This window comes from Pedobacter suwonensis (assembly GCF_044762335.1).
Classification (GTDB): domain Bacteria; phylum Bacteroidota; class Bacteroidia; order Sphingobacteriales; family Sphingobacteriaceae; genus Pedobacter.
In genome coordinates, this window is record NZ_JBIWEB010000017.1 from 1 (window position 1) to 57,671 (window position 57,671).

General features: G+C 38.3%; 50 protein-coding genes. 17 read left to right on the forward strand and 33 right to left on the reverse strand.

The window, feature by feature from the left end:
- Window positions 1-103: 103 nt before the first annotated feature.
- Genes thiL through nadA form a run of 3 tightly spaced genes read right to left on the reverse strand, consistent with a single transcriptional unit; the run spans window position 104 to window position 3,526 of the window.
- On the reverse strand, window positions 104-1,144 hold the full coding sequence (thiL, locus tag ACIQXP_RS20255; protein ID WP_293745146.1) for a thiamine-phosphate kinase: 1,041 nt from the start codon (window positions 1,142-1,144) through the stop codon (window positions 104-106).
- A gap of 42 nt (window positions 1,145-1,186) precedes the next feature.
- A complete protein-coding gene (locus tag ACIQXP_RS20260; protein ID WP_387507289.1) occupies window positions 1,187-2,431 on the reverse strand; it encodes a dicarboxylate/amino acid:cation symporter in 1,245 nt (414 codons plus the stop codon).
- 54 nt (window positions 2,432-2,485) lie between these two features.
- Window positions 2,486-3,526, reverse strand: a complete 1,041-nt coding sequence (gene nadA, locus ACIQXP_RS20265; RefSeq protein ID WP_387507413.1) for a quinolinate synthase NadA — start codon at window positions 3,524-3,526, stop codon at window positions 2,486-2,488.
- 409 nt (window positions 3,527-3,935) lie between these two features.
- Here nadA and nadB point away from each other — a divergent pair, with 409 nt between their 5' ends.
- Both nadB and ACIQXP_RS20275 read left to right on the forward strand, forming a co-directional pair.
- On the forward strand, window positions 3,936-5,522 hold the full coding sequence (gene nadB, locus ACIQXP_RS20270) for an L-aspartate oxidase (RefSeq protein WP_387507292.1): 1,587 nt from the start codon (window positions 3,936-3,938) through the stop codon (window positions 5,520-5,522).
- A gap of 69 nt (window positions 5,523-5,591) precedes the next feature.
- Complete coding sequence (locus ACIQXP_RS20275) at window positions 5,592-6,104, forward strand: gamma carbonic anhydrase family protein (protein ID WP_293744975.1); 513 nt, start codon at window positions 5,592-5,594, stop codon at window positions 6,102-6,104.
- A gap of 107 nt (window positions 6,105-6,211) precedes the next feature.
- Here ACIQXP_RS20275 and ACIQXP_RS20280 read toward each other — a convergent pair whose 3' ends face one another.
- The 5 genes from ACIQXP_RS20280 to ACIQXP_RS20300 form a co-directional block, all read right to left on the reverse strand.
- On the reverse strand, window positions 6,212-7,852 hold the full coding sequence (locus ACIQXP_RS20280) for an Ig-like domain-containing protein (RefSeq protein WP_387507294.1): 1,641 nt from the start codon (window positions 7,850-7,852) through the stop codon (window positions 6,212-6,214).
- Window positions 7,853-7,973: 121 nt separating this feature from the next.
- Window positions 7,974-9,836, reverse strand: a complete 1,863-nt coding sequence (mnmG, locus tag ACIQXP_RS20285) for a tRNA uridine-5-carboxymethylaminomethyl(34) synthesis enzyme MnmG (protein WP_387507415.1) — start codon at window positions 9,834-9,836, stop codon at window positions 7,974-7,976.
- Window positions 9,837-9,955: 119 nt separating this feature from the next.
- Window positions 9,956-11,815, reverse strand: coding sequence for an ABC-F family ATP-binding cassette domain-containing protein (locus ACIQXP_RS20290; protein WP_387507296.1), 1,860 nt, complete (start codon window positions 11,813-11,815; stop codon window positions 9,956-9,958).
- Between the two features lie 462 nt (window positions 11,816-12,277).
- Complete coding sequence (ybeY, locus tag ACIQXP_RS20295; RefSeq protein ID WP_293744972.1) at window positions 12,278-12,715, reverse strand: rRNA maturation RNase YbeY; 438 nt, start codon at window positions 12,713-12,715, stop codon at window positions 12,278-12,280.
- A 137-nt stretch (window positions 12,716-12,852) separates the two neighbouring features.
- Window positions 12,853-16,170, reverse strand: a complete 3,318-nt coding sequence (locus tag ACIQXP_RS20300) for a DUF4175 family protein (protein ID WP_387507300.1) — start codon at window positions 16,168-16,170, stop codon at window positions 12,853-12,855.
- A 449-nt stretch (window positions 16,171-16,619) separates the two neighbouring features.
- Between ACIQXP_RS20300 and ACIQXP_RS20305 the strand changes: the two genes are divergently transcribed.
- The gene (locus tag ACIQXP_RS20305; RefSeq protein ID WP_387507303.1) at window positions 16,620-18,125 is read left to right on the forward strand and encodes a family 16 glycosylhydrolase; all 1,506 of its coding nucleotides are present in this window, start codon (window positions 16,620-16,622) and stop codon (window positions 18,123-18,125) included.
- Window positions 18,126-18,255: 130 nt separating this feature from the next.
- Window positions 18,256-20,625: a phosphocholine-specific phospholipase C gene (locus ACIQXP_RS20310; protein WP_387507305.1), complete on the forward strand. Its 2,370-nt coding sequence runs from the start codon at window positions 18,256-18,258 to the stop codon at window positions 20,623-20,625.
- 141 nt (window positions 20,626-20,766) lie between these two features.
- On the opposite strand, the gene ACIQXP_RS20315 is transcribed toward ACIQXP_RS20310, so the two are convergent.
- The gene (locus tag ACIQXP_RS20315) at window positions 20,767-21,336 is read right to left on the reverse strand and encodes a DUF2911 domain-containing protein (protein ID WP_293744968.1); all 570 of its coding nucleotides are present in this window, start codon (window positions 21,334-21,336) and stop codon (window positions 20,767-20,769) included.
- Window positions 21,337-21,454: 118 nt separating this feature from the next.
- Window positions 21,455-21,640, reverse strand: coding sequence for a hypothetical protein (locus ACIQXP_RS20320; RefSeq protein WP_090983371.1), 186 nt, complete (start codon window positions 21,638-21,640; stop codon window positions 21,455-21,457).
- A 235-nt stretch (window positions 21,641-21,875) separates the two neighbouring features.
- Here ACIQXP_RS20320 and ACIQXP_RS20325 point away from each other — a divergent pair, with 235 nt between their 5' ends.
- From ACIQXP_RS20325 to ACIQXP_RS20345, 5 genes are all read left to right on the forward strand, one after another.
- Window positions 21,876-22,502: a TetR/AcrR family transcriptional regulator gene (locus tag ACIQXP_RS20325; protein ID WP_090983373.1), complete on the forward strand. Its 627-nt coding sequence runs from the start codon at window positions 21,876-21,878 to the stop codon at window positions 22,500-22,502.
- The gene (locus ACIQXP_RS20330; protein ID WP_387507309.1) at window positions 22,499-23,818 is read left to right on the forward strand and encodes a TolC family protein; all 1,320 of its coding nucleotides are present in this window, start codon (window positions 22,499-22,501) and stop codon (window positions 23,816-23,818) included. The genes ACIQXP_RS20325 and ACIQXP_RS20330 overlap by 4 nt, the downstream gene beginning before the upstream one ends.
- A gap of 8 nt (window positions 23,819-23,826) precedes the next feature.
- Window positions 23,827-24,864, forward strand: coding sequence for an HlyD family secretion protein (locus ACIQXP_RS20335; protein WP_090983377.1), 1,038 nt, complete (start codon window positions 23,827-23,829; stop codon window positions 24,862-24,864).
- Window positions 24,865-24,872: 8 nt separating this feature from the next.
- The gene (locus tag ACIQXP_RS20340; protein WP_387507313.1) at window positions 24,873-26,420 is read left to right on the forward strand and encodes a DHA2 family efflux MFS transporter permease subunit; all 1,548 of its coding nucleotides are present in this window, start codon (window positions 24,873-24,875) and stop codon (window positions 26,418-26,420) included.
- A 262-nt stretch (window positions 26,421-26,682) separates the two neighbouring features.
- Window positions 26,683-29,268 carry a phosphoenolpyruvate carboxylase gene (locus ACIQXP_RS20345; RefSeq protein ID WP_387507316.1) on the forward strand — a complete coding sequence of 862 codons (2,586 nt, stop codon included), beginning with the start codon at window positions 26,683-26,685 and terminating at the stop codon, window positions 29,266-29,268.
- A 245-nt stretch (window positions 29,269-29,513) separates the two neighbouring features.
- Here the strand turns inward: ACIQXP_RS20345 and ACIQXP_RS20350 are convergent, their stop codons facing one another.
- The 5 genes from ACIQXP_RS20350 to ACIQXP_RS20370 form a co-directional block, all read right to left on the reverse strand.
- Window positions 29,514-29,762 carry a DUF6952 family protein gene (locus tag ACIQXP_RS20350; protein WP_010599336.1) on the reverse strand — a complete coding sequence of 83 codons (249 nt, stop codon included), beginning with the start codon at window positions 29,760-29,762 and terminating at the stop codon, window positions 29,514-29,516.
- Window positions 29,762-30,070 carry a thioredoxin family protein gene (locus tag ACIQXP_RS20355; RefSeq protein WP_293744963.1) on the reverse strand — a complete coding sequence of 103 codons (309 nt, stop codon included), beginning with the start codon at window positions 30,068-30,070 and terminating at the stop codon, window positions 29,762-29,764. The genes ACIQXP_RS20350 and ACIQXP_RS20355 overlap by 1 nt, the downstream gene beginning before the upstream one ends.
- Window positions 30,071-30,084: 14 nt before the next feature.
- Complete coding sequence (locus ACIQXP_RS20360) at window positions 30,085-30,717, reverse strand: peroxiredoxin (protein WP_090983385.1); 633 nt, start codon at window positions 30,715-30,717, stop codon at window positions 30,085-30,087.
- A 344-nt stretch (window positions 30,718-31,061) separates the two neighbouring features.
- Window positions 31,062-33,446, reverse strand: coding sequence for a S9 family peptidase (locus tag ACIQXP_RS20365; RefSeq protein ID WP_293744962.1), 2,385 nt, complete (start codon window positions 33,444-33,446; stop codon window positions 31,062-31,064).
- Between the two features lie 155 nt (window positions 33,447-33,601).
- On the reverse strand, window positions 33,602-34,777 hold the full coding sequence (locus ACIQXP_RS20370) for a hypothetical protein (protein WP_293744961.1): 1,176 nt from the start codon (window positions 34,775-34,777) through the stop codon (window positions 33,602-33,604).
- Between the two features lie 132 nt (window positions 34,778-34,909).
- Here ACIQXP_RS20370 and ACIQXP_RS20375 point away from each other — a divergent pair, with 132 nt between their 5' ends.
- The 3 genes from ACIQXP_RS20375 to ACIQXP_RS20385 all read left to right on the forward strand — a co-directional run bounded on the left by ACIQXP_RS20375 (window position 34,910) and on the right by ACIQXP_RS20385 (window position 37,437).
- Window positions 34,910-36,307: an aldehyde dehydrogenase family protein gene (locus ACIQXP_RS20375; protein WP_293744960.1), complete on the forward strand. Its 1,398-nt coding sequence runs from the start codon at window positions 34,910-34,912 to the stop codon at window positions 36,305-36,307.
- A gap of 132 nt (window positions 36,308-36,439) precedes the next feature.
- A complete protein-coding gene (locus ACIQXP_RS20380; RefSeq protein ID WP_293744959.1) occupies window positions 36,440-36,964 on the forward strand; it encodes a YfiT family bacillithiol transferase in 525 nt (174 codons plus the stop codon).
- Window positions 36,961-37,437 (forward strand): DUF6265 family protein, encoded by a 477-nt coding sequence (locus ACIQXP_RS20385; RefSeq protein ID WP_293744958.1) that lies wholly within the window; start codon window positions 36,961-36,963, stop codon window positions 37,435-37,437. The genes ACIQXP_RS20380 and ACIQXP_RS20385 overlap by 4 nt, the downstream gene beginning before the upstream one ends.
- A gap of 1 nt (window position 37,438) precedes the next feature.
- Here ACIQXP_RS20385 and ACIQXP_RS20390 read toward each other — a convergent pair whose 3' ends face one another.
- From ACIQXP_RS20390 to ACIQXP_RS20425, 8 genes are all read right to left on the reverse strand, one after another.
- A complete protein-coding gene (locus tag ACIQXP_RS20390; protein WP_293744957.1) occupies window positions 37,439-38,158 on the reverse strand; it encodes a heavy-metal-associated domain-containing protein in 720 nt (239 codons plus the stop codon).
- Window positions 38,159-38,457: 299 nt separating this feature from the next.
- Window positions 38,458-39,282: a 4,5-DOPA-extradiol-dioxygenase gene (gene ygiD, locus ACIQXP_RS20395; RefSeq protein WP_293744956.1), complete on the reverse strand. Its 825-nt coding sequence runs from the start codon at window positions 39,280-39,282 to the stop codon at window positions 38,458-38,460.
- Between the two features lie 94 nt (window positions 39,283-39,376).
- The gene (locus tag ACIQXP_RS20400; protein WP_293744955.1) at window positions 39,377-39,949 is read right to left on the reverse strand and encodes a YceI family protein; all 573 of its coding nucleotides are present in this window, start codon (window positions 39,947-39,949) and stop codon (window positions 39,377-39,379) included.
- 232 nt (window positions 39,950-40,181) lie between these two features.
- Window positions 40,182-40,742 (reverse strand): helix-turn-helix domain-containing protein, encoded by a 561-nt coding sequence (locus ACIQXP_RS20405; RefSeq protein WP_387507323.1) that lies wholly within the window; start codon window positions 40,740-40,742, stop codon window positions 40,182-40,184.
- Window positions 40,742-41,245, reverse strand: a complete 504-nt coding sequence (locus ACIQXP_RS20410) for a DUF3347 domain-containing protein (protein ID WP_387507326.1) — start codon at window positions 41,243-41,245, stop codon at window positions 40,742-40,744. Before ACIQXP_RS20410 ends, ACIQXP_RS20405 begins: the two co-directional genes overlap by 1 nt.
- A gap of 87 nt (window positions 41,246-41,332) precedes the next feature.
- Window positions 41,333-42,145 carry a hypothetical protein gene (locus ACIQXP_RS20415; RefSeq protein WP_387507329.1) on the reverse strand — a complete coding sequence of 271 codons (813 nt, stop codon included), beginning with the start codon at window positions 42,143-42,145 and terminating at the stop codon, window positions 41,333-41,335.
- Between the two features lies 1 nt (window position 42,146).
- On the reverse strand, window positions 42,147-42,683 hold the full coding sequence (locus tag ACIQXP_RS20420; protein ID WP_387507331.1) for a heavy-metal-associated domain-containing protein: 537 nt from the start codon (window positions 42,681-42,683) through the stop codon (window positions 42,147-42,149).
- Between the two features lie 120 nt (window positions 42,684-42,803).
- A complete protein-coding gene (locus ACIQXP_RS20425; RefSeq protein ID WP_145858059.1) occupies window positions 42,804-43,205 on the reverse strand; it encodes an HYC_CC_PP family protein in 402 nt (133 codons plus the stop codon).
- A 94-nt stretch (window positions 43,206-43,299) separates the two neighbouring features.
- Between ACIQXP_RS20425 and ACIQXP_RS20430 the strand changes: the two genes are divergently transcribed.
- The 4 genes from ACIQXP_RS20430 (at window position 43,300) to ACIQXP_RS20445 (ending at window position 47,269) form a co-directional block, all read left to right on the forward strand.
- Window positions 43,300-43,998 (forward strand): peptidylprolyl isomerase, encoded by a 699-nt coding sequence (locus ACIQXP_RS20430; protein ID WP_387507334.1) that lies wholly within the window; start codon window positions 43,300-43,302, stop codon window positions 43,996-43,998.
- A gap of 209 nt (window positions 43,999-44,207) precedes the next feature.
- Complete coding sequence (locus tag ACIQXP_RS20435; RefSeq protein ID WP_387507337.1) at window positions 44,208-44,975, forward strand: exodeoxyribonuclease III; 768 nt, start codon at window positions 44,208-44,210, stop codon at window positions 44,973-44,975.
- Between the two features lie 94 nt (window positions 44,976-45,069).
- Window positions 45,070-46,311, forward strand: coding sequence for an imidazolonepropionase (hutI, locus tag ACIQXP_RS20440; protein WP_387507340.1), 1,242 nt, complete (start codon window positions 45,070-45,072; stop codon window positions 46,309-46,311).
- Window positions 46,304-47,269, forward strand: a complete 966-nt coding sequence (locus tag ACIQXP_RS20445; RefSeq protein WP_387507342.1) for a formimidoylglutamase — start codon at window positions 46,304-46,306, stop codon at window positions 47,267-47,269. Before hutI ends, ACIQXP_RS20445 begins: the two co-directional genes overlap by 8 nt.
- Window positions 47,270-47,475: 206 nt before the next feature.
- Here ACIQXP_RS20445 and ACIQXP_RS20450 read toward each other — a convergent pair whose 3' ends face one another.
- The 10 genes from ACIQXP_RS20450 to ACIQXP_RS20495 form a co-directional block, all read right to left on the reverse strand.
- Window positions 47,476-47,634: a hypothetical protein gene (locus ACIQXP_RS20450; protein ID WP_167354761.1), complete on the reverse strand. Its 159-nt coding sequence runs from the start codon at window positions 47,632-47,634 to the stop codon at window positions 47,476-47,478.
- Window positions 47,635-47,644: 10 nt separating this feature from the next.
- Entirely contained in the window at window positions 47,645-48,205 is a 561-nt protein-coding gene (locus ACIQXP_RS20455; protein WP_387507345.1) for a 5-formyltetrahydrofolate cyclo-ligase, read from the reverse strand.
- A 116-nt stretch (window positions 48,206-48,321) separates the two neighbouring features.
- The gene (gene efp / locus ACIQXP_RS20460) at window positions 48,322-48,882 is read right to left on the reverse strand and encodes an elongation factor P (RefSeq protein WP_090983422.1); all 561 of its coding nucleotides are present in this window, start codon (window positions 48,880-48,882) and stop codon (window positions 48,322-48,324) included.
- A 130-nt stretch (window positions 48,883-49,012) separates the two neighbouring features.
- Complete coding sequence (efp, locus tag ACIQXP_RS20465) at window positions 49,013-49,573, reverse strand: elongation factor P (RefSeq protein WP_090983424.1); 561 nt, start codon at window positions 49,571-49,573, stop codon at window positions 49,013-49,015.
- Window positions 49,574-50,074: 501 nt separating this feature from the next.
- A complete protein-coding gene (locus tag ACIQXP_RS20470) occupies window positions 50,075-50,692 on the reverse strand; it encodes an ABC transporter ATP-binding protein (protein WP_293744945.1) in 618 nt (205 codons plus the stop codon).
- Between the two features lie 13 nt (window positions 50,693-50,705).
- Window positions 50,706-51,122: a GNAT family N-acetyltransferase gene (locus ACIQXP_RS20475; protein WP_387507350.1), complete on the reverse strand. Its 417-nt coding sequence runs from the start codon at window positions 51,120-51,122 to the stop codon at window positions 50,706-50,708.
- A 122-nt stretch (window positions 51,123-51,244) separates the two neighbouring features.
- Complete coding sequence (gene lpxA / locus ACIQXP_RS20480; protein ID WP_090983430.1) at window positions 51,245-52,030, reverse strand: acyl-ACP--UDP-N-acetylglucosamine O-acyltransferase; 786 nt, start codon at window positions 52,028-52,030, stop codon at window positions 51,245-51,247.
- A complete protein-coding gene (locus ACIQXP_RS20485; protein WP_090983432.1) occupies window positions 52,030-53,442 on the reverse strand; it encodes a bifunctional UDP-3-O-[3-hydroxymyristoyl] N-acetylglucosamine deacetylase/3-hydroxyacyl-ACP dehydratase in 1,413 nt (470 codons plus the stop codon). The genes lpxA and ACIQXP_RS20485 overlap by 1 nt, the downstream gene beginning before the upstream one ends.
- Window positions 53,432-54,508, reverse strand: coding sequence for a UDP-3-O-(3-hydroxymyristoyl)glucosamine N-acyltransferase (lpxD, locus tag ACIQXP_RS20490; protein ID WP_293744943.1), 1,077 nt, complete (start codon window positions 54,506-54,508; stop codon window positions 53,432-53,434). The genes ACIQXP_RS20485 and lpxD overlap by 11 nt, the downstream gene beginning before the upstream one ends.
- Window positions 54,509-54,630: 122 nt before the next feature.
- The gene (locus ACIQXP_RS20495) at window positions 54,631-55,854 is read right to left on the reverse strand and encodes an HD domain-containing protein (protein ID WP_387507355.1); all 1,224 of its coding nucleotides are present in this window, start codon (window positions 55,852-55,854) and stop codon (window positions 54,631-54,633) included.
- 111 nt (window positions 55,855-55,965) lie between these two features.
- Between ACIQXP_RS20495 and porX the strand changes: the two genes are divergently transcribed.
- Window positions 55,966-57,519 (forward strand): T9SS response regulator signal transducer PorX, encoded by a 1,554-nt coding sequence (gene porX / locus ACIQXP_RS20500; protein WP_387507358.1) that lies wholly within the window; start codon window positions 55,966-55,968, stop codon window positions 57,517-57,519.
- The last annotated feature ends 152 nt before the right edge of the window (window positions 57,520-57,671 follow it).

The following is a 57,671-nucleotide window of genomic DNA, read 5'->3' on the forward strand; positions in this document are numbered from 1 at the left end:
AACTAGAAATGACGAAAGTTCACCCTGTCTTTTATACTAACGTTTTAAAAATAAACTTTAGTTTTAAATCATTTGATTAACCAAAGGAAATGACGCGGTGTTTTTATTTCTTAAAAGCATTCCAGCCCTGGGCTTTCAGCTCGTGCACATTATTTGATTTGGACACCATTTTGCAACCCGAATTTTTATCCGTTACATGTCCGATTACCGTGATATCTACATCATGTTTGAGTTTTTTGTAATCATCCTGGCTAATGGTAAATAACAATTCATAATCTTCACCACCACTTAGCGCACAAACAGTTGGATCAATACCCAATTCGCGTGCAGTTTCATAAGTCATTGGATCTAAAGGAATTTTCTCTTCATAAATGGTCATGCCTTTATCTGATTGTTCGGCCAGATGAAGAATTTCTGAAGCTAAACCATCTGATACATCGATCATAGCAGTTGGTTTTATATTCATTTCATCTAAAAGCGCAACAATATCCATCCTGGCTTCAGGCTTCAGTTGTCGTTCGATGATATAATCCTTTCCTTCTAAATCCGGCTGGATCTGAGGATTTTCAAGATAGATCAATTTCTCTCTTTCTAAAATCTGCAGGCCTAAATAGGCTCCGCCCAAATCGCCCGAAACGCATAACAAATCATGTTCCTGTGCACCATTTCTGTACACCACTTTATCTGCATCGGCATAACCAATACTGGTAATACTGATCACCAAACCTTGCTTACTTGATGAAGTATCACCTCCTATCAAATCGATATTGTATTTATTACAGGCCAGTTCAATGCCTTTATAAATTTCTTCAACGGCTTCCAACGGAAATTTGCTCGACAAACCCAGCGAAACGGTAATCTGACTTGCCTTTCCATTCATGGCATAAATATCACTCAGGTTTACCTGTACGGCCTTATACCCCAAATGCATTAACGGCACATAAGCCAAATCAAAGTGGATTCCTTCCAATAATAAATCGGTCGAAATTAAAGTCTGTTTACCTTTTGCATCCAGTACTGCAGCATCATCGCCAACTCCTTTTACCGAATAATCATTTTTAATTTTAAAATTAGTAGTCAGGTGTTTAATTAAGCCGAATTCACCTAATTCATTAATATCTGTGCGTTCTTTATTTTCAAACATATCATATGTAATTATCGTCATGCTGATCCAATAACTATCGGATCAAGGTGACGGATATAATTTATTATTCTCCATCCAATTTCTTCCCTCGGTAAATCTGGCAATTAACATCGCCGCAACATTATCGCCTGTGGCATTTAATAATGTCGCCATCGGATCAACCAAAGTACCTATAATCATGGCAGGTGGTAACGCCTCGGGTGGTAACTGATAGGCCGAAATCATCAATAGTTCGCCTATGTAACCGCCGTTGGGTATTCCACCCTCAACAATGCTCACCAAAACGGTAATGCCAAGAGCCAGTACAATCGTATCTACATGCATTAAATCTTTACCAAAAATGGCAAAAACGACTGCAATTTTGATAATGGAACTGATGCTTGAGCCATCTTTATGCAAAGTTGATCCCAAAGGAATCGTTACATTGGTGATATATGCCGGTACGCCCATTTTCATAGTTCCTTCCAAATTTGCCGGAATAGTAGCAATGCTGCTACAGGTTCCAATGGAAGTTAAAGAAGGTACAATATTATTTTTCCAAAATACTTTTATTGCTTTAAATCCACCCGCAACGAAAGCATAAAAAGTAAAAAAAACAATAAAATAAAATGCCCCAACACCATAATACAAACCCAGGGCTTTAGCATAGGTACCAAAAAGCTGTGGACCAAATACCCCAACCTGGTAGGCAAAATAAGCACCCAATCCAACCGGCCCTAACTTCATAATTAAGATGATGAGTTTTTTCATCACTTCATTGCCTGAAACCAGGAATTTTTTAAAACTTTCGCCTTCCTTTTCAGCATATAAAGTTGAAAAACCTACCAAAACTGAAAAAATAATCAGCGCCAGCATATTTCTTCTACTTCCGATTTCGAAAAATTCTCCAACTGTTAAAAGTTGTGTCATTTGTTCGCCAAATGATTGTACCTTTCCAGGTTCAGCTGGCAAAGCAGCACTTCCTAATTGCTGATGGATAGGAAAGATCCATGTCGCAAACAAAGTTAAAACCGCAGAAATGATTATGGTAGAAAGAAATACCAAAACCATAATGGTTAATAATCTGCCTAACTTTTTTGTTCTATCGATATTTGCAATAGCTGAAGAAACCGCAAAAAATACCAACGGAATAACAGCTGTAAACAACAGGTTTAAAAATATATCTCCTAATGGTTTGATACTTTCAACGCTTTTTCCAAAAATTAAGCCAACGATACTTCCAACGGAAATTCCCGCCAAGAGCCATAGTAAGCCTGAGTAATTTTTAAGAATGTTGTTGTTTTTCATAAATAATTTCAATAAACCCATCAGGTTTTTAAAACCTGATGGGTTTGTTAGATTTTACAATCCCAATTCTGCTGAAATATCCAGCATTCTTTGAATCGGTTTGCGTGCCTGTTCTATAATATACTCAGGAACAGTTACTTCTGGCAAACCATTTTTAATACATAAATATAGTTTTTCTAAAGTATTTCTTTTCATATACGGACAATCGTTACAGGCACAACTGTTATTTGGTGGCGCCGGAATAAATGTTTTTGTCGGATTCGCCTTTTCCATCTGATGGATAATGCCACTTTCGGTAGCTACAATAAATTCTGTAGCAGGGTTAGTAATGGTATATTTTAAAAGCCCGGTTGTAGAACCAATATAATCAGCCATTTTCAAAACGACCTCTTCACATTCCGGATGGGCAATAAATTTAGCATTAGGATGGCGTTCTTTCAATTTTGTAATTTTTTCCTGCGAAAAAATTTCATGTACCATACAGGCACCGTTCCACAATACTAAATCTCGACCGGTTTTTTTTGCAACATAAGCCCCTAAGTTACGATCTGGTCCGAATATTATTTTTTGGTCTTTAGGTAAACTCTCAACAATCTGAACCGCGTTAGTACTCGTGCAAACAATGTCACTTAAAGCTTTTAATTCGGCCGTACAGTTTACATAAGTGATGACCAGGTGGTCAGGATATTTTTCCTTAAACTTCTTAAACAGATGTGGTGGACAACTATCTGCCAATGAGCAACCTGCTTTTACGTCCGGTAATAAAACAGTTTTTCCAGGAGATAAGATTTTTGCTGTTTCGGCCATAAAGTGTACACCAGCAAACACAATTACGTCAGCATCCGTTTTTGCAGCTTCTTGTGATAAGCCTAAACTATCGCCAATATAGTCCGCAATATCCTGTATATCAGGGTCTTGATAATAGTGAGCTAGGATTATGGCATTTTTTTCCTTCTTTAATTTCTCAATCTCTGCAAAAAGATCAAGCGTAGGGTCAATTTCTTCTTCTGCGAAACCTTTTTTATTGATTTCTTCTAAGACATCTATGTTCATTTTAAAATTTTCCTTTTTTGAATTTTGACGTTGGTCAAAGATAAAGCTTTCCACGTCTCAATAATTAATAAGTTATTTTAAATAAATAAATCTTGTTTGTTTATTAGTGTGTTAATATTGTTGACAAGTTTAGAAATTTCTTTCGTTTAGATAAGTTATTAATTGTTTACTAACATTTAGATTACATTTATCTAATATTATAAGTTTGATTTTCAGCGCTATCGAAAATGGCTTCAATTTTTATCAATAGTGGAATGTTAATTGTTTATAACTGGGGAAAAAGTTAATTACTTGTATAAAGCTGCTTAAAAATTGCGCAAAAGATTGTGGCAAATTGTGTTTTTAGAGTAGCTTTAAACATTCAAATTTATTTGTTAGGATAATTTAGACACAACGCTAACATTTATTAACTAGTTGTTAACATAGTGGATAAAGTAAATGTTTTTTATTAATGAAGAAAGTAGATTTTCTGGTAATTGGTTCAGGTATAGCAGGTTTGAGTTTTGCACTTAAAGCTGCCAGGTTTGGTAAGGTTTTAATTGTTACTAAATCGAATGAAGATGAATCGAATACAAAATACGCTCAGGGCGGTGTTGCAGTTGTGGTAGATAAAGGTGATTCTTTTGAAAAACATATCGAAGATACATTGATTGCGGGCGATGGATTATGTGACGAAAAAATTGTGGAAATCGTTGTAAAAGAGGGACCTCAGCGCATCCAGGAGATCATTGACTATGGTATAAATTTCGATAAGGACAATGCTGGTTTTTACGATTTGGCAAAAGAGGGGGGGCACTCTGAACACCGTGTTTTGCACTATAAAGACATCACCGGGTATGAGATTGAGCGGGTGTTGTTAAATGAAATTCACAAGAATAGCAACATAGAGATATTAACACATTACTTCGCACTGGAGTTAATTACCCAACATCACCTGGGTAAGTTTGTGGATAAACGTACTGAAGATATTAACTGTTATGGCATATATGCCTTTAACACAGAGCTTAACGATGTGGAAAAGATTGTGGCAAATGTGACTGTGATGGCTTCGGGTGGTGCGGGACATGTTTATTCGGCCACTACAAACCCGGTTATTGCAACAGGCGATGGAATGGCCATGGTTTACAGGGCAAAGGGTAAAGTGAGAAATATGGAGTTTATTCAGTTCCATCCAACTGCATTATATCATCCCGGAGAGTATCCGTCGTTCCTGATTTCTGAAGCCGTTAGGGGTTTTGGGGGTGTTTTAAGACGAAAGAATGGTGAAGAATTTATGCATGAGTATGATGAACGTAAGTCATTGGCGCCACGTGATATTGTTGCACGTGCTGTGGATAATGAAATGAAGAAATCGGGCGATGACTTCGTTTATCTTGATATTACGATGCGCAGCAAGGCTGATATATTGAAACACTTTCCAAATATTTATGCTAAATGTTTATCTATAGGAATAGATATGACTAAAGATTATATACCAGTTACACCTGCATCTCATTATATGTGTGGTGGTATCCTGGTGGATGAATATGGTCGTTCTTCCATTAAAAATTTATATGCTTGCGGAGAATGTTCTTCAACAGGTTTGCATGGAGCTAACCGATTGGCCTCCAATTCATTATTGGAAGCGACAGTTTTTGCACACCGGATCTATCAGGATGCTATCGAGAACTTTAAAAATAATGTTATTCCTGATCATATTCCGGAATGGGATTCGCAAGGTGTTACCCAAAGTAATGAGGATGTATTGGTAACGCATAACCTGAGGGAGTTACAGAAGGTTATGGGCGATTATGTAGGTATTGTACGTTCTGATTTCCGTTTGGAACGGGCACATCGTCGCTTGTTTTTAATTTACCAGGAGACGGAAGAGTTTTATAAAAAGAATAAAGTTTCAGTTAAATTGTGTGAGTTGAGAAACGTAATTCAAACGGCTTATTTAGTAATTAAATCGGCCATGCAGCGAAAAGAGAGTAGGGGACTACATTATACTACCGATTATCCTGAACATGCTAATGAATTGGTAGATACTGTTTTTTAGCCCCTAAATCCCCTGAATTGGGACTTTAATATATTATACATTATCCATCAACCCTTCCTACATTATATTATGCCTTTAATATTGCCTGTAAAAGATAAATATCCTGAAATAGGAAAAGATAATTTCATAGCGGAGAATGCGACGATTGTGGGTGATGTAACCATTGGCAATAAATGTTCCGTATGGTTTAATGCCGTAATCAGAGGCGATGTAAATGCCATTACGATCGGAAATGAGTCAAACATCCAGGATGGTGCAGTAATTCATGCTACTTACTTGAAAGCCTCCACACATATTGGCAATAGGGTATCTGTTGGACATAATGCCATTGTGCATGGCTGTACCGTTCAAGATCATGTGTTGATCGGTATGGGTGCCATTGTAATGGATCACGCTATAATAGAAGAGTATTGTATCATAGCAGCCGGATCTGTCGTATTGGAAAATACAATTTGCGAATCGGGTTACTTATATGCAGGTACGCCTGCAAAAAAAATAAAGCCCATTACCGAAGAGCAAAGGGCTTTACTTAATAAATTGCCTGATAATTATATCATGTATTCGGGTTGGTTTATGCAATAAATTTCGTCATTTCGACTGAAGTGAAACGGAATGCCCGTACAGCAGGGGAGAGATCTATCTCAAGATAGATCTCTCCCCTCCACTTTGTTTCGGTTGAGACGACCGATTTAAGGCGTTGGCGGTGGTATTACTAATGGATCTTCACGTTCCCAGTTTGGTTTCAAGTCCATCAATGCTTTTAAATACCATACTTTTTCAGGCTGGTATCCTTCCTTAACATTTCCCGTATCCCAGATGCCATTTTTATTTTCGTCATAAATAACCCTAAGCATATATTTACCTGCAGGATATTTAGAAAAAGTAATTTTTGAGTTTTTGCTAACCGGAAAAGACTTTATGACATCTTTTTTTTCGTTTAGAAACTGAACCACATATCTTTTAGAAGTATCCGGAACCGTTACATTTAATATTAAAGTAGTATAGGCGTCTTGACTTTCAAGCGTAAAACGTTTTGTAAGATCTTTATTTTTGGCGTTAAATATCGCGGTAAATGCGCCTGTACCCAATTTTAAATCGTAGTTTCTTTTGTTTTTCCAGGGATACTTAATATAGTATTTAAGAAAATCTGTACTATCTTTTACCAACTCAAAATTTGTTCTTTTTACAGAGTCTTCCAAAAGGGTGATTTTAGTTGGATCTGCAGCCGTAATAGGGAAAGATGAGGTTAATGTCAGCTGCTGGAAAGGATTTAATTTACTGCCTGTTAAGTTATCAGAAATGGTAATTTCGCGAGTGTAAGTATCTTTTTTACCCCTTGTAAAGTTTAAGGTCTGAAGAAGCTTTCCTTGATCCTCAACAGCCACCTTCACTGAATCAAAACTCATGTCATTCAGCCATACTTTAGCAGTATCGTTATTTTTGGTAAAGTGGACATACTTCCCTATATCTACTGCCGGAGGGTCGGTAACTGTTATTTTAGGGCGTTTTAGCTGCTGATTAAAGATGATTGATATACTACCATCATTATTTAGTTTCCGGTCCAGTACGCGGAATTCTGGAGGTAGCTCTTTAAATATCTGCAGGTTAATGTTTTCCAGGTTTTTATCGATTACGATGGGTTCTTTTATAAATCCAACTTCATCAGAAATCTGTTGGTATATTTTATCGCCACCTCCGGTATTTTCTTTAATGGCATAAACTTTATAGGTACCTTTTCTGAGGTTACTCAATTTGTACATACCGGCACTATCAGTAGTGGTATATATTGATGGACGTTTTTTACCGAAAATCGTATCTCTTTCTAAAGGCAAAATAAATACGGTAACTTCCTTTTCAGGTTCATCACTTAATGAATTTATAACTTTACCACTAATTGATAATGAATCAATATCTGGTCCTGTTGAAAAAACATAAGATAGATTTTTAACCACATTTCCTTCATTTACATCTGCAATAGATTTTCCAAAATTCAAGGTATAGGTTGTATTTTTTTCCAGAGAATCCTTAAGAATAATTTCCAATCTCTTCTGCCTCTTTTTTAACTCCGGAACTTTTTCCTGATCAGGTGAAATCGAAAATTCTTTAAACTCATCTTTCAGATTAAAATACTCATCAAACTCTATTACTATTTTTTTTGCATTAAAATTCCTTGTCTGATTTTTCGGAGTCATGCTTAAAACTTTTGGAGGCTTGGTATCTTTTGGTCCACCCTGTGGTGTCTGCATACTGGCACAACCAAAAAGTAGGAGCAAGGTGACAATAGCCGCTAAATTTTTAAGGTTAAAATAGTGATCTTTTAAATTTGGCATATTTTAATCGTTCTGACGGATTTTTGTACTTTTTGGAATATTATGTTTAAAAAATATTTTTTGTCGTTTAAATCGCTTTATTTTAAGTCTATTGAATTTTATTTAAGTGACTGATAATCAGTTATTTATTGATATAGACCATTAAAACGGAGATATCTGACGGAGAAACACCTGAAATTCTTGAAGCCTGACCTAAAGTACGAGGTTTTATTTTAAATAATTTTTCGCGTGCTTCTTTTGAGATGGAAACAATTTTATTATAGTCAAAATCTTGCTTGATTTCTTTATCTTCCATTTTCAGCATTTTCGCTACAATTTCATTTTCTTTTTCGAAATAGCTTTCGTATTTAATTTTAATTTCAGCTTGCTCAATAGTTTCTTTGTCTAAGGCTTTGGTCGCTTCAGCTAAAGGTTTACTAACCTTAATGATATCTTGTAAGCCGACATGAGGTCTGCCGACCAAACTGTGAATTTTTACGTTTTGGTTTAAAGCACTCGAGCCTAAACTTTCAAGCATCGGATTTGCATCGGCCATTTCAATTCCCTGACTTTTGGTAAATTTTACTAGAGCCTCGGCATCAGCAATTTTTTGATTCACCTTGTCCAATCGCTCATCTGAAATTAATCCCAGTTCATGTCCGATAGGAGAGAGGCGTATATCTGCATTATCCTGCCTTAATAATAAACGATGTTCAGCTCTGGAAGTAAACATTCGATAAGGCTCTTCTGTACCTTTAGTAACGAGATCATCTATTAACACACCGATGTAACTTTCAGATCTTTTCATAATCAGTTCGTGTTTATCGGTTATTTTTTGGTGTGCATTGATTCCTGCCATGAAACCTTGACAGGCAGCTTCTTCATACCCGGTTGTTCCGTTTATTTGCCCGGCTAAAAATAAATTGCTGATTAACTTAGTTTCCAATGTCAAAGATAATTGGGTAGGTGGGAAGAAATCGTATTCGATAGCATAACCAGGTCTGAACATTTTAGCCTTTTCGAAACCTGGAATTAACCTCAACGCTTTAAATTGGACGTCTTCTGGAAGAGAAGTTGAAAAACCATTTACATAAATTTCACAGGTATTCCATCCTTCAGGTTCAACGAATATTTGGTGTCTGTCACGTTCAGCGAAACGATTGATTTTATCTTCAATAGAAGGACAGTATCTCGGGCCTAAACCTTTGATACGACCAGTAAACATTGGTGATTTTTCAAAGCCTTCTTTCAATGTTTCATGTACATCACTATTGGTATATGTAATCCAGCAGCAACGCTGATCGGTGGAAACAAAAGTATCAGTATAAGAGAATTTTCCTGGGTTTTCGTCTCCCCATTGCTCTTCCATTTTGGTGTAATCTAGACTTCTTCCATCAACACGGGGTGGGGTACCGGTTTTCATACGGCCTGCTTCCATGCCTAATTCTACTAATTGTTCAGTAATTCCTGTTGATGATTTTTCTCCCGTTCTTCCTCCTCCAAATTTCTTTTCTCCAACGTGTATAGTACCGTTTAGAAATGTACCATTAGTTAATACTACGGCAGTACTTTTGATTTCAATACCTAAAGAAGTTTTAACGCCGTATACAGTATTATCTTTTACTAATAATCCCACGACACTATCTTGCCACATATCGAGATTTGGAGTTTTTTCCAATGCTAAGCGCCACTCTTCTGCAAATCGCATTCTATCTATTTGCGCTCTCGGGCTCCACATAGCAGGTCCTTTCGATTTATTCAGCATGCGGAACTGTATTGTTGATTTATCAGATATTATACCTGAATAACCGCCCAGGGCGTCGACTTCGCGAACAATCTGCCCTTTAGCAACGCCGCCCATAGCAGGGTTGCAACTCATTTGGGCGATAGTACCCATGTTCATAGTAATTAATAAAACAGATGATCCTAAGTTGGCAGCAGCAGCAGCAGCTTCACATCCTGCATGTCCTGCACCAACAACAATCAAATCGTATTTTGAAAACATCTTATTATATTTTAATTGTTTCACGTGAAACAATGTGATTTTTTATCGTTAAAATTTAACTTTCTTTTTTGTTGCTCGTATGTTCCACGTGAAACATACGTTTGATTTTAACAAGATTATTATTCTGAAAGCTCTAGCCAACGCATTGTATAATCATCTAATTTGGTTTGCAGCGTTTCAATCTCCATTGATATTTCTTGGATTTTAATATAATCAGAAGCATTGATATTATTTAAGGTGTTGGTTAATTCGTTTATTTTATTTTCCGTTTCCTCCATTCCTTTCTCAGCTTCTTCTAATTCTTTCTGTTCTTTAAAACTTAGTTTTTTTGTTGCTTTAATAGGCGCTTGCTCAGCGTTTGGAATAGGAGTTTTTTTTGTTTCTTTAGCTTTGGGCTGTTCTAAACTTAACCGGTATTCTGAATAATTACCGTTGTATATTTTAACAACACCTTCGCCCTCCATAATAAAAAGCTGATCGCTCATTTTGTCGAGCAAATACCGATCGTGCGAAACTAACATCAAAATGCCCGGAAAATTTTCTAAAAATTCCTCAAGCACATTTAAGGTGTCAATATCGAGGTCATTTGTTGGTTCATCCAGAATCAAAAAATTAGGATTTTGCATCAAGACCTTCATCAGGTTTAAACGCTTTTTTTCGCCACCACTTAATTTCTCTACCATGCCATGTTGTTTCTTGGGAGGAAAGAGAAAAAGTGTTAATAGGGCAGAAGCGGTAATAACCGAACCATCCGCCATTTTAATATATTCAGCATCTGATTTTACAATGTCTATTACGCGCTCTTTAGGATCGAAAGTTAAACCACCCTGTTTGTAATATCCAAATACAGTTGTTTCGCCAGTATCAACTTTACCATTATCTGGCTTTAAATTGCTGGTGATGATATTCAAAAGTGTTGATTTACCTGTTCCATTTTTTCCTGCTAAACCAATACGATCACCTTTTTTAAAGGTATAACTGAAATCATTAATGATTGGCCGACCTTCAAAACTTTTTTTTATGTGATCTAATTCAATGATTTTGCCTCCCTGCCTAGACATTTTCATTTTAAGGGTAACACTTTGATTTTCAGACTTTTTCTTGGTTTTGTCCTCTAAATCGTAAAAAGCATCAATCCTGGCCTGAGATTTCGTTGCACGCGCTTGTGGCATGCGTCTCATCCACTCTAATTCTTTCTTTAATAGCTGTTGGTTCTTGTATAAAACAGTTGCGTCCAAAGCCTCCCTTTCTGCTTTCTTTTCGAGGAAGTATGCATAATTTCCATTGTAGTTGAAAATTTTTCCTCTATCCAGTTCTACAATGGTATTACAAACATTATCTAAAAAGTATCTGTCATGTGTAACCAACAGAATGGTTTTTTGTCCGGTAGTTAATAACTTCTCTAACCATTCAATCGTATCTATATCTAAATGGTTGGTAGGTTCATCGAGTACCAGGATTTCAGGATCTTCAATTAATAGTTTTGCTAAAGCCAAACGTTTCTTTTGTCCGCCAGAAAGCGTATCAATTTTTTGTTGAAGATGAGTAATTCCCATCCGGTTTAGAATGGTTTTAATTTCATGTTCGTATTCCCAGGCATTATGCTCACTTAATTCTTCATATAAGCGATTGAGTATGTTTTCATCTGGGTTCGGTTGTTCAATTAACTCTTCATATTCTTTGATGAGCTGCTGTTGCTTATTTTCAAGCGAAAAGATATGGTCGCTAATAGAAAATCCCGCTGTGAACTGAGGTTCCTGATCCAAAAAACCGATTTTAACGGATTTATTTTTTACTATTTTACCCTCAAGCGGAGGGAACCGATCAGCCAATAATTTCAATAACGTGCTCTTACCTGCGCCATTAATACCAACCAGCGCCACGCGTTGACCGGAATTAATACCGAGGGTTAAATTTTTAAATAACCATTCATCATGATAACCATGTCCTAAGCCTTCTGCCGCAATTAATGTGCTCAATTTTTCTGTATTTCGGATTTATAAAAGAAAATTATTGCAAAGGTAAGTATAAATTATTTGCAACGCTAAACAGATATCTCAAAGCTGTTGTGTATCAGCTAAAATGGCAACAACTTGATGTATTGTGATTGTTTTGAATGTTGATCAGTGATGGTTCTAAAACAAAACAGCGGTTGGACTCGCTCCACCGCTGCTTCAATCATTAACTAAAACTAAACTTTATCTTGAATAATAGCTGAGAATATGACTTATGCCCGTTATTATTATCATTGCTTTTTAAATGAGACTTTAATAACTGAGAAATGTTGCATAGAGGTTCACAGGATTATACCAGTAGTGTATAATTATCGACGAATACCAGTATCGTTTAGACGAACAGAAAAATAGAAGAGCTATATTTGTAAAAAAATGGAAGGTAAAGATTCTTCGCTGCCCTTAGAAAGACAACAGGGGAATGGGAGGTTAAACTAATCCAAATTCACTTCGATATGCCAAATATTCATCTTCCTTTTGTGTCATAAGGGTTTTTGCAGCTTTTCCTTTATCCTTATAACCCAACAGGTGCAGGGTTCCATGGATCATAATACGGCAAACCTCATCAAATGTTGAAGTTTTATAGGTTTTAGCATTTTCTTTTACACGCTCAATACTGATGAATATATCACTTATGATCAGTTTTTCTTCTTCAGAATTATCGAAGGTAATGATATCCGTATAGGTATCGTGATTTAAATATTGTTGGTTGATGCTTAAAAGATATTCATCACTACAAAAAATGAAATTAAGTTCCTGCAATTGATATCCTTCCTTTTCTATAGTAGCTTTAACCCATTTTTTGATTTTCAATTTTTGAGGAAGGCTATAGCTAATGGATTCGGTAAAAAAAGAAATTGCAGGCATACAGTAGTGTTTAATGGCTGCAAATTTAAGAAATATATTTTCGTCATTTCGAGCGGAGTGCAACGAAGTGGAGAAATCTTTCTGTCTTAGTCTCTTCCAAACGTTGGGAATGCTCTTCAATTGAAATAACGAGCGTATCATCGCTCTATATTCAACGATTTTAAATATTCTGCTATCTTATTTTTATAATAATAATTTAAACCAGGAGGAATCTTCTGCAGTATATCACTGCCATTTTGCTGCTGTTTTTTAAATTGATCCAGCATTTTTTGATAGGATGGAGGAAACTCTTTTGCTGCCTTACTTTCCCTTTTCGAATCTTCTTCCTGATCGCGCTCTGCTTTCTCTGCTTCTAACAACTTGGTCAGGAGATTTTTTTGTCGGTTTAAGGTTTCCTGTTGTAGACGTTTGTTTACCAGATCACTCTCCGTCTGTTTCATTTCTTTAATGGCCTCATTTAGGTTGCCCAACTTACCGGTGCCGTCTTTATTTTCTTCACGGTTAAGTTTTTCTAAAGCCTGACGGATCATTTGTTGTTGCTGAGCCATTTTACCAAATTCCTGGCTCATTTGTCCTTTACCAACCGTACCTTGATTACCGCCTTGTTTTTGCAGCTGCTCACGGGCCTTTTGCATGCCCTTATTTAGTTGTTCCTGCATTTGCGACAGTTGTTTCATACCCTGCTTTTGTTTTTTTCCACTACCACCTTTGCTGTTTTTCTGCATATTTTGCAATTGACTGAGTGCTTCGCTTAACATTAATGTTAAATTATTGATAGAAGTCATGGTAAATTGCTGGAAACGGTTAGCTTCCGCTGTTCTTCTGTCGCCTAGATTTTCTAAGCTTTTATCGAGGTTAAAATTAATTTTATTCATTTCCTCGTTAACAGTGGATTCTATTTGCGGAACGCGTTTACTTAAACTATACAAACTGTCAGAAATGGTTTTAAGATTATCTTTAATGCTTCGTTGTTTTTGAACGTTGCTGGTGTAAGATGGGTCAGTTGCAGACATTTTCTTTAAAGCGAGCATTACTTTTTCCTGATCAAAAGAAGTGGTCAGCAGGTTTTCAAGTAGTCGTCTTAGTTCCTTAGCATTCAGGTTATTCTCCATTTCTTCGCCCTGTTGCTGCATTTCACTCATCTTTTTAGCAAGTTTTTCCATTTGCTCTCCTGCTTTTTGCTGCTTCTGGCTTCCACTTTTAGCGTCTTTTTTATCCAGGGCATCTTTACTGTCTTGCTGATCTTTTTGTATATCCTGAATCTCCTTTTCCGGGTTTTCGAAAGGATTTGGCCGGTCTAAGGATTTATTTTTTTCTTCCAGTTTTTTCAGGTCATCCTTCAGGTCTTTCATCTCCTTATTTAGCACATCCTGTTTCTGCTTTAACGATTCATAATCTTGCTTTTTATCTTTTGTTTGCTGTGAAAGTTCTTTTTGTTGTTTTGCCAACTCATTTAACCGGTCAATGTCATTTTGTAGATTCTGCTCAAATTCCAGCTGTTTATAAAGCTCTAAAATCCTGTCAAGTTCGTTTTTAAGGGTTTTATTGTCCAATTGCATTTTTGACAGTTCGTTCTGCGTCTGATCTTTATTTTTCTCATTCATCAGGTCCTGAAGTTTTTGCAAAAGTTCTTTTGTTTTGTCATCCAATACATGGTCAAACAGGTCTTTGATCTGTTTTTGTTTTTCGATAAGTTCTTTTGTCTGTTTTTGATCCTGTTGTTGCTGGATATTTTTATCATTTTGGGCTTTAATATCCTTTATGGCCTCATCCAGTTGCTTCTGTTTATCTAGAAGGGCTTCAATCTGTTTTTTATCTTCAAAAGATATCTGTTTTTTATCAATAAGGCTTTCGGCTACTTTTTTGCTCTCTTTTTCGATCGTGTTGGCCAGGCGTATGGCCGATTGCACTTTCTGCTTTAACGCCTGATTGCTTGCATTTACCTGTTCGGCGGATTCTTTTTTAGTCGGCTGTTTAAAGGTTTTAATTTCAGATCGTGTAACCTTGGCACCATTTACGCCATCATTATCGGCTACTTCAAAATAATATTCAATTTCCTGACCAGGTTTGGCGGCAACAGCTTTTAAATCCCAGAAATAGAGAAAATTATTTGCAGTCGCATTACTTTTAATGGCAATGTTTTTGGTAACGGTACCAATAATACGGTTATTTTCTCTGAGGTTGTATTTAAAGCTCAAGCGGCTAAATCCGTAATCATCAGTTACCTGTCCGCTAAAATATAATACTTTGTTACTAAGAGAATCCTGCTTTTCTTCCACATTAATCTGTGGAGCCTGATCTTTGATTACCGTAATTTGATGCGAAAGAGAATCTCTTATGGTAACATATTGATTTTTTGGGATGATACTATATCTTGAATTGTTTTTGATAGTAGCTCTAAAATGAGCCACATCATTATTGATTTTAAGCAGGTTTTCGGCTCCATTAAGCATAAACAGGACCTGTTCGCTTTTTTCAGTCTTAAAGCTCCAGGTTACTTTGGTGCCTTCGGGAAGGAGCAGATCTCTGACATTGTCAACCGATTCTGTATTTTTGCCCAAATAAGCAGGATAATTTAAGGTAGCTGTGGCATTGAGCAATTCCGGGCGAGGTTTAACGGTAACGGTAAACACGGAAGAACTAAAACCACCGCCTTTGAAAATCAATTTTTTATCATTCTGGATATTTTTGATACTATAATTAAACTTGTTAATGCTTTCTTTTTCCAATTTATAGGTGTTCTTGCCATCTTCCACATAAATCTCTGCCGGGAGTTCATCACCGGTCAGTTTTAGGTTCAGTGTTAAATCATCACCCTGTGTAGGGGTTAAGCTTTTATTTAGAATGGTAAAGCTAAATGGCGCTTTTGGGGCAATATATTCACTGTACCTTAAGAAACTGTTCGTACCCTCTCGTAAAATAGCAGGCGCTATAATGGCAATGAGCAGGATGATGGATAGGGGAACAAAAAGATATTTTAAATATTTCCGGTTATCGTTAATCCTAACTGCCGTGTAAAATGGAACGGGCCTGAGTTCAATGATCTTTTGATCAATGCTGGCCATAATGAGGCGGTTATTTTCAGGATTTTTCTCCGCTAAGTGATGAAGCTGCAGCGTATTCAATAATTTATCCTTAATATCGGAAAAGTGATTTCCGATGATAACCGATGCTTCATCCAAAGTAAGGTGTTTGCCTAATTTTAGCATAGCAAGCAATGGCCTAACAATTAAAAAGCCGACCAGCAATACACCTGTAAGCAGATAAGCAAAAAATACAAAGGTTTTAAAGCCAGCTGTTGGGTTCAGGTAATAAAGGCTTAAAAAAACAAAGAGATACAGGCCCAGAAGTATTGCCGCAGCATAAATACTGCCCCGCAAAATTTTATTCAGGTAAAACTTGCGGATAAACTCATCTATCTTCCGCAACAAATCGTTGTAATTATTGCTCACCATATCTCCGTAAATGTAAAAATTGTTCCAGTCAATTAAAAGGAAAGTATTTAAGGTAACGCGTTTATTTCAAATTGTTTATTATCCAGGTAAGCTTTAAATAAAAAGGATATTGAAGTCAGCCTGGGTTTAAATAGTGAATGTAAGAATGGGTTCTTTCTTAAAGATCAGAAGTTTTTAGCCCCGCACGTAGCGGCATCCCCGTAGCACCGTTAAAGAATAAGGTGTATTACGGTAAAAATCTTTAATAGCCGTACCAGCTTAGCGCTTAAAAAAAATCGTTTTTATAAAGGGAGGCATGCGACCAAGGTTTGTGCAACAAATTATGATCACGTTAACTACGCGTTAATTTGAAAATCTTTATCTTGTTATATTAATACAAAGGTTACATAGATTTTAAACGAGTAACCTGATAAAAATCTACTTTTGGCTTTTTGTATAATCATGCCCATATGAAACGAATTCTTATTTCTACACTAATGTTATTCTTTTTTACTGCTTCTTTCGGCCAGAAATTTAACTGGAATAAAAATCAGGTAATTGCTCACCGTGGTGCGTGGAAGAAAAACAATTTTCCTCAAAATTCCATTGCTTCATTAAATGAAGCCGTAAAACTGGGTTGTTATGGTTCGGAATTCGACGTATGGATGACGACAGATAATATTCTGGTGGTTAACCACGATCCCGAGTTTCAGGGTTTAACCATAGAGAAGGTAAATTATGCAGATTTGTTGACCAAAACCATGAGCAATGGTGAAAAAATTCCAACATTGGAAGCTTATTTATTAGCAGGTAAAAAACAGAAAACCACCAAACTGATTTTGGAAATAAAACCCTCATTGATCAGCAAAGAACGTGGTATCGAGGTAACTAATAAATGCATAGAAATGGTTAAGAAACTAAAAGTAACTGACTGGGTTGAATACATCAGCTTTGATTACGATTACTGCAAACGCATTTTAACTTTATTGCCAAATGCAAAAGTTGCTTATTTAAAAGGTGAAATTAGTGCTGAGCAGATGAAGGCAGATAAATTAACGGGTGTTGATTACCATTACAGTGTTTACCAAAAAGATAATTGGATTGAAAATGCGCAAAAATTAGGTTTAACGGTAAATGCATGGACGGTAAATACGGTGCCTGAAATGCAGTGGTTATTGGCCCACAATGTAGAATACATTACCACAAACGAGCCTGAATTGCTTTTTGACGAGATTAAAAAAACACCGGTTGCCCAGGGATGGAAGTTAAAATGGGCAGATGAATTTGACGATGCCGGATTGCCGTTAACTAAAAACTGGGGCTACGATGTAGGTGGCAGAGGTTGGGGGAATAACGAGCTGCAATATTATACCGATGCCGATACTGCAAATGCAGTTGTTAAAAAAGGAAACCTGAATATTATAGCGCTAAAAGCTGATAAGGAAAACAGGAACTACACTTCAGCCAGGTTGGTAACCAAAAATAAATTCGATTTTAAATACGGTAGGGTTGAAGTCCGTGCAATGTTACCTAAGGGCAGAGGCTTGTGGCCTGCCATATGGGCGCTTCCAACGGATTCGAAATATGGTAGCTGGCCCAGGAGTGGCGAGATCGATATTATGGAACATGTAGGTTACGATCCTGATAGCGTTCATGGAACCGTACACACTGAAAAATTCAACCATGTAATTCATACACAGGTGGGTAAGGCCCTAAAGGTTAATAATCCGTATACCGCATACCACGTTTATGCAATAGAATGGTTTACAGATCATATCGATTTCTTTATCGACGATCAAAAATACCTCACTTTTAAAAATACCAAAAAGGGATCTGGCGACTGGCCATTTGATCAAAACTTCCATCTGATCTTAAACGTTGCGGTAGGTGGCGATTGGGGTGGAAAAAAAGGGGTGGATGATGCTGCTTTCCCTGCGACTATGAAAGTGGATTATGTAAGGGTATTTCAGAAGTAATTCGAGCATTCATTGTCTATTATTGGGTTAAATGTTAATTGTTTAAATCGGTTAACTGATGACGAACTGTCAACTGTAACATGGTAACTGAAAACTTCAAAAACAGGATCTAAGCTAAATCGTATCATTTATGGATTCACGCAGAGAATTTCTAAAAAAAGCAGCTTTGTTTGCCGGAGCTACCGGCATAGCCAATACTTTGCCCAGTTCAGTATTGAAAGCGATGTCCATCAACCCTGAACCAGGCAGTACATTTTATGATGCAGAGCACATTGTTTTCCTGATGCAGGAGAACCGGTCTTTTGACCACATGTTCGGTAAAATGAAAGGTGTACGCGGATTTAACGATCCACACCCGCACATTCAGCCTGATGGCAACAAAGTTTGGCTGCAAAAAGATGGGCAGGGCTATACGTATGCTCCCTTTCATGTTGATATCAACAAAACAAAAATTACCTGGCAGGGGGGGCTGCCCCATTCGTGGAACGATCAGGTAGCGGCGCGCAACGGTGGCCGTTACGATAAATGGCTACCTGTTAAAACACCAATGACCCTGGCATATTATGACCGGAATGATATTCCTTTTTATTATGCCATGGCTGATGCTTTTACCATTTGTGATCAGCATTTTTGCTCATCATTGACCGGAACAACGCCTAACAGACTATTCTTTTTTACAGGTACTATTCGCGGGGAAAAAAGTGCAAATCGGATTGCAGTAGTAAATAACGACCAGGCGGAATCTCAGAATAATGTATTCGTAGATTGGCCAACTTTTCAGGAAACGTTAGAGGATAATGGCATCGATTGGCGCATTTACCAAAATGAACTTTGGACATCAAAACTTCCGGAGGGTGAAATAGATGATTGGTTGGGAAATTACGGTGATAATCCGGTAGAATATGTGAGCCGGCACAATGTTAAGTTATCGGCTTATTTTAGAAAAAATGGCGATAATACGGTTAAACCGGCGTTAACTGCAAAAGAGGTAAAAGCTAAATACGATAAGCTGTCGCAAAGAGAAAAGAATCTAATTGATAAAGCCTTTACCACCAATATTTCTCAAAAAGATTACTTGGAACTCGAACCCTTCACATTCAAAAACGATCAGGGAGAATCGGAAACCATAAATATTCCAAAAGGAGATATTTTTCACCAGTTCAGAAAGGATGTGGATAGTGGAAAATTGCCAACTGTTTCATGGTTGGTAGCCCCTCAACGTTTTTCTGACCACACCAGTTCGCCATTGTATGGAACCTGGTATGTAAGTGAAGCACTGGATATCTTAACTAAAAACCCTGAAGTTTGGAAGAAGACAATTTTTGTTTTAACCTACGATGAAAATGACGGCTATTTTGATCACCAGCCACCTTTTGTAGTGCCGAATCCTGATGATCCAGGCAGTGGAAAAACATCCGAAGGTATAAATTATGCTACTGATTTTGAAGGGAGAAAAGGAAGTCCGATAGGCTTGGGCTACCGTGTTCCATTGATCATTGCCTCCCCATGGAGCAAAGGTGGTTTTGTAAACTCGCAGGTTTTTGATCATACGTCATCCATCATGTTTATGGAAAAATGGCTGGCAAAAAAAACCGGAAAAACCATAAGAAGCAATAACATAAGCGATTGGCGAAGAAATATCTGCGGTGATTTAACCTCGGTATTCAGGCCATATCATGGAGAAGAAGTTAAATCTCCTGAGCCCTTAAAACGCGATGCTGTGGTGGCTAATATCGGTAATGCAAAAAACAAACCTGCCCAGGTTGGCCCTACTGGATTGAATAAAACCGACGTGGCTAAAATCAATAAATTTGAATCTTTTTCGCGCGAAACATCGATCCATATCCCTAAACAGGAGAATGGCACCAAACCTGCCTGTGCATTGCCCTATCATTTAACAGTTGATGCAAATTTAGTTAATGATGAAGTTGCACTTACTTTTCAATCGGTAAAAACCTTATTCGGTAGTGAGATTGAAACTGTTGGCGCACCTTTTAATATGAATACCATTGCCAAATTTAAAGGTGTTGTAGGTAAAACATGGGCGTATGCCGTAAAAGCGGGCGATATACTGCATGATAACATTAAACTGGATGATTTTGATAATGAAGTTTACGATCTTACCGTAAATGGTCCGAATGGTTTTTACAGGAATTTTGTAGGTAGCAAAAAAAATCCTTCCATTATTGTTAAGGTATACCCGGAGCACGCTGGTTTGATAAGCAAAAAGCTTACAGGTAAATTGGTTTTTGCTGTTGAAAATACAGGTACCAGCCTGGTTACACTTCAAATTTTAGACAACAAATATAAATCGGGAAGTCAAACAGTAAACATCAGGCCAAAATCTAATGCAAATATTTCGTTTAACCTGGCAAAGAATGCGAATTGGTACGATTTCAGTATGGTACAGAAAGGAAATCCCACATTTAAACACCGTTATGCAGGTAAAATAGAAACCGGAGAAATTACCCAAACCGATCCGTACATGGGCAGCGTTTAAATAAATATCGATCAAAAGAAGGGTATTCTTTGGTAGAACTTATGTTTATTGGCCTTTACATGCTATTGGTAATCGTAGGAAGATAAAAAACCGGCTTAAACAAAAAGTCCCGGCTGCTATTGTCGGGACTTATATTTTTACTTAAAAAGTAATTGGTAATTCTACCTGGGTTCTGTCCCAGCCCATAATCAGGTTGGCTCCCCCGTTAATTTCTGTAAAGGTCAAAGAGAAGTATTCAATCGGCTTAGACAACATTTTCACAGGAACATTTACGCGAACAATATCTTTAGCCTGGTTGTAGGTGAACGCACCCCATTTGTCTGTTTCGCTATTCACAATAATTGTCCACGAGTCTTTGTTTGGAATGGCAAACAGGCTATAGGTTCCCGGTTTAATTTTTTTGCCACCAATATTTACTTTTTTAAAGAAACGTACTTCAGTACTTTCATTGGCTCCAAAACGCCATACTTTACCATATTGCTCCAGAACACCAAAAATATCACGGCCTTTTTTCTGTGGACGCGAGTAAATAATTTTTATCACTGGTTTTGTCGGATCTCCGGCTTTTGCTTTAGGGGCATTGAGCGGAAAATAGACAATATCTGCCGGACTTGGATCTGCAGCAGGAAATTTTACTTCAGCAGAAGCACTTTGTTGGGCCTTAGCATTAAAGCAAAAAAGAGCGAAAACAATAATGAAGATATTTCTCATTTGTAGGCTTTTGTTTTCATTCGCGATGAGTAGTTATGATTTTACTTTTGTTGTAAAATACTAAAGCTATATCGCTTAATTATTCTGGATCCTTAAGATCTGGTTAAAGCGGCTAAAACTAGTATTTTCTTCCTTTTACGATAGCATTTAAAAATAAGCCTGCTGTTAACAAACCTAAAACACCACCTAATAAAGCAAAAATATAGTTTTGCGTAATAATTGCTCCGGTTAGCACACCGAAGAATAAACCTAAAGCATAATATAACCAGTTGAAATTATTGCTGCTGTTCTGTTGTACACTCATGTTTTCTGTTATTTGGAGGCAAAGTTAATATTTATTTTAAATTTTAATCAATCTGACCAAATCTAATTAAAGATCAAATTCAGTAAAATTTGCTTTTAAAATTACTGTTCTGATAATCCCCCTCAATAAGCATTCTACCTAATAATTCAGGGTTTTATCAAGATAATGTAAAAGAAGTGAAGAAACATTTGCAAGTTAATCAATCGTTTGATTAATTTTGTGCTGTTAAAAAGAAATGAAAACAGAAAAAGTAGATAAAAGACAGGCCATTCTGGAAGCAGCTGAAAAGCTGTTTTGCGAAACCGGGTATGAAGGTACCTCCACCCGGCAGATTGCGAAGGAATCTGGAGCGAATATGGCGATGATAAATTATTATTTCGGTTCTAAAGAAGGAGTTTTTGTAGAGATTATGAACGAGCGTATTGCTGGTTTTGCTTCTCAGCTGAAAATCATCAATGAAGATAAGATTTCGGCATTAGAAAAACTGCACAGGGTTATAGAAGGCTATGTTAACAGGATATTGAATAACACGGCATTTCATAAAATGATGCACCGGGAGCTTTCTTTAACCCAGAGACCAGCAATGTATGATAAAATTAAGGATGCCATGAGCCATAACATGCAGCTTATTGACCGCATTATTACTGGCGGAATTGAAGATGGTACCTTTAATAAAGTAGATGTAAGGATGGTAATTGCAACCATTATGGGTACGATAACCAATATTGTTATTGCACCCCAAAAGGTGATCTCATGCTCCAACTTCGACCTGAACGACCCAAAAGACAAAAAAATGATTAAGGAGCGGGCAATCGCTCACTTACAAGATCTAACAACAGTTTATTTAACAACAAAAAAATGATACCCAGATCAATAAAATTAATGCTTGCGGCATCATTAATTCCAGCTGCTTTGTTTGCACAGAATAGCAAGGAATTAAATATCAACCAGGCAGTAGAACTTGGCATAGCCAATAGTAAAAACCTAAAACTCTCCCAAAACAAAATCGACCAGGCAGCAGCTCAGCTGGAGGTGGTTAAAGACAATGCCTTGCCAACGGCGAATGCGAGTTTTATGTACAATCATGCCGAAATACCAACCACAACTTTTGCTTTACCGGGTAGCGAATCAGCTTTTCGCCTGCCTAAAAGAGCCGATGCTTTTGTAGGTACGGCAGCGGTGCAGGAACTCGTTTATGGTGGTGGTAAATTAAAATACGCAAAAGAATCAACTAAGCTATTGGCTGAAGTTGCACGTCTGGACGCCGATAAGAGTAAAGAAGAAATCACCTATGCGGTGATCAATACTTACTATTCTTTATATAAGGTTTTACAAAGTAGAAAAGTAGTTGAGCAGAATTTAGAATCGATTGCCGCGCAAATTAAACAGGCGCAGCGTTTCTTTGAACAAGGCATTGTAACTAAAAATGATGTGTTGCGCTTTCAATTGCAACAGGCAAATGTTACGCTTACACAAATGGATATTGAAAGCAACCGTAAAGTAATTAACTATAACTTGGATATCCTTTTGGGTTTACCGGAGGATACTGAAGTTAAAATTGTTGACCCAACTGCCGGCATAAAAACATCAGGTTCATTAAACGAATACATCGGCTTGGCAATGGCTAACCGCCAGGAGCTAAAGCAACTTGATGTACAGAACAAAGTGGCTGATTTTAATATCAAAACCGTTAAGGCAAATACTTTACCTACTGTTGGTGTTGGCGCCAACTTATATTACATTAATCCAAGCGGTAATTTTATTCCGCCGGTAAACCAGTACCTCATGCCTATTACATTAGGCGCAACGGTTTCATGGAATTTTGGAAACCTATGGACAAACAAAAATAAAGTAAGCCAAGCCAAAATTGAGCAAAAGGAAATTACTATTCAGAAAGATATTTTATCAGATCAGGTAAAAACCGACATCAATAAAAACTTTCAAAATTACCAGGTGGCCATGAACAAAATACAGGTTTTGGAAACCTCAATTGCACAGGCTACTGAAAACGATAAATTATTGGCATCTAAATACAAAAACAATGTGGCTTCGGTTACCGACCGTATCGATGCCGAAACTCTATTATATCAGGCAAAAATAAATTTGGAGATAGCAAAGGCAGACGCAGGTTTGGCTTACTACACTTTATTAAAATCAACAGGAAAAATAACGCAATAAATACGGCAATGACAACTGAAAAGAAAAAAAAGAACATAGTAGTACCCATCATTTTAGGTGTTTTACTAGTAATAGGTATAATCTTCGGGATTGTAGAATGGAATTATTATAGCAAACACGTGGATACAGACGATGCACAGATTGATGGTGATATTAGTCCTGTTGTTGCGCGTGTTGGCGGGTATGTAAAAGACATTAATTTTGAAGAAAATACGCATGTAACCGAGGGGCAGGTTTTGGTTAAACTTGATGATAACGATTATAAAGTAAAATTAGAGCAGGCTCAATCCGGTCAAAAAGGTGCTACTGCAGGGGTGGGTGTGGCGCAATCTCAAATTGCTGCAACAGAAGCCAATACCAGTACTGCAAAAGCAAACGTAGCAGCAGCAAAAGTTAAATTAAATCTTGCACAAAAAGATTATGACCGTTACGCCAATCTGATTAAAGACGGATCGATCACCCAACAGGCTTTCGACCAGGCAAAAGCAGCTAAAGAATCAGCACAAGCAGCTTACCAGGCAGCGGTAGATCAGTATAATGCAGCGGTTAAACAAGTGGGTACCACCCAATCGCAACTGGCGGTTAGCAGCAATGTAATCAGCCAGCGCCAAAGTGATATCGATTTTGCAAAGCTTCAGTTATCTTATACCGATATTAAAGCCCCTGCAACTGGTATTGTTTCTAAAAAGAATGTGCAAAAAGGACAATTGGTTCAGGCAGGTCAGTCTTTATTCTCTATCGTAAACGACGGAAGTATTTATGTAACGGCAAACTTTAAAGAAACCCAATTGGAAAAAATTAAAGAGGGTTCTAAAGTAGAAATCGAAGTTGATGCTTATCCTGATGAAAAAATTGAGGGTGAAGTGTATAATTTTTCACCAATTACTGGTGCAAAAGGATCTTTATTGCCACCCGATAATGCTACAGGTAACTTTGTTAAAGTTGTACAACGTGTTCCGGTAAAAATCAAAATCCATCCATCAAAAGAGCTGTTGGCTAAATTACGTCCAGGAATGAGCGTTAAAGCTTCAGTGTCTACTAAATAATATTAAAAATGGCCGAAGTAGGTTTAAAAAAGTGGATTATTACATTTACGGTAATCACAGCTTCATTGCTGGAGTTGATTGATACGACTATCGTGAATGTGGCAATTCCACAGATACAGGGAAACCTGGGCGCCACCCTTGAGGATGTGGCCTGGCTTTCCACCGGCTATGCGGTAGCAAACGTTATTGTATTGCCAATGTCGGGCTGGCTGGGTAACCGGTTCGGCAGGAAAAATTATTTTCTTACCTCCATTATCGTTTTTACACTCGTTTCCTTTTTATGCGGAAATGCCACCTCATTGAACGAGCTTATTTTATTCAGGGTTATTCAGGGATTGGCCGGTGGTGGTTTAATATCAACAGCACAAGCTATTCTTATTGAGACCTGGCCGCGTGAAGATGTGGGTATCGCAACGGCTTTGTTTGGTTTGGGAGCGGTAGTTGGACCAACTGTTGGACCAACCATTGGAGGATATATTTTGGATGTCAGTTCATGGCCGTGGATTTTTTATGTGAATATTCCCGTCGGAATACTCGCGGCATACTGTACCTATTCCTTTGTACGGGCTACCCCGAAAGAAGGGCAGGGTCAACCTGTCGATTGGTGGGGTATTGCCTTACTGGCTATAGCAGTAGGTAGTTTACAAACATTGCTTGAAAAAGGAGAGAGCGAAGATTGGTTTGCTACGCCTTACATTACAGCTTTGGCTGCAACATCGGTATTTGGCTTATTGCTTTTCATCTGGAGGGAAATGAGTACCGACCACCCAATTGTGAACTTTAAGATTATGCGCCACAGAAGTTTTGCTGTGGGTATGTTTACCTCTTTTATTCTAGGCTTTGGCTTATATGGCTCTGTGTTTATCTTTCCGGTATTCTGTCAAAATTTACTGGGCTTTTCAGCACTGCAAACTGGAGAATTATTATTCCCGGGTGGTTTGTGTACCATTATCATGATGCCTTTTATTGGTATTATGCTTAAAAAAGGTATTCCTGCACAGTTCATGGCTACCTTTGGTATGCTGGCGTTCTTTGTTTTTTGTTGGATGCTGAGTAAATCAACACTTCAGTCAGGTACCGGTGATTTCTTTTTACCATTGGTAATTAGAGGGATAGGTATGGCCTTATTGTTTGTTCCGCTAACCACACTGGCTATTCAGGATTTGAAAGGACCGGAAATTGGTCAGGGTTCGGGTTTAAACAACATGATGCGCCAGTTGGGTGGTTCGTTTGGTATAGCAGCTTTAACTACCCTGATCCATATCCGTTCGGGTTTCCACAGAAGTAACCTGCTAACCAATCTTAATGAGTATAACCAACCATTCGTTGATCGTTTTAATGGTTTGATTAAAGGTTTTATGGCTAAAGGCCAGACTTTATTCGATGCGAAAATTATGGCAGCAAAGGCGATGGAAGGAATCGTAACCAGGCAAACTATGTTACTTACTTATGATGATGCCTATTGGATTGCAGGGTTGATTATGTTATTCTCCATACCTTTACTATATCTTCAAAAGTTTAAGAAAAATGCAAACATTCCTGCGGATGTGCACTAAAGTTTGCAACAAAAAGCCAAAAATAATGGCAAAAAACAAAAACAGCCGGTGTATTTTATTACATCGGCTGTTTTAACCCAAAAAATTAACAATCAATGCAATGCCCTTAAACATTGCAAATGTTCTTACTTAACCACATAGTGGCCAAATAAGATTTTAAAAATAAAATTTATTCTACAATTTTCCAAATTGTAAGCCTTAGAATTTTAATACCTTATGCATTTTTTGTAGTATTACGGTACACAAAACTATTGCGTAAACTATGCCGAAACTTCGTTTAACTACACAACGGGAATCTATTTTCAATAATGAGGTGATCTCAAAATTTGAACTGTTCAACAGTTTATTTCTAACCTTGCCTTTTTACAAAATTAAGGATACCGGGACGTTACTTCCTTTGTTTTTTAAAAGCTGTGAAGAAGGCATTGCCAACGGGGCAAAACCTGCACAAATTATTGAAGAATTTTTCGCTAAGTATACCAGCTATACCGATCGTAAAGATATTATTGACCTTCTTTTTCGGTTTATTCAATATATCGAAAGACAGGTGGTGCTTTTTGATGCCGTAGAAGATGCCTCGTTTACGAAATTAAATACGACTGACGAGCAGAGTACATTATCGTTTATTCTAAATAAGAATGCCGATAACAGACCAATGTTATCAAAAATTGAAGAATTGATTGATGAACTTTCGCTCCGCCTGGTGTTAACCGCACATCCGACCCAGTTTTACCCTGGTAGTGTTTTAGCTATTATTACCGATTTAACCAAAGCCATCAGGGATAATGATCTTACCCTGATGAACTCGTTGCTGCAGCAGCTGGGTAAAACGCCGTTTTTCAATAAAAAATCGCCTACGCCGGTCGATGAGGCCCTAAATCTGGCCTGGTTCTTGGAAAATACTTTTTATTTCGCTGCGGCCAATATCCAGCAGGAAATAGACCAGAACCTCGACGAATATAATCTGGAAACCAAGAAAATTTTAGAACTGGGTTTCTGGCCTGGGGGAGATCGCGATGGAAATCCAAATATCCACGCTGATACGACCTTAGAAGTTTCTAAAATGTTGCGTCAAATCCTGTTCCGCTGTTATTACCGCGATTTCAGAGTAATTAAACGTCGCATCACTTTTAGAGGTGTTGAAGAAAATATTGCCAAACTGCATGATGTGCTTTATCAGAACGCTTTCGATCAAACCTGTGAGCTTCATGATATTTCTAATGAATTAAGGGATAACCTGAATAAAATCAAAGAAACCTTATTGGCAGAACATGGAGGTCTGTTTGTTGATCTGGTTAATAATCTGATCCGCAAAATAGACTTATACGGCAATTATTTTGCATCGTTGGATATCCGTCAGGATAGCCGTATACTCAGGAAGGTGCATGCTTATTGTCGTGAAAATAAACCAATTTCGTCATTGTATCCTGCCAATTATGATCAGCTTTCAGAAGCGGAAAAATTAGCCCTAATTTCATTTAAAGAAGCAACCGTTGTTTACGCCAGTGAGGCTGATGCTTTAACAAATGATACAATTGATGTAATTAAAGAAATTAAAGGTATCCAAAAGCGTAATGGAGAAAAGGCTTGTCACCGTTTTATTATCAGCAATTGTCAGCAGGCGAGCGATATCCTTCAGTTGATCGAACTTTTCCTTTGGAACGGTTGGAGCAAAGATTCGTTAACTATTGATTTCGTGCCACTTTTTGAAACGGTAAACGATTTAAAGGGTGCTGCGGCCATTATGGAAACGCTGTATAGCAATCCGTTTTATAAAGCACATCTGGCTAAACGCGGTAATAAACAGCACATTATGTTAGGTTATTCTGATAGTACCAAAGATGGTGGTTATTTAATGGCTAACTGGTCTATTTTTAATGGTAAAACATCCTTATCAGCTGTTGCGGCAAAGCATAACATTCAGCTGTCCTTTTTTGATGGTCGTGGTGGCCCACCTGCACGTGGTGGAGGTAAAACACACCGTTTTTATGCTTCAATGGGGAAGGAAATTGCGAACAAGAATATGCAGCTGACCGTGCAGGGTCAAACCATCAGTTCTCAGTACGGCTCGGTTGAAAGTGCTGAATTCAATATTGAGCAATTAATCAATGCCGGACTGACGTCGGGATTGAAAGAGAAACACAATATCCTTATTGATCCTGACAATAAAGCCCTGCTTGATGAAATGGCCGAGGATAGTTATAAAGCTTTTGTTGATCTTCGCGAACACCCATTATTTGTAAGTTATTTAGAGAAATTATCTCCTTTAAAACTATTATCTCAGGCAAATATCAGCAGTCGGCCGGTTAAAAGAAACGGGGGCGGCGAGATGAAACTTGAAGATTTAAGGGCCATTAGTTTTGTTACCGCCTGGAGCATGCTAAAACAGAACGTACCTGGCTTCTATGGAATGGGAACAGCTTTGAAGAATCAGGAAAATGCCGGAAACTGGGATAAAGTAGCAAAGGTTTATGCGGATTCTGATTACCTCAAAACCATAGTGGATAACTGTATGATGAGTATGAGTAAATCAGACTTTGTGATTACGGCTCATTTAGCCAATGATAAAGAGTTTGGTGCTTTTTGGACTCAATTACACGAGGAGTTCAAATTAACTAAAGAGATGCTCTTAAAACTATCCGGACAGCCAACTTTAATGGCAAATTATCCGGTGGATAAAAAATCGATAGCTACACGCGAAAAAATTATTTTGCCATTAGTACTAATCCAGCATTTTGCTTTAGAGAAACTGCAGCACGATCAGAACGAGAAAGACCAGCATGCTTTAGAAAAGCTTGCGGTAAGAACAGTATTTGGTATCGTGAATGCAGGTAGGAATTTGGCTTAGTTAAGCCAAACCTATTTCCAAGGTCTGTGTCCTCACAGGTCTTTTTTTGGAAGCAAATTCGGTCGTCACCCTGAATTCAGTTTAGGATCTTAATAGCAGGAAAAAATTGCTTCCCCCGAAATCTGGGTAGGTGAATTGAAAAAGCCTCATTACAATGACGAATGTAATAAAACAAAATCCCTCATAAATTTACATCTATGAGGGATTTCTATTATTCAAAAAAGCCAGCTTAAAGCCTAAGACGATTATCTGTCAATCGAACCCATCACTTTTTGGCCAAAAGCATTTAGTGCATCTTTTTCGGCAGCACCTTCACTTACCATCTGGTGTACTTCTAATGCACCGCAGATATTGGTAATCATTTCACCCGCCACATCAACTTCATGCTCGCTAACGCCTCTAAATTCGCAGAAAGCCTCCAAAACCTCCAAAGTGGTCTCCAGCTGAGCGGGAGTGGTGTTTTGAAATAATTGTCTTATAACCGGAATCTTCATTACTTTATCTTGTTAAATAGTTCAATTAAGCCTTCTGCTTTGTTGGTTTGTACCTGGTCTACCAAAGCTCCGCCTTCAAAAGCTGCGAAAGTTGGTAAATTATCAACGTTTGCAAATTTGCGTGAGTTTGGAAGTTTTTCGGCATCAACAATCAGGAAAGCTACATCTTCATTCTCCGAAGCCAGTTTTTTAAACTTAGGTTTCATGATTCTACAGTTTCCGCACCACGATGCAGCATACTGAACCATTACCTTTGAGTGATCGGCCAGGTATTGCTGAAGATTATCTTCTGTTAATTCTAAAAACATAACGTTTTGTTTAATTAGTTAGCGGCTAAATATTCAGCTACACCAGTTCTGTTTGCGCTCATCGCTTCTTTTCCTTCTTCCCAGTTTGCAGGACAAACTTCTCCGTGTTTCTGAACGTGAGCATAAGCATCAATTAAACGTAAATATTCTTTAACGTTTCTACCTAGTGGCATATCATTAACACTTTCGTGGAAAACTTTACCGGTTTCATCGATTAAGTAAGTCGCTCTGAAAGTTACGTTAGAACCAGAGAAAGATTCATTTCCTTCTTCGTCGTAGTTAACTTCCTGATCTAAAATATCTAAAATGCCTGATAGTTGTCTGTGGGTATCTGCTAAGATTGGATAAGTAACACCTTCAATACCACCATTGTCTTTTGGTGTATTTAACCAGGCGAAGTGAACTTCGTTGGTATCGCAAGATGCACCAATAACGATTGTATTTCTTTTTTCAAACTCAGGTAAAGCAGCTTGGAATGCATGTAATTCTGTAGGGCAAACGAAAGTAAAATCTTTTGGATACCAGAATAATAACACTTTGCTATTTTTGTTTACAGCTTCTTCAAATACGTTGATTTTCAAGTCATCACCCATGTCTGACATTGCATCAATACTAACACTTGGGAATTTTTTACCTACTATTGCCATAATTTTTTGTCTTTAATTTTTGTTGGCACAAAGGTAAGGCTAAAACAGTTGCCTATCAACAACGTTAGGCTAATAGTTAATTGTATTTATTGATAAGGATATAGACGAAAGCTATAATGTTTTTTTGAAGTATAGCAGGGTTCTATTTCAAAGGTTACTTCATTTCGGGCGGAGTGCCAGGAAGTTGGGAAATCTCTTAAGGATGCTTTTATGCTTACCATTAATGAGCTCCAATAAAAAACTCGTCATTGAGAGGCACGAAGCAATCCTAAAGCGCACGCTGGTAGCTATAGTAAGATTGCTTCGTCGTTCTTCCTCGCGATGACGACCAAAAAAATGAAAATCTACTTTTTCAATGTATTCTCGTACAATTTAAATATCCTTTTATATTCATCTGTCCAGCTGCTTGGCTCAACAAAACCATGGTCTTCTACCGGATAAACCGCAAGTTCCCAGTTATTTTTACCCAATTCGATAAAACGTTGCGTTAGGCGTATAATGTCCTGAAAGTGTACATTTACATCAACCATACCATGCGCCATTAATAAATTGCCTTTTAATTTATCGGCGAAATAAATCGGAGAACTTCTTTTGTAGGCAATTGGGTCGTTAAATGGTTCGTTTAAAATATTCGATGTATAGCCATGATTATAGTGTGCCCAATCGGTAACTGAGCGCAAAGCCGCACCGCTGGCAAAAACATCTGGTTCGTTAAACATGGCCATCAACGTGATAAAACCGCCGTAAGATCCCCCATATAAGCCTACATGCTTTGGATTAACACCGTATTTTTCGACCAAAAATTTAACTCCGTCTGCCTGATCGGTTAAATCTTTTCCACCCATATGGCGGTAAATACCGGTACGGTGATCGCGACCATAGCCCGAACTTCCGGTATAATCGATATCGATTACGGTGTAACCATTATCGGCCAGTAAATTATTGAACATAAACTCACGGAAGTAGGTACTCCAGCCAAAGTGTACATTTTGTAAATAACCGGCACCGTGAACAAAAACCACAGCAGGATGGTTAGGATGTGGATTTTCTGATTTATAGACCCTTGCATATACATCAGCGCCATAACGGTTTTTAAAGGAAACCATATCTGGCTGGCGCCACTTGTAGGAATTAAATTCAGCAGAAGTAGACTGGGTAATTTTAACAGCTTTAGCACCAGCTTTATTGGACTGAAGGTATAATTCTCCGGGTTTATCGATAAAAGAATAATTAATGGCGAGGTACTTTTCATCAGGAGAAAGGGTAATGTCGTTTAAGCCCTTCATCGTGGTAATCTGTATAAGTTCACCACCATTTACGCCGATTTTAAAGAAATTGGTAATACCAGGGTGCTCTTTATTCGCTTTAATATAAAACGTATTTCTATCTTTTGATAACTGTACCGATTGTACTTCCCATTTGCCAGAAGTAAGCTGTTTTTTATCTCCGGTGTTTACATTGGCTACGTAAAGGTGCGAATATCCCGTTGCTTCGCTCTGATAGTAAAAACGGTTGTTATCTATCCATCCGGTATTGCCCTGGTAAAAGCCACTAATGCCTGGTCCGCCAATCCAGGCTTCGTCACGTTGACGGTCTATTAAGGAAAAAACCCCGGTTAGGGCATCCAGTTTTAAAATCCAGCGGTCTTTGTTGTCGGTTGAAGTGGCCACTACCATCGCCGTAGTTCCGTTATCGTTCCAAAACGGACCAAAGAAATTTACAGGACGATCAGCATTTTTCTTTTTTAAGGTATCAAGTTCTTTCGGATAATCTTTCAGGTATTCAGGTAAATCTTTTATCCCCGGAATGCTCGAAGTTTGTATGGCATATACCGTATCACGCTGTGTATCATAAATAAACCCCTGCGAGATATTTTCGTTTTCTCCAACCTTAGTTCTTCCCGGAATATCTTCAGTATAGCCTGAGGAAGTGATATAATTTGGAACAATGGTATTGTGGTTGTTTTGTGCAGGTGTGGTTAATTTATAAGTGATAAAATGTCCATCCGGACTAATCACCACACCATTTAAAAACTTATCTTCGGTATAAAGTTCCTTTAACGGTTTTGTATCTGAAGCAGTACCTCCAAAGCGGCCTCTTCCTCCACGGGAACCATTTTTGGTTTCGGCATTTCGTTTTTTTATAATATCAAAAAGCTCTGTCTGTTGTGCTTTTAGCCACTTATCCTGTTCGGTAGTTGCTTTGCTTTCTGCTCTTCCGGCTTTTTTGCCTTTAACAAAATTAGTGAGCTGTTTAGTCTCTGCTGATTTTAAATCTAGCATGAATAGATTATCACCCAGTTGATAAACGATGTTGCCGTTGGTTAAAAAAACCGGACTGCTTTCCCTTTCCTGCGTGCTGGTTAATCGGGTTTCCTTATTCGTTTTAAAGTTTTGTAAATAAATGTCCCCGCTTTTTTCGACCAAACCAAGGGAACGATCGGTGTTATAAGCGTAATTTAAACTCAATAATTTTTCATCTTCTTTATCGGCTGCTTTAACAGGTTTGGCAGCTGTTGCTGACACCTTAAATAATTCTTCTTTGGCTTTATTTTCAGGGTTCCAGTTAAAATAAAGGGTTTTGCTATCTGCAGTCCAGCGAAAATTAGTTGGCGAAACACCCATCCATTTGGGGTCGCGCATAATTTTTTCGACAGTTAAGGGCGCCAGTTGTTGCGCAAAAGTATATTCTCCAGTGCAAAGCAAAAGGAAAAGTAAATATTTCTTCATGAATTTTAGGTTTGGATGCAATTTAGGTAAAGCACAAACTAATTTTAGAAGGAAATGGAAATGTTACAACGCCTCAGCCTTATCAGTTAACCAAAGATAAAAAAGATAAGCACAGATGAGATCTGAAATTATATCCTTAATCTGTTGATGATCAATTAACGGATTACCCTACCGGTTTTATCTATATTCACAACATCGAAAGGCTTTAAGTATTCGTTTATGATTACTGCAAATTCCCGTCTGGTTAACACCTTTTTTAGGTCGTATTCAGAACTAAACTTATAATTTTTATTCCACCTTTTTTGTAATTCCGCTTTGGTAGCTTCAACTGATTTATTGCCCACATAACAAACCAGTGAAATGGTATTTTCTAAATTGATGGGGATATGTTGATGATCGTCGAACCAGATCTGGGCTTTATAATAATAATCTTTGACCGGTTGCTTAATCTCATCATACGTCACCTCTTCTTCAGGATTAAAATAGGCTTTTTTCTGTTTTATATCGGCTTTAATGATGCCTGTTACACCAACTTTTTGAATGGCCAACCAATTAAAGTCTTTTGGTTTTATATCTTCAAAGGGCATTAATGCATGTTTGTATGCCAATAATTCACCCTGTATGCTTTTTAAGTTTGAAAGGCTGGTTTTGGTGTTAAAAAATGCGGCATAAGCAGCAGTTGCCCCAGCTGCTCGTCCAATTTCAAACTGATCTTTATCAATATAAAGCAAATTTTCCTGATCTGGGATCAATAAACTATACAATGATAGGAAGCTTGCTCCTGCTGAGGCGACGCTTGTTACCGTCGTGCGGTAAATATTTTCGGTATAATTTAAAGTACTTGAAGAAGCCGGATTTAACGAAGCAATTTTCAATGCGGCCATCAACTTGTCAGGATTGTCTGCCAATACCAGGATCCTGGCTTTAATAGTTTTATCTTTGGCCAGTTTTATCTCCCAGCCATTTCCTGAACGTTTAATTTCGGTATAAGGGGTATTATTGATCACATTCAATAGCAGGGTGCTATCAACCGTTACTTTTAACGGCTTTTTTCTATCTGGTTTTGGTTTGGCAATGTTTAAGCTGTTTGCATTTTCGGTTTCGCGATTTAAAAAGTCCTGATAAAAAGCTTTGTGGGTAGAGGTTATTTTATCTATATCCAGCTGTTCTTTTTGGGTAAGCAGTATGGTTTTTACCCCCGACTTAAAGGATTGAAAAGATGCAGTATAAGCAGCATCACCGCTGCCGATCACCAGCACATCTGTTTTTAAGGTTTGGGCATGGATAACCAGGGGAATTATGAATGCGAAAACAAAAAACAGTCTTTTCATCTTTTATTTTTAAAATTTGCTGCAATATGCTTTAAATGAATGAAATTTTAATGAAATGGAAGCATTTTAACTAAATTTAAATGGAGGTTTCTGTAAACCGATTTGAGGTCAAAAACAGCAACTGTTAGAATTATGGAACAAGAGATCAAATCAGCTTTTGATTTACAGCAAAAGCATAAATTCAGTTTACGTAAAACAGACGCAAGAACCCGGATCTGCAAGTTAAAATTATTAAAACAAGCCTTAGTAAACGCTGAAGAGGCCATATTTAACGCGTTGGAAAAGGACCTGCGTAAAAACCGTTTTGAAACCGCAGTAACTGAACTTTATTTTACCTATGCAGAAATAGATCATGCCATCAAACAAATAAAGGCTTGGATGAGGCCTAAATCGGCTGGCAGAACCATGAGTAACCTGTTTGCCGGCAATAAAATATATTACGAACCCAAGGGTGTTTGTTTGATTATTGCCCCATGGAATTACCCTTTGCAGTTAATCATAAGTCCCTTGGTTTCGGCAATAGCAGCGGGAAATTGTGCCATACTGAAACCGTCTGAATTAAGCGAAGCAACGGCAGGTGTAATCAGTAAATTAATTGCAGCAACGTTTGAACCAAGAGAAATCGCCTGTTTTGAAGGCAATGCTGATGTTTCTGCCGCGCTGTTGACACTCCCGTTTGACCACATCTTTTTTACCGGAAGTACGTCCATTGGCAAAGTAGTGATGGAAGCTGCCGCGAAAAACCTCACTTCGGTTACTTTGGAACTTAGGGGGAAATCGCCAGCTATTGTAGAGGGAACCGCTGATATTAAAAAGGCTGCAGAAAAAATTGCCTGGGGCAAACTGGTCAATGCCGGACAGACGTGTATTGCCCCGGATTATGTGGTGATTGAAGAAAACAGGCTAAATGACTTTGTAGAACATTATAAAAATGCCGTTCAGAAATTGTTTTTTGAAGACGGAAGAATCAATAAAAAAGATTATGCCAAAGTCATCAATGGCAAGCATTTAAGCCGGTTGAATAATTTAAAAGAACAGGCAATTGCTGATGGAGCACGATTGGCTTTTGGTGGCGAAATAGACGAAAAGAGCCAGACTATGCTGCCCACACTGTTAACTTCGGTTAACGAAAAAAGTACCATTATGCAGGAAGAGATATTCGGACCTGTTTTGCCTGTGATCACGTTTAAAAGTTTGCAGGAGGCTATTGATTTAGTCAATAGCAAAAACAAACCACTGGCGCTTTATATCTTTTCGGATAAAAAACAAAATCAGGATAAGATTATTAAGGAGACCAGTGCCGGCGGAACCTGCGTAAATGATGTGTTGGTGCATATCAGCAATCCGAATTTGCCTTTTGGAGGTGTGAACAGCAGTGGGATGGGAAGTTGCCATGGTATTTTCGGTTTTAAAACCTTTTCGCATGAAAGGGCGGTTGTTTTTCAATCAAAATTGGATGTAACCAAGATGGTTTATCCTCCTTATGGCAAAAAAATGGGTTTGTTGAAATGGCTGAAGAAATTGATGTAGATTTTATATCCCGGATCTGAGAAGATGGATGTGGATTTATTGCTTAATATGCTCCCAATTTCGTGTCCTTTTTACCTTCCTCTCTGTGATCTTTGCGGTTAAAAGCTCGAAAATTCTCCTTATTTTGGTTCTATGGATTTAGAACAGCTTAAATACCCTATCGGTCAGTTTGTTATGCCTGATGTCTTTGATCAAAAACAGATTGATGCCTGGATTTCTGATATAGAGGCATTACCAGGCCAAATTAAAAAGGCTGCAGAGAATCTAACTGATGAAGAACTGGATCAGACCTATCGTCCCGGAGGCTGGACATTGAGGCAGGTTGTTCATCATGTTCCGGATAGCCATATTAATGCCTATATCCGGTTTAAACAGGCCATTACGGAGGATGTGCCGGTAATCAGGCCGTATTTTGAGGAACGCTGGGCAGAAACCGAGGAGGCCAGAAGTGGTGATATTAAAGTGTCTATTGAGCTGTTAACGGGTTTACACCAGCGTTGGGTTGCTTTTTTAAAAACATTGAAAACTGAAGATTACCAAAGGAAATATATTCATCCGGCTCAAAATAAAGAACTTACTTTGGCCAATATGCTGGGCATGTACGCTTGGCACGGAAAACATCACCTTGCACACCTCACCAATACCATAAGCAAATGAAAAGAATCTATTTATACGCCCTGATTTTAATTCTTGCCGGTTTTTATAGCAATGTTAAAGCACAAAAAAATCCATCAAAAACCTTTTCATTTGTATTGGGCTCATGGGAAATGCAAACGTCCAAAGGTAAAGTTGTGGAACAATGGGAGCAGGGTGCCGGTAAAATACTGAAAGGCAAGAGCTACCGTATCAAGGCAAGCGGAGATAGCGTACTTACTGAGACATTGCAGATCAGAAAAGTAGGAAAAGACGTTTTCTATTGTTCAACCGTTGTTAACCAGAACGAAGGTAAAGAAGTATGTTTTAAGCTGATTTCCACAAAGGATCAGATTTATATTTTCGAAAATGCGGCTCATGATTTTCCGCAAAGAATAGTTTACCAAAACTTAGGCAGAAATGAAATGCTCGCCTGGATTGAAGGCGAGTTGAATGGCAAAAGCCGAAAATCAGAGTTTAGGTATAGGCGGCAATAGCTTACATCAAAATCAACATGGCTGCGCTCATGGCAATCATAATCGCGTCTTCAACAATAGTTACGGTACTCATGGGTAAGTTAAACACTGCCCCTAAACAAGCACATTGAATTTTCTTTTTATTTAAAACGCTTTCCAGAACCCCAAGAATGCTTACCGTCATGACGATCAGCGTAACCCAATTAACCGCAACGGGTGAAAGGTTTAAAGCAAAAGAAAGCCCTAATCCGAGTTCAATAAAAGCATAAATATATCCCCATGCGCTAAATTTTTTAGCCAAGATATCGTACATGGCATAACTTTCTGCAAAGGCTTTTAAGTTCAGCATTTTAAAGAAAGAAAAGGTCAGGAAGAAACCTGCCATAAAAATGCGCATAAACAACATGAAATTGATCGCATCGTCCTGCCACGAAACCGCTAATGAAATCGCGGTAACATATCCAAAAATTAATAAAATGGGCTTGTAGGTTTCAGCCCATGATCTGGCTTCCTCAACCATTTCGTTATGTGAAACTGGCGAGATCTGGTATTTACTGTCGATACCACCTAAAGCCTGTTGGAGCGTATCTAAGCCGATATGCTTATCCATGCTAATGGTAGCAGAATGGTTATCTTTTGAAACTTCTACAGCAGTTATTTCTGGTAAAACAAGCAGATTACTTTTAACTTTATTTTCGCAACTGCTACAGGTCATTCCTGTGAGTTGATAGGTATGTGTCATGATGAAATTCTTTATGCAAATTTACCGCTTCTTAAGGCCAAAAGCGTTACAGAATAATCATAAAGTTTTATAAAATTTTAGTAACTGTTATGCTCGCCGCGACCGTTCTTCAAGCGTCGTCGAGAAATCTTTAAAGGTATCTTTAGTCCTTATAATGAAATGAATTCTGAGAATAGATTATCATAATTTATTTTAACCATCAAGAAGTTAAGACATTTAAGGCTAAACTTGATTACAACAGCTAAAAAAGTTTTTTAGTGATCAGTTTCACCCTAAACCCTAAACCCTAAACCCTAAAATTACCCCACCAAAACCGAAGTCATGGTTAAAGAACCTCCCAATGCTTTATCGTTAAAGAAAAAAACATCTTCTTTCTCGTTTTTCAAGCCAAGGGTGTAAATAAGTGGCAGATAGTGTTCTGGGGTAGGAATGGACAACATCGCATCTGTGCCTAGGTTATGGTAATTGATTAAAGGTTGATGATCGCCGTTCGCAATTAGATTTTTAAACTTATCGTTCATTTCTATTGCCCAATCGTAACCGCCGCCGTTAATCATTTCCCAACTGAGCATGCGCAGGTTATGGACCATGTTACCGCTGCCGATAACCAGTATGCCTTTTTTGCGGAGGGCATAAATTTCTTTGGCAATTTCGTAGTGATGGGCTGGCGATTTGGTATAATCAATGCTTAATTGCAGAACTGGGATATCAGCATTAGGGTACATGTGCCTTACAACTGTCCAGGTACCGTGATCCAAACCCCAATCGTGGTCAAGACCAACAGGTGTGGAATGAATTAATTTTGGGATTTCCGCCGCCAGTAGCGGATCTCCCGGAGCGGGATATTGAACGTCGAACAGTTTCTGCGGGAAACCGCCAAAATCGTGAATGGTACCAGGGAAATCCATTGCAGTTACAAAAGTGCCATGCGTGTACCAGTGTGCCGATACTACCAAAACTGCTTTTGGAACAGGGATATTCCTGGCCAGATCTGCCCAACTCTTACTAAACTCATTATTTTCGATGCCGTTCATTGGTGAGCCATGGCCAATAAAAAGCGTTGGCATTAAATCCGTTTGGGGCAAGAGCTGAGTAAAATTTCTGAATTGGGATAGTGCAGACATGTTATTTTATTTAAGTAACCGTCATCCTGAACTTGTTTCAGGATCTATTTAAAACCGAAGATTCCGGGACAAGCCCGGAATGACGATTTATCAATTATTTTCCCTGAACAAACTCCAGGTTTAATTTGATTGCAACATCTTTTGCAACACCTGCACCAGTTGGGTCATATTTAATATTATAATCTAAACGGTTAATGGTTGTAGTAGCGCCAAATCCAGCTTTGGTATTGCCTTGTTGATCTTTAGCTGTACCACCATAAACAACCGCAAATTTTACATCTTTGGTTACATCGCGAATCGTTAATTTACCACTTAACTCATAATTGTTGCCGCTTAATTTTTTGAAAGAAGTGCTTTCGAATTTCATCGTTGGAAATTTCTCAGCATTAAAAAAATCATCCGTTTTTAAGTGGCCATCTCTCATTTCTACACCGGTAGTAATGCTATTTACGTCAACCGTAAAACTGATTTTGGCGTCGGTTAAATCTGGTTTAGAAGCCGTAACCGTTCCATCGAATTTTTTAAATGAGCCATCAACAAAAGAAATACCCATATGTTTAACTGAAAAGTTAACAAATGAGTGCATCGGATCGATTTTCCAACTTGTTTGCGCAAATGATGCCACGCTGATTGAGGTAGCGATCAGAAATAAGAATAATTTTTTCATATTTAGTGATTTTATTTAGACGCAAATGTAGCTGATAACTAAGCCAACAGTATTGACTTATGGTAAGAAATTGTTTAGCGGACTTAATCGGTTAACTATTGAATTGGCTAATGCAGATAAGTACTTGATGGTTTTTTAGTTCATGGTTGACAGATGATTAGGCAGTAAAAACAATCTATTTATCCCTAAACCTTAAGCCCATTCTCCATCTTACCTTTTCCATTTTACATCCTCAAACCTCATCCAGCATTTTCCGGCTATCTGTTGACCCGGATTTATAAACCGAAGGTGTAATTCCGGTAACTTTTTTAAACTGTGCTGATAGGTGCGCCACGCTACTATAGTTAAGCTGTGCGGCAATTTCGCTCAAAGTAAGCTCGCCATAGGTAAGCATTTCTTTTGCTTTCTCTATTTTTTGAGCAATGAAATATTTTTCAATCGTTTGGTTTTCGATCTCAGAAAAAATGCTGCTTAGGCCCGTGTATTCCTGTTTCAACTGCTCGCTGAGGTAAGCGGAAAGATTGATTTTCAGTGGTTCTGCGGTGTAATGAGCCAGGTTAATAATGGCAGTTTTAATCTGTTCTGCAATTTGGGTCTTTTTATCTTCTAGCAGCCCGAAACCAAAATGGCTTAGTTGCTCCGCAATTTTAATTTTATCGTCAGCTGTTATGTTTTCGGAAAGGGTAACCTCGCCAAGCTTAACAGATAGGGGTTTAAAGCCAAGCTTTTCCAGCTCGGCCTTAACCACCATTTTACAACGGTTGCATACCATATTTTTGATATGCAGCTGCATTATTTCGATTTTATGGTCTCAGAAACATCACCACAATCAAACATCATGCTTCCGTAATATGGGTTTTCGATGTTTTCTTTTTCATTTAACCAGCTGGCTTTTGCCATTGGGCAGTGTTGAACATACACGGTTTGGCTGTTAAATTTCAAGCTTTTCAATGTTTTGATCATGGCATAAGAAATTCCTTCAAAAGCCTTTCTTTGGGTTTTGATGTCGTTTGAGCCAGCAAGTTGAGCAGATTTACTTTTGATAACTGCAGCCTGTTCCATAAATGTTTTATGCTGCTCTGCCGGCAGGTCTTTATGATTAACTGCATTTACCTTTGCTGATAAAACTTTTGCTTTTTCTATGGCAACATCTTTTTTATCTGCGGCCAATGCATTTTTTACCTCGTAGTAAGCCGTTAATACCTGGTTTAATGCTACGTCTGTTTTGCTTTGCGCGTAAGTGAATGCTGTTGTCGCGATCGTCATGATGGCAACCAATCCTAATATTTTTTTCATCTTTTTTATATTGTTTTTAATGGTGATGAAGCAATCATGGTTTGATGTTTAGTTTAAATTTAGAAACCATGATGATTTCATCTTTTTTTATTTTAAAACGTTAAAGAAATTAAATTCTGCACGAAGCAGGTACATATTTTTGGTGTATCGGTTATCCAAATTTCCAGCTGCCTGGAAACGGTAACCAAAATCGATACGGGTAGTACTGTTTAAAATTACTTGTATAGCGGGAGCAATGTCTAGATAAGACTGGCCGCTGCCTGGATCAGTTTTACCCAATAGCTCTAGATAGACATTAAAGTTAGGCTGCTTATAATCTTTGTAAACAACAGGTAGCACCAAATAACCTGAGGATAAACTATAGGACAACATATTCTTTGGCTGCGGCGTTCCGGTAATTTGCCTTTCGCTATTTTCGAAAGCATGTGCATAACCCAGTGTTGATGATAATGCCAGTTTGTGCAGCAGCTGGGTAAAAACCAATCCGCCCTGTAGGCCGCTATTGTCGCCCTCCAGGTTAATGTCTCTTGTATATGTTGGACGTTTGCTGGTACTCACCCGACCAAAAGCCGCTGCTCTAAAATGGCTTTGTGCCTCATCCAGAGATAAAAACCGGTATTTGGCATATAAACTACCGCCTTCTAAGCGGTATTTACCATCCATATCCGACATAAAACCCTGCATATGCATCATCAGGTTTTTATTAAAACCAATCATTACCTCAGGAATGGTCCTGCTTACAAAACCCGGATTATTAAACATGCCCTCGTTGGTAAGTCTCACGCCGATCGATTTGGTTGGCATGTTACTGGCCGGCTCGGTAAATACATATAACTCCTGTGTAAAACCATTTGTATAGGCGCCAATCACCATCAGCGCCAATACGAATATTCGCCTCATCTTAAGAAAGAATTAAATGATAGATGCGTGTTTTTTTTCCATTAACCACACCAGTTCCGCTGGCATAAGCATCAGAGTTAGCGTTTGTGGCTTGCTTTTTAAATGCGCTGCCTGAAACAAAATCTTTATCTACAATACTGGCTTTTACAGTCCCGTTAAGTGTTTTGCTTTTTGCGTTTACAAAACGGTATACATTTCCATCAATAACGGCCTGGCCTTTATCATCAACCTTTACATCGTTGAAATTGAAGCTTGCTGTTAAGCCACCAACTGAAAAACCAGCATCCTGAACTTTTTTGCGTACCAGATCAAGGTTGACGTTTGCGTCTTTCTTAAAGGTAAGCACAAAGATGTTTTTATTTAAATCAGGTTTTATACTGCTGATAAAGTTTAAGGTTTCTAATGACTTTTGTGTGGCATTTGAACACATAGAACAGGTTAAACCGGTTACCTGTAAATCTGCTGAGGATATTTTTTGTGCCGAAACATTAACGGCAAAGAATAGCATAATGATGCTGAATATTTTTACTGCTTTCATGATTTTTAAATTAGAATAAATGAAGCTATTGTTAAGTCGCATTATCAGCGCTTACATAGCAAATAGATGCTAAACGAATCCGATAAGCCATCGGATCAGCATAACGGGAATAATAGAATCCTAATTCCTAAAAATACAATTGAAAATATGCAGCGCAATCCGCGAGGAAAGTGGTGGCGCTTTATTTGAAATTTTACTGAAAAATTTCGGGGTAATATCTGTTAAAAATGCTAAAACTGGCGGGTGAAGAAAAAGCTGGATAGAAAACAGCTTAGGCATTTTTACTTGTGCCTCTGCCTGGTGACTATCTTTAACCTTAACTGTTACCCGGGTGTTTTTGCAGCAATCATCATCTTTCTTTTCTGCAGGGATATCCTTACAGAACTTACAGGAAACCTCATTGCTGAAAAGTTTAACATTTTCAAGTTTGCCTCCACAGAAATGGAGACTTAAAGCCAAACCCATAACACTAACTGCATAGAATACAGCCAAAGAAAGTGCTATTTTTTGTTTTAACTTCATCAATACAAAGGTAAGGGAAAAAAAATCGAATAAAGCCAATAATTATTTACTCAATTTCATTTTTTAGCTTACTTTAGCCTTAAACACCATTCAAATGAAGAAAATATTATTATTCCTATGTACCTTTTCTATACTTTCAGCTTTTGCTGCAAAGCCAAAAAATCAATATGTTAGGATTAAAACAGAATTTGGAGAATGCATTATTAAACTATATAATCAAACCCCTTTGCATCGTGATAATTTTCTAAAACTAGTCAAATCCGGATATTATAACGGGGTGTTGTTTCACAGGGTAATTAATAATTTCATGATTCAGGGTGGCGATCCGGACTCTAAAAATGCAAAGCCAGATTCGCTTTTGGGCGAAGGTGGGCCAAAATATACCATCCCGGCAGAGTTTAATGATAGCTTATTCCACAAAAAAGGCGTTTTGGGCGCGGCCAGGGAGGGTGATGACGTTAATCCGGCCAAGGCATCGAGTGGTAGTCAGTTTTACCTGGTGCAGGGTAAGGTTTTTACCGACCAGCAATTGGATAATTTAGAAGAAAAACGGCTGAAGTTCAAAATCCCTCAATGGCAGCGGGAAATATATAAAACGATCGGCGGTACGCCACATTTAGACCGTAATTATACTGTTTACGGTGAAATTGTGATGGGTTTGGATATGGTGGATAAAATTGCCGCTTTGCCAACGAATAAAAACGACCGGCCAAAGCAAGACGTGAAAATGGAAGTAACCGTTTTGAAAAAGAGAGAAGTAAAAAAGTTGGAGAAACAGTTGCTGATAGATTAATCAAAGATAATCGTTATTTCGATCAATAATTTCCCTGGTTGGCGTCATACCGAGCGGAGTGCAACGTAGTCGAGAGATTTATCGGTACAGATCTCTCCATTTCACTGCGTTTCAGTCGAGACGGGCCTATTAATATCATTGATTGAATTACTAAGCATTTACTTGATAAATTTCTAAATTTACCGCCCACAACAATTGAAATTTACTGAATGAAGATTATCTCTTATAACGTTAATGGGATTAGGGCTGCAAGTACCAAAAACTTTTTTGGTTGGTTACAAGCTACCAATGCCGACATGGTCTGTTTACAGGAAGTAAAGGCGTTACCTTCGCAAATCCCCGAAATTATTGCGCTGATTGAGCAGTTGGGTTACCACCATTATTGGTTCCCTGCAGAGAAAAAAGGATATAGTGGCGTAGCCATTTTAGCTAAAATCAAACCTAATCATGTAGAATTTGGCTGCGGTGAAGAGTGGATTGATAAAGAAGGACGCATTTTAAGAGCTGATTTTGATGATTTTTCTTTAATGAGCCTTTATATGCCCTCGGGATCTAGTGGAGATGATCGTCAGGTAAAGAAATATGAATTTATGCAGTTTTTTGATGCCTACGTTGGAGAATTACGTAAAGAGATTCCAAATTTAATTGTGAGCGGCGATTATAATATCTGCCATACCGCTATTGATATCCATAACCCAAAATCCAATGCCAATTCGTCTGGTTTTTTGCCAGAAGAAAGGGAATGGATGCAGTTATTCTTAGATAACGGTTTCATTGATACCTTTCGCCATTTTAATAAAGACCCACATCATTATACCTGGTGGAGTTACCGTGCAGGATCAAGAGGGAAGAACCTGGGCTGGCGGATCGATTATCATCTTGCAACAAGGCCCATGGAAAGCCGCCTGAAAAATGTTAGGATTTTACCTGATGCCATACATTCTGATCATTGTCCGGTTCTTTTAGAGATCGAATAGGTTTTTGGGTTAATCGGTTAATTGCTTAAACCGGTTAACTGAACCCTTTTTGATTAGCCAGTTTATACAGTTTCAACAATTAAACAGCCCATAAATGCTGATCACAAACATAAAAGGCCTTGTAGGCCTGCATCTTAAACAGAAGTTAGTGCTTCGCGGTAATGAACTAGGCGATTTACCTGTTCTCGAAAATGCATGGCTTTTGATAGAAGATGGCCTTATTAAAGATTTCGGCGAAATGAGCTCAATTCCTTCTCAAATCTCAAATCTTTCATCTCAAATGTCGGCGAAAGGCCGATACGTCTTCCCATCCTGGTGCGATAGCCACACGCATATTGTTTTTGCAGCGTCGCGCGAGGAAGAGTTTGCCATGAAAATACAGGGCAAAAGCTACGAAGAAATTGCGGCGGCGGGTGGAGGGATTTTAAACTCGGCCAATAAACTTCAAATGGCAACAGAAGATGAATTGTTCCAAAGTGCTGCGCTTAGGTTAAAACAGATGATTCTTCAGGGAACAGGGGCAGTTGAAATCAAAAGCGGATATGGATTGACGACTGAAAGTGAAATCAAAATGTTGCGGGTAATCCGCAGGCTGAAAGATCAATTCCCGATTCCGGTTAAAGCCACTTTTTTGGCCGCGCATGCTTTTCCTGCCGGGTTTAAAAACAATCATCAGGGTTACATTGATTTGATTATTAATGAAATGCTGCCTCAGATCGAGGAAGAAAAACTGGCCGATTATATTGATGTTTTCTGTGAAAAAGGTTTTTTCTCTGTTGAAGAAACCGACCAGATACTCAAAGCAGGGGCAAAATATGGTTTAAAACCTAAAATACATGCCAACCAACTCTCAGTTTCAGGAGCAATAGAGGTTGCTGTTAAAAATGGGGCCATTTCAGTCGATCATTTAGAGGAAAGTAATGAAGAAACCATTAAAACGCTGAGAAATGCGAGTACTATTGTAACGTTGCTGCCTTCCTGTTCGTTTTACTTAGGGATTCCATTCGCCGATGCTAAGGGTTTTATTAAAGCTGGTTTGCCGTTAGCTTTGGCTACCGATTACAATCCGGGTTCAACACCTTCAGGAAATATGAATTTTGTAGTGTCATTAGCCTGCATTAAAATGAAAATGTTTCCGGAGCAGGCTATCAATGCTGCAACATTAAATGGTGCTGCGGCAATGGAGTTGAGCGGGGATTATGGAAGTATTACAGTTGGAAAAAAGGCAAATTTAATGATTACTAAACCGATGCCATCAATTGCTTATCTGCCGTATAGTTTTGGCGAAAGCCTGGTAGATCAGGTAATTTTAAATGGTAAAATTTATAATGGATAACCTTAAAATCTATGCACGGCACGACATCGATCGGTTAACTATCCACCGTGATGGTGAAACTAAATTGGGCGAGAAAGTTGCTGTTTGGTCATCATGGGAAGAATTGCAAAACATCAATGCAAAATATGTTTTGCTGGGCATCCCTGAAGATATTGGTGTACGTGCAAACGCCGGAATTGCAGGAGCTGCATCGGCATGGCGCCCTGCTTTGACGGCTTTTTTAAATATCCAGAGTAACCGTTTTTTGGATGGTAAGGAAATCATGGTTTTGGGCCATTTCGAGATTGACGAGCCGGGTGACTCTTCCATAAAAGGCCTGCGGTATAAAGTGGCTGAAATTGACGAATTGGTTTATCCTGTCATCGAAAAAATTGTAGCGGCAGGAAAAGTCCCGATTGTAGTTGGTGGCGGACATAACAATGCTTATGGCATGATTAAGGGTTCTTCCTTAGCCTGCAGAGGCCCAATTGATGTGCTAAATATTGACGCACATGCTGATTTAAGGGAACTAGAAGGCCGGCATAGCGGAAATGGTTTTTCTTACGCTTTAAATGAAAATTATCTCGGTAACTATTTGATGTATGGACTGCATCAGAATTATAACAATGAGGCTATTTTAAGCCAGATTGATAACAATCCTAAATTAAAGGCCGTATTTTTTGAGGATATTTTAACCGGAGCGGATTATAACCATTTAACTGGAGCATTAGGGACAACAGCAGGTTTGGAAATTGACTTGGATTGTATTCAAAACGTGCTTTCAAGTGCGGAAACACCGTCTGGATTTGCGGTTAATGATATCAGAAAGCTAATCTTGAGTAAAGCCAATAAGTTTTCTTATCTACATATTTGTGAAGGAGCTACGCGGATGCTGGATGGTAGGGTAAACCGGTTAACCGCTAAGCTGATCGCGTATCTGGTGAGCGATTTTGTAAAAGCGCATCGTTCTTGGGTTTAAGCACATCTGTATTGAGAACACGGATTGTTCCCGAGTTGATTTATCCCGCAAAATCCATAATATCAAACGGGATGAAAAGCAAATAAGAAATTTAACTCCAGGTAGATCTCGTCATTCCACTGCGTTCCAGTCGAGATGACGCGAGATATAGACTGTTTTATTAAGCACCCAGACCGATAAACAGATGGACATTGACTAATGAACCCTTACAGATGCTCTGCTTCGTATTTCTCCCCAGCCTTTAACATTAATTCTATTTGTTTCAGGTCTTCGGCCGTTAAATCTTCCTTTTCCTGAAGTTCAAATACGGCAATCATATTGTCTTCGTACTGTTTTTCGGTTTTGATAACAATTTCCTGTGGCATGCCGGTGAGCTTAAAACTTTATAATTTCTGTTGGTGTAATGCAAAAATCGAGTTTGATATCATGTTCATGTACGTCGTCGATTTTTTTGATTGCAGGAAACAAAGATAAACCTATTTTTTGAGCATTTAAACCTTTAAGAAAACGATCATAAAAACCTTTGCCGTAACCTACCCGATAACCTTGTTTATCGAAAGCCAAAAGTGGAATAATTACAAGATCTACTTCGCCTTCGTGCAGGCTTCCTTTTTGAGGTTCAAGGATGTTATAAACGTTCTGTTTTAAATCGCCTACCCCTAAGTATTCATGACTGGTCATCAATGCCGTTTCAAAATCTGCCCTGGGTACAATAATTTTAATATCAGGCAGGGTTTTGTTGAGCCATCCGATTAGCATGAAAGTATCAGGTTCTTTTCGTTCCTTAATCGGCAAAAAGATATGGATCGTTTTAATTGAGCTAAAATCCAGCGTTTTAAACTGTTTTAAGAGCGCTGTGTTTAACTCGTTATATGCGGAGTCGGATAGTGATGATCGATCCTTCAATGCTTGCTTTCTGATTTGAAATTTCAACATAATGACAAATTAAATATTTTTACAGACCCCGGAGGTTTTTGATGCCTTCGGGGTCCTAATAAACTAAAAAGCCTCTGAAGTTAATGCTTCAGAGGCTTCTATATGTGCTGATTTAATTATTTCACACGCTCAACGTACTCTCCAGTACGGGTATCAATTTTAATTTTATCGCCCTGGTTCACAAACATAGGAACTTTAACTTCAACGCCATTTTCCAATGTTGCTGCTTTTAGCGCATTTGTTGAAGTATCGCCTTTCACCGCAGGCTCTGAGTAAGTAATTTCAAATTCGGCGAAGTTTGGTAACTGGGCCATAATGGCTTCATCGCTTTCCATTGATACAATGATGCTCATGCCTTCTTTTAAGAATTTAATTGCCGAACCGAACAAGGATTTTTCAACATTGAACTGTTCGTAGGTGTTGTTATCCATTACGATCAAAGAATCACCTTCCTCATATAAGTATTGGTAATCGTTGGTTTCTACGCGGCAGATTTCTACTGCCTCATCGGTATTCATGCGGGCTTCAACAATTCTGCCTGTTTTAATGTTGCGGAATTTACCGGTATAAAATGCGCCACCTTTTCCTGGCGTGCGGTGATTCCATTCGTCAACAGTAACCAGCTCATTGTTTACACGAAGAATGTTACCTGTTTTAATTTCTGATGCTTTTGCCATATTGTATGATCCTAAAATGGATTTGTATTTCAGTTTTTCGTGACGGCAAAGGTAAAATTATTTTGATAAAAAACGATAAGGGTTTAAGGCATAAGGCTTATGGTTTAAGAAAATTTAAACCATCGTTAAACTATTTCACCCGCTCCATGTATTCGCCTGTTTTGGTATCAATCTTCACCTTTTCTCCCTGATTGATAAATAGAGGAACCCTGATTTCAGCGCCTGTCTCTAAAGTGGCATATTTTAGCGCACTGGTGGAGGTGTCGCCTTTAACGGCAGGTTCAGAATAGGTGATTTCCAGTTCTACACTATTAGGAAGTTGGGCAACAATCGGCTCATCACTTTCAAAAGCAATGGTAACATTCATACCTTCTTTTAAGAATTTAATCGAGCTGCCAAAAAGTAATTTGGGGATGTTGTACTGCTCATAAGTGTTATTATCCATCACCACCAGGTAATCGCCATCCTCATAAAGGTATTGATAATCGCTGGTTTCTACCCGGCAAATGGTGACTTCCTCATCTGTACGGAAGCGGTATTCTACAATTTTACCGGTTTTTACATTGCGCATACGCGCCTGATAAAAAGCCCTTAAATTTCCTGGAGTACGGTGGATGTACTCTTCTACACTTACCAACTCTCCGTTAAAACGAAGTACATTTCCGCTTTTGACTTCTGATGCCTTTGCCATTTTGTAATCGTGAATATTGTTTTGTTAAGGATTAAAAATCAAAGTTAAAAAATGCAGACAGATTTGAAAAGCAAAACCTTCATTAATCGTAACCGGAAAGGCATACTTTGGTTTCAATCTTCTTCCCATTTCTAAGTTGCAAAACGGAGATGGTAGAATCCAAAGTATTTTAGTGCGATCTGGTTTATAAAAGGTGAGCATTGTGATGGAAAAAGTCCTTATAAAAGAAATGCCTTTGGGAACCACTCCAAAGGCATAATCAACCTAAACCTCAAACTAAACTATGAAAAATTCTTTGCCTTTTATGGGCTATATAATTGATTCCAAAAATGGAAAAATATAATCTTTACTTAAAGAGATAAATTAAATAATTGTTTCTCTTTTTGGTGGTGCAAAGGTAAGTATAATCTACGAATATCAAAATGTTTTTTCAAAAAAATATTTATAATACAAATGTATGACAAATCAGACTTTGCTATAATCGTTATGCTGCTATTTAAACTACTTATAATCAGATATTTGTATGTGTTTCGAGCAGAAATCGTATTCTTGTGTCTGATTTGAACCGATTATGGTAAGCCGCTCTTTCCCAAAATTTTCAATGAGTTCGCGGTACCAACTTATGCCCTGAACGTCTAAATTACTTGTTGGCTCATCTAAAAATAAAATGGGTGTATCTGCACAACAGGCCAAAGCCAGTTTGGTTCTTTGCTTCATTCCCGAAGAAAAGTACTTGATTTGTTTATTTGCTGCCTTCTCTAATCCTAAAATACTGATCAGCTTTTTTGCGTCTAAACCAATAGCAAAATCTTTAAACTTAAAATGAAAATCAATGATCTCTTTTAGCGTAAAGGTTTCAACCAGTTCCAAATAGGGGGCAGCAAGGCTGGTGTATTTATAAATATTTTCGACGGGGATCTCGGTCTTATCTATAAAAAAGGAAATTTTGCCCTCAGAAGGGGATAGGCTGCCGTTTAAAACGCTAAGTAGTGTGGACTTACCAGAACCATTAGGTCCAAGTATTGCGTAACTGTTTCCTGAGGTAAATTCTGCGCTTAGATTTCTAAAAATCCACTCTTTGTTAAACCTTCTGCCAACATTTTGTAAAGTAATATTCATTTGTACCAAGCGTTTAGGGTTTAGCGATGAGCGGTTTAGTCATACAAACGCTATTTTCAATGCCGATATATTGCTCATAACTGGCCGTGATGCGATAATGTGCCTTTTGATAAAGTGCAATGGCTTCTGGCTGTTTTTTGCCTGTTTCTAAAACGCATAAGGAAAAACCGAGCTCAATAGCCCAGTTTTCTAATTCGCTTGAAACTTTAGCAGCGATGCTTTGCTTCTTATAATCTGGACGTACAAACATCCTTTTTACTTCGGCTGCTGTGGCGGTGAAAGGTTTTATCACACCGCATGCAACCGGCAGCCTCCTCTGATAGGCGATAACAAGCTCCTTGATGCTCTCAATCTGATTAAATTGTGCATAAAAGGCATGATCATCACCATCTCGAATAACCAAATCCAGATCTAATAAAGCAGCTAACATCCTAAAATCCGCATGTTCTGAATCTGTCCGGATCATCTTAAATCACCCGTGAGCATTTATTTAAATTCGGTTAAGGTAATGGGTTTTGCCATCCACCTTAAAGCCTTCAGCCTTCTACCTTATTAGCTTCCCATGCCAAAGCCCTTCATTACCCCACGATTTGAATTGCGGATAAAATCTACGATTTCATCACGTATTTCAGTAGGTTTAAATTCGGCTTCGATCATGTCTAAAGCTTTCGTTACGTTATTGTGCTTTACAAAAAGTACACGGTAGATTTCCTGAATTTCATCAATCTGCTCGTTCGTAAACCCTCTTCTACGCAACCCCACAGAGTTGATGCCGGCATAAGAAAGTGGCTCGCGAGCTGCTTTGACATATGGTGGCACGTCTTTACGTACCAATGAACCGCCAGTTACAAAGGCATAAGAACCAACTTTAACAAATTGGTGTATGGCAACCAAACCAGCTAAAACGACATTGTTTCCAATGGTGATGTGGCCCGCCAAGGTGGTACTATTGGAAAATATGCAGTTATTTCCAACCTCACAATCATGTGCAATGTGCGAATAGGCCTGGATTAAACAGTTGCTGCCTATAGTGGTTTTCCATTTATCTTTTGTGCCACGGTTAACGGTAACACACTCTCGTATTGTGGTATTATCGCCAATTTCTGCGGTGGTAATCTCACCGGCAAATTTTAAGTCCTGCGGCTCTCCTGAAATAACCGCACCAGGAAAAATTCTGCAGTTTTTACCGATCCGGGCGCCATCCATAATGGTCACATTTGATCCGATCCAGGTTCCCTCGCCAATTACAACGTCTTTATGTATCACTACAAAAGGTTCAATTACCACGTTTTCTGCGATTTTTGCCTGAGGGTGTATATATGCTAAAGGTTGTATCATTATTGAGCGGGTTCTGCTTGTTTAACTTTTGAAATTTGAGCCATCATTTCGGCTTCTACCACGATTTTTTCACCTACCATACCTACACCTTTCATCTGGGCAATGCCTCTTCTGATGGGCTCAAGTAAATCGCAGCGGAAAACAATGGTATCGCCAGGAAGTACCTGTGCCCTAAAGCGCACATTATCTATTTTCAGGAAATAGGTAAGGTAATTCTCAGGGTCTGGTACAGTACAAAGTACAAGAATCCCGCCAACCTGTGCCATAGCTTCTATTTGCAGTACACCTGGAAATACCGGTGCACCTGGAAAATGACCTTTGAAAAACTCTTCGTTCATGGTTACGTTTTTAACCCCAACCACGTGGTTTTTAGAAAGTTCTAATATTTTATCAACGAAGAGAAATGGCTGGCGGTGAGGCAAAATTTCCATGATCTTTACTACATCGAACAATGGTTTTGCACTCGGATCGTATACCTTCTGTACTTTTTTGTTCTTCTCTTTTTTAATCGCTGCTTTAATCTTTTTGGCAAAGGCAACGTTTGCGGCGTGGCCTGGACGGGCGGCCATGATATGGCCTTTTAAATGCATGCCAACCAGGGCCAAATCGCCGATCATATCCAAAAGTTTATGTCGCGCCGGCTCATTCTGGTAGCGCAGTTCCATGTTGTTCAAAATCCCTTGTGGGGCAACATCGATATCTTTACGGTTAAATAATTTAGCCAGGTGACTCAATTCATCCTTGGTAACTTCTTTATCTACAATCACAATGGCGTTATTTAAATCGCCGCCTTTAATTAAATTGTGCGATAGCTGGTATTCCAGTTCATGTAGAAAGCAGAAAGTACGGCATGAAGCAATTTCTTTCTTAAACTCTGCAATGGTGTTAATACCAGCGTGCTGGCTGCCCAAAACAGGAGAGTTATAGTCAATCATGCAGGTAAAACGGTAATCGTCTAATGGCATGGCCACAATTTCTACTTTTCTATCTTCCTCTGTATAGGTAATGTTATGTGGAATGGTAAAGTACTCACGATCTGCATTTTGCTCAACTGTACCCACCTCTTCCAGTAAATCAATAAACTGGATAGAACTCCCGTCCATAATCGGTGTTTCCGGACCATCTAATTTAATCAGTATGTTGTCAAGGTCCATACCCACCAGCGATGCCATAACATGCTCTACGGTGCTTACGCTAGCACCATTTTGGGTTATCGTAGTACCTCGTGAGGTATCCGTAACATTATCTGCATCAGCGTCGATAATAGGCTGGCCTTCTAAATCAATACGCTGAAATTTGAAGCCATGATTTTCGGGGGCGGGGCAAAATGTTAAAGTAACATTAGCACCAGTGTGTAAACCAACACCAGATGCTGATATTTCCTGTTTAATCGTTTTTTGTCTAACGTTCATTGTGTATTGTATTCTTTTCCAGTTCGGCGGTGAGCTTTTTCAACTCCTCTTCGAGCTTATTTATTCTTTTTTCCACATCGGGAAGATGTTTGAAAATGACTGAAGCCCGCATCCAGTTACGGAGCGGTTGCGCCGGACTACCATGCCATTGTTTATTCTCTTCTGTAATATTAAAATTTATGCCGGCCTGTGCACCAATTTGCGTTCCCTTAGCCAAGGTTAAGTGTCCTGCTATACCTACCTGCCCGCCAATAACGCTATTTGGGCCAATCTTTGTACTTCCGGATATGCCAGACTGTGCCGCTAAAACGGTATTTTCGCCGATTTCCACATTGTGGGCAATCTGGATCAGGTTATCGATTTTCGCACCTTTTTTCACAATTGTAGATCCCATTGTTGCGCGATCTACAGTGGTATTTGCGCCAATTTCCACGTCATCTTCAATAATCACGTTTCCGATCTGTGGAATTTTATTGTAAGTGCCGTCTTTTTGTGGTGCAAAACCAAAGCCATCACTTCCGATAACGGTATTGGCATGGATAACCACGCTGCTGCCGATTATAGAATTGTGGTATATTTTTACACCAGAAAAAAAGGTGCTGTTTTTTCCAATTTTTGAATTAGCACCAATAAAGGTTTGTGCATTTATTTTACAACCATCCGCAATCTCTACATTTTCGGCAACGTAAGCAAAAGCATCAATAAATACATTATTACCAATTTTTGCGGTAGGATGAACGAATGCCAGTTGATCAATCCCGGATTTTATGGTTTGTGCATTGACAGCTTCGTTATATTTATCCAGTAAAATCGTAAATGCACTATATGGATTTTCAACACGGATTAGTGTGCTGGTATAAGGCTGGGTAGGCGCAAAATCTTTAGATACGATAACAACTGAAGCCTTCGTAGAATACAAAAAGTTTTCATACTTAGGGTTAGAAAGAAAAGATAGGGAGCCTTCCTTCCCGTCTTCTATTTTAGAAAGTTCGGTAACAGCTACATCGGGGTTACCATCAATGGAACCGTTTAGAAACTGACTTATCTGCGTGGCAGTAAATTGCATCGTACAAAGGTATATGTTAAATTGATATGAACAAAAAAACCTGCATGGGTTAAACGGTGTATTATTTGCACAATAATAAGAGTTAAAACGGCACTAAAAGTCAAATATTTTGTTAAAAAAACTTAAATACCTCTTGGGTAACAGAGGATATATTTCTCTACAGTTTTTTGTAGCGACTCTAAATTGGACAAATCAGAAGCCTTGGCAATATCAACAATGTTGTTATTTTTCATTAAAATCTTAATATTTCCGAGGCCTGCGTGATAAGCACGGTTTTGGATAGAATCGGTAAAAACAAAATAACGGGCCTCTTCTGGTTTAATTCCCAATAAATTAATTGCTGCATCCTGCAAAAAGTTTACGCGATCTGTATCGGCCCTCTCGTTACCCATTTCAACTTTATACAGGTTCCGGGTAGTAAGCATTTTACATAACGTAGACAAAATTTTATCATCATGTTTGGTCCAAACCTTAACTGCAGCATAAATATCCTGATCATCAAGGTTGGTAAAATGCTCAAGATTTTCATGCTGTTCAAAAAAATTAGCCTCGCTGATATCGTTTTTTAAAAAATAATTTAAGGATGGTGAAGCAAATAAATTCTCGCCAGCAGCAGCTAACTCCTTGGCACGTTCCAGTAATTTTACCAGAATCATCTCGCCCGATATTACTGTTTTGTGCAGATAAACCTGCCAATACATCAGCCTGCGGGCAATTAAAAATTTTTCTATAGAATAGATGCCTTTTTCTTCAATCACCAGATCATCATCGTAAACATTAAACATTTTAATGATCCGATCGAAACTGATTACGCCCTCACTCACGCCCGTAAAAAAGCTGTCGCGGTTTAAATAATCCATTCTGTCCAGATCTAACTGCCCGGAAATCAATTGATGGAGAAATTTTTTCGGGTAAGTACCATTAAAAATTTCAATGGCATGGGTTAAACGTCCGTCGAAATGTGTATTCAGGTCCTGCATCAGTTTGGCTGATATATCTTCATGCCTGATTCCGGTTACCAAAGAATGTTCAAGTGCATGCGAGAAAGGGCCATGGCCGATATCGTGTAATAAAATGGCCAAAATGGCGGCTTCCTCTTCGCCATCAGTTATGGTGTGTCCTTTACTTTTTAAAAGGTTGATGGCCAGACTCATTAAGTGCATGGCGCCTAAGGCATGGTGAAAACGCGTATGTAAAGCCCCTGGATAAACCAAATGGGTCATCCCGAGCTGTTTAATGTAGCGCAAACGCTGGAAATAATGGTGGGAGATGACGTCGTAAACGAATTCGGACGGGATACTGATGAACCCGTAAACAGGATCATTTATTATTTTCTTCTTGTTCAATCGTTAAAAATAGTTAAATAGGTAGATACGGTACAAAAATTGCTATTTTTATTTATAGTTTGAATGACCTGCCGTAATTAAACGGCAATACTGTTCTATTTTTACAAAAACATGCAAGAAACTAAAATATTATGGGCCGATGATGAAATCGACCTGTTGAAACCACATATATTATTATTAAATGATAAGGGTTACCACGTAACTACTTTTACCAATGGAAATGATGCTTTAGAGGCATTTGGGAAATCCCATTTTGACCTGGTTTTTCTGGATGAGAATATGCCTGGAATGAGCGGTATCGAAACCTTATCGGCCATTAAGAATTTAAATCCTGATGTTCCGGTAGTGCTGATCACAAAAAGTGAAGAAGAAAACCTGATGGAAGATGCGATAGGCAGCAAAATTGATGATTATCTGATTAAACCTGTAAATCCTAAGCAGGTTTTGCTGACCATCAAAAAGCTGATTGACAACAAACGTTTGGTGAGTGAAAAAACCTCTATGGCCTATCAACAGGATTTCCGCCGTTTGGGAATGACATTAGGCGATAGGCTTAATTATGAAGAGTGGATTGATGTTTACAAAAAAATAGTTTTTTGGGAGCTTGAGTTGGAAAAACTGGATGATCCGCAGATGCATGAAATTTTAACCATGCAAAAACAGGAGGCCAATACACAGTTTACAAAATTTATTGAGGAAAATTACCTGGATTGGATAAAGAACAGGGATAAAGCCCCTTTGCTTTCGAACGAATTATTAAAGAAAAAGGCCTTTCCGCTTATTAATGATAACACACCGGTATTTTTCATCCTGATAGATAATCTGAGATATGATCAATGGAAAATCATCAATCCATTAATATCAGAATATTTTAGGATAGATGAGGAAGATATGTATACGAGCATTTTGCCAACGGCAACACAATATGCCCGTAATGCAATTTTCTCTGGTATGATGCCTTTGGATATGGAAAAACGTTTTCCTCAGCTTTGGCAAAACGACGATGATGAAGGTGGGAAGAACATGCATGAAGAAGCTTTCCTGGCGGATAATATAAAGCGTAATTTAAGAAAGGACTGTAAATTCAGTTATCATAAAATCCTGACTTTTGAGCAGGGGAAAGACCTGGTTGAGCAAACAAATAATTTATTGCATAACGATTTTAATGCCATTGTGTTCAACTTTGTTGATATGTTGAGCCATGCGCGTACCGATATGCAAATGATACGGGAGCTGGCCAATGATGATGCCGCGTACCGTTCATTAACGTTATCGTGGTTTGAGCATTCTCCGCTTTGGGATTTATTGAAGAAAATTTCGCAGAAAAAAGTTAAGGTAATCATCACTACCGACCACGGGACCATACGGGTTAAAAAACCGGTTAAAGTAATCGGTGATAGAAGCACAAACACCAATTTGAGGTATAAGCAGGGAAGGAATCTTAATTTTAATGCAAAAGAAGTGTTTTTGATTAAAAATCCACATGATGCTTTATTGCCTAAGATCAACATCAGCAGCAGTTATATTTTTGCCAGAGAGGATAGCTATTTCGTTTATCCGAACAATTACAACCAGTTTGTAAATTACTATAACGAAACTTTCCAGCATGGCGGGATCTCTTTAGAAGAAATGATTATTCCGGTCGTGACGTATTCGCCGAGGTAGTTTCAGAGATTTTAGATACTAGATTTTAGATACTAGATTGGAGATATGAGACTGTCTCATTCAATAGAATCGTCATCCTGAACTTGTTTCAGAATCTGTTTCATTCAAATTTAAGAGTAAGGCAAAAGCAATCCAATTATGTATTACTTTTG

Coding starts and splice junctions, on each gene's coding strand:
- thiL (WP_293745146.1), bottom strand. CDS start 1,144: ATGTTTGAAAATAAAGAACGCACAGATATTAATGAATTAGGTGAATTC.
- ACIQXP_RS20260 (WP_387507289.1), bottom strand. CDS start 2,431: ATGAAAAACAACAACATTCTTAAAAATTACTCAGGCTTACTATGGCTC.
- nadB (WP_387507292.1), top strand. CDS start 3,936: ATGAAGAAAGTAGATTTTCTGGTAATTGGTTCAGGTATAGCAGGTTTG.
- ACIQXP_RS20275 (WP_293744975.1), top strand. CDS start 5,592: ATGCCTTTAATATTGCCTGTAAAAGATAAATATCCTGAAATAGGAAAA.
- ACIQXP_RS20280 (WP_387507294.1), bottom strand. CDS start 7,852: ATGCCAAATTTAAAAGATCACTATTTTAACCTTAAAAATTTAGCGGCT.
- mnmG (WP_387507415.1), bottom strand. CDS start 9,836: ATGTTTTCAAAATACGATTTGATTGTTGTTGGTGCAGGACATGCAGGA.
- ybeY (WP_293744972.1), bottom strand. CDS start 12,715: ATGCCTGCAATTTCTTTTTTTACCGAATCCATTAGCTATAGCCTTCCT.
- ACIQXP_RS20300 (WP_387507300.1), bottom strand. CDS start 16,170: ATGGTGAGCAATAATTACAACGATTTGTTGCGGAAGATAGATGAGTTT.
- ACIQXP_RS20305 (WP_387507303.1), top strand. CDS start 16,620: ATGAAACGAATTCTTATTTCTACACTAATGTTATTCTTTTTTACTGCT.
- ACIQXP_RS20310 (WP_387507305.1), top strand. CDS start 18,256: ATGGATTCACGCAGAGAATTTCTAAAAAAAGCAGCTTTGTTTGCCGGA.
- ACIQXP_RS20315 (WP_293744968.1), bottom strand. CDS start 21,336: ATGAGAAATATCTTCATTATTGTTTTCGCTCTTTTTTGCTTTAATGCT.
- ACIQXP_RS20320 (WP_090983371.1), bottom strand. CDS start 21,640: ATGAGTGTACAACAGAACAGCAGCAATAATTTCAACTGGTTATATTAT.
- ACIQXP_RS20325 (WP_090983373.1), top strand. CDS start 21,876: ATGAAAACAGAAAAAGTAGATAAAAGACAGGCCATTCTGGAAGCAGCT.
- ACIQXP_RS20330 (WP_387507309.1), top strand. CDS start 22,499: ATGATACCCAGATCAATAAAATTAATGCTTGCGGCATCATTAATTCCA.
- ACIQXP_RS20335 (WP_090983377.1), top strand. CDS start 23,827: ATGACAACTGAAAAGAAAAAAAAGAACATAGTAGTACCCATCATTTTA.
- ACIQXP_RS20340 (WP_387507313.1), top strand. CDS start 24,873: ATGGCCGAAGTAGGTTTAAAAAAGTGGATTATTACATTTACGGTAATC.
- ACIQXP_RS20345 (WP_387507316.1), top strand. CDS start 26,683: ATGCCGAAACTTCGTTTAACTACACAACGGGAATCTATTTTCAATAAT.
- ACIQXP_RS20350 (WP_010599336.1), bottom strand. CDS start 29,762: ATGAAGATTCCGGTTATAAGACAATTATTTCAAAACACCACTCCCGCT.
- ACIQXP_RS20355 (WP_293744963.1), bottom strand. CDS start 30,070: ATGTTTTTAGAATTAACAGAAGATAATCTTCAGCAATACCTGGCCGAT.
- ACIQXP_RS20360 (WP_090983385.1), bottom strand. CDS start 30,717: ATGGCAATAGTAGGTAAAAAATTCCCAAGTGTTAGTATTGATGCAATG.
- ACIQXP_RS20365 (WP_293744962.1), bottom strand. CDS start 33,446: ATGAAGAAATATTTACTTTTCCTTTTGCTTTGCACTGGAGAATATACT.
- ACIQXP_RS20370 (WP_293744961.1), bottom strand. CDS start 34,777: ATGAAAAGACTGTTTTTTGTTTTCGCATTCATAATTCCCCTGGTTATC.
- ACIQXP_RS20375 (WP_293744960.1), top strand. CDS start 34,910: ATGGAACAAGAGATCAAATCAGCTTTTGATTTACAGCAAAAGCATAAA.
- ACIQXP_RS20380 (WP_293744959.1), top strand. CDS start 36,440: ATGGATTTAGAACAGCTTAAATACCCTATCGGTCAGTTTGTTATGCCT.
- ACIQXP_RS20385 (WP_293744958.1), top strand. CDS start 36,961: ATGAAAAGAATCTATTTATACGCCCTGATTTTAATTCTTGCCGGTTTT.
- ACIQXP_RS20390 (WP_293744957.1), bottom strand. CDS start 38,158: ATGACACATACCTATCAACTCACAGGAATGACCTGTAGCAGTTGCGAA.
- ygiD (WP_293744956.1), bottom strand. CDS start 39,282: ATGTCTGCACTATCCCAATTCAGAAATTTTACTCAGCTCTTGCCCCAA.
- ACIQXP_RS20400 (WP_293744955.1), bottom strand. CDS start 39,949: ATGAAAAAATTATTCTTATTTCTGATCGCTACCTCAATCAGCGTGGCA.
- ACIQXP_RS20405 (WP_387507323.1), bottom strand. CDS start 40,742: ATGCAGCTGCATATCAAAAATATGGTATGCAACCGTTGTAAAATGGTG.
- ACIQXP_RS20410 (WP_387507326.1), bottom strand. CDS start 41,245: ATGAAAAAAATATTAGGATTGGTTGCCATCATGACGATCGCGACAACA.
- ACIQXP_RS20415 (WP_387507329.1), bottom strand. CDS start 42,145: ATGAGGCGAATATTCGTATTGGCGCTGATGGTGATTGGCGCCTATACA.
- ACIQXP_RS20420 (WP_387507331.1), bottom strand. CDS start 42,683: ATGAAAGCAGTAAAAATATTCAGCATCATTATGCTATTCTTTGCCGTT.
- ACIQXP_RS20425 (WP_145858059.1), bottom strand. CDS start 43,205: ATGAAGTTAAAACAAAAAATAGCACTTTCTTTGGCTGTATTCTATGCA.
- ACIQXP_RS20430 (WP_387507334.1), top strand. CDS start 43,300: ATGAAGAAAATATTATTATTCCTATGTACCTTTTCTATACTTTCAGCT.
- ACIQXP_RS20435 (WP_387507337.1), top strand. CDS start 44,208: ATGAAGATTATCTCTTATAACGTTAATGGGATTAGGGCTGCAAGTACC.
- hutI (WP_387507340.1), top strand. CDS start 45,070: ATGCTGATCACAAACATAAAAGGCCTTGTAGGCCTGCATCTTAAACAG.
- ACIQXP_RS20445 (WP_387507342.1), top strand. CDS start 46,304: ATGGATAACCTTAAAATCTATGCACGGCACGACATCGATCGGTTAACT.
- ACIQXP_RS20450 (WP_167354761.1), bottom strand. CDS start 47,634: ATGCCACAGGAAATTGTTATCAAAACCGAAAAACAGTACGAAGACAAT.
- ACIQXP_RS20455 (WP_387507345.1), bottom strand. CDS start 48,205: ATGTTGAAATTTCAAATCAGAAAGCAAGCATTGAAGGATCGATCATCA.
- efp (WP_090983422.1), bottom strand. CDS start 48,882: ATGGCAAAAGCATCAGAAATTAAAACAGGTAACATTCTTCGTGTAAAC.
- efp (WP_090983424.1), bottom strand. CDS start 49,573: ATGGCAAAGGCATCAGAAGTCAAAAGCGGAAATGTACTTCGTTTTAAC.
- ACIQXP_RS20470 (WP_293744945.1), bottom strand. CDS start 50,692: ATGAATATTACTTTACAAAATGTTGGCAGAAGGTTTAACAAAGAGTGG.
- ACIQXP_RS20475 (WP_387507350.1), bottom strand. CDS start 51,122: ATGTTAGCTGCTTTATTAGATCTGGATTTGGTTATTCGAGATGGTGAT.
- lpxA (WP_090983430.1), bottom strand. CDS start 52,030: ATGATACAACCTTTAGCATATATACACCCTCAGGCAAAAATCGCAGAA.
- ACIQXP_RS20485 (WP_090983432.1), bottom strand. CDS start 53,442: ATGAACGTTAGACAAAAAACGATTAAACAGGAAATATCAGCATCTGGT.
- lpxD (WP_293744943.1), bottom strand. CDS start 54,508: ATGCAATTTACTGCCACGCAGATAAGTCAGTTTCTAAACGGTTCCATT.
- porX (WP_387507358.1), top strand. CDS start 55,966: ATGCAAGAAACTAAAATATTATGGGCCGATGATGAAATCGACCTGTTG.